The organism is Flavobacterium odoriferum, from assembly GCF_025499515.1.
Lineage (GTDB): Bacteria > Bacteroidota > Bacteroidia > Flavobacteriales > Flavobacteriaceae > Flavobacterium > Flavobacterium odoriferum.
Map to the genome: position 1 here is coordinate 229,336 of NZ_JAMKFA010000007.1, position 40,733 is coordinate 270,068.

Consider the following 40,733-nt stretch of genomic DNA (forward strand, 5'->3'; position numbering starts at 1 on the left):
TTATAAAGATTTGGTTTGGAAAAGCCGTTTTACAACGATTAAAGTGTTTGAAAATGAAATCATTAATTTTTCAGACGCATCAAAATCAAACGATAGTATTTTACGATTTGCCAATGGAACAATTATTTTAAAGAAAATTACTTTTCCAGAAATTAAAAAAGGTGATTTAGTTTTTTTAGACTTAGCAGAACAATCCAATGGTGATGCTTATGACAGAACGGGGTCGGTTTTTATGATTCCGCAAGATAAAAAGCAATCATTTTTTGATGGATTACAAAATGGAGCTAAAACTTTACCTATTTATGAAAACGGAAATGGAAAGCAATATCAGGGTGTTGTGGCAACTCCAGAATTTTCTCCAATAATTGAATTGATGCGCTTTTTTACGCCTTTCGGAATTAAACAATACAATCACATTCAATTGAAAGATAAAACTTGGCACGAAATTGTTCCGTACAGAATGGACATTACCGATTTAAAACATAATTTATCTGGAAAAACCGTTTATGTAGGAACTTTTATTGGTAATTACGATAAAGGTGGACACAAAATTTCAATGAATATCACCATTAATCCAAGCGAAAGTTCATTGGATAAAACTAATGTTTCTATTCCGTTATTTAACACAACAAACGTAATGGAAATGGCGGGACAAGAATATGCTACGATGTTCAACCATGAAAAAGGATTACAAGTTACTTTTACTTTGGACAAAGAAATTAAAAATGCTCAATTGCGATATATTACGACTGGGCATGGTGGTTGGGAAAACGGAGACGAATTTATTCCAAAAAGAAATACAATAATTTTAAACGGAAAAGAAGTTTTTTCGTTTATTCCATGGCGACAAGATTGTGGCGGCTATCGATTGTTCAACCCAGCATCAGGAAATTTTAATGATGGATTATCTTCATCCGATTTGAGTCGTTCGAATTGGTGTCCTGGAACAGCAACGAATCCGATCTATATTGAATTAGGAAATTTAAAAGCAGGAACATATACGCTACAAGTAAAAATTCCACAAGGCCCAAACGAAGGTGGAAGTTTTAGCTCTTGGAATGTATCAGGAGTTTTACTAGGAGAATAAAAAAAGGACGTTCAATTGAACGTCCTTTTTTTATTATTTTATTGAACCAATAATATCATATTTAGTAATAATGTGATGTTTTCCATTTCCTAAATCAACTAAAACCGCTTGGTTATCTTTAGTAATTAGTTTAGAAACATCTTCTACTGGTGTTCCAATTTTTACGATTGGAAATGGCTTACCCATAACTTCGCGAATTGGTCTTTCAGCAGTGTTTTTATCTGAAATGAAACTTTGGAACAAATCCGATTCATCTACAGAACCTACAAATCCATTTACATCAACTACTGGAATTTGAGAGATTTTATATTTTCTCATTCTTTCAATGGCATGAGAAACTAATTCTTCTGTACGAACAATTACTAAAGGTTTGTCGATATGTTCTTTGATTAAATCTTCTGCTTTTGTGATTTCTTCTTCTAAGAAACCTCTTTCGCGCATCCAATCATCATTAAACATCTTTCCAACATAACGACTTCCAGAATCGTGAAATAAAACCACAACTACATCTTCTGGACCAAAGTGTTCTTTTAACTGCAATAAGCCCTTTACAGCGGCTCCAGCAGAGTTTCCAACAAAAATCCCTTCTTCTAAAGCGATTTTTCTTGTATAAACAGCTGCATCTTTATCGGTAACTTTTGTAAAACCATCGATTAATGAAAAATCAACGTTCTTAGGTAAAATATCTTCACCAATTCCTTCAGTGATGTACGAGTAGATTTCGTTCTCATCAAAAATTCCAGTTTCGTGGTATTTTTTGAAAACCGAACCGTACGTATCAATTCCCCAAATTCTAATATTTGGATTTTTTTCTTTTAAATATTTAGCTACACCTGAAATCGTTCCTCCAGTTCCAACTCCAACTACAAAATGCGTAATTTTCCCTTCTGTTTGTTCCCAAATTTCTGGACCAGTTTGTTCGTAATGTGCAATAGCATTACTTGGATTATCGTATTGATTTACGTACCAAGAATTTGGAATTTCTTCTCCTAATTTTTTAGACACGGAATAATAAGAACGAGGGTCAGTTGGCTCAACATCCGTTGGACAAACGATTACTTTTGCTCCAACAGCTCGTAAAATATCAGATTTTTCTTTAGATTGCTTATCAGAAATTACAAAAATACATTTGTAACCTTTTACGATTGCTGCTAAAGCTAAACCCATTCCTGTGTTACCTGAAGTTCCTTCAATAATGGTTCCACCTGGTTTTAAACGTCCATCAGCTTCTGCATCTTCAATCATTTTTACAGCCATTCTATCTTTTACAGAATTTCCAGGATTGAAGGTTTCTACTTTGGCTAACACTAATGCGTCAACTTCGGCAGTTACTTTGTTTAATTGCACTAAAGGCGTATTACCAATAGTTTCTAATATATTTTTTGCGTATTTCATTACTTATGAATGTCTGATGTTATTTTTTGCAAAGATAGTATGAATATTACGAATACAAAAATGAAAATGATTAGCGAACTAACCCTGAATGAATATTGTAGCTTGTGAACGTGCGAACAACTACTCATGAAAGCAGGAAAATGAACAGCAAAAATTCTCGAACGATTTGTTTCTATTTAAAGAAATTCCAGACTAAACCAAAACGAACAATAAAATCTTGATAAGGGTAATTTGGCGCAGAATAGAAATTATTTCCTGTCCAAGCTGAATTGAAATGTTCTGCTTTTAGGAAAATTCGTGTTTGACGCACACGCGCATTGATGAAAAAATCAAACATTGGAAAACCACCAATTTTAGTTTCGTTTTGCACATAAAACTCACCAATTAACGGATTGTAGTCGTTTGTATAATATTCTGTAAAATATTGAAAAGTAACACCTGTTTGCAAAAACATTGCTTTCTTGAAAACATATTCTGAGAAATACAAAGTGTTTCTTGTGGTTAATTGCGGTACATTTACCACGTCATCAACTTGATCAACAGCTTGGTATAAAATAGTGTTATCTAATGCAAATTTCCAAAACTTGATTTCTTTGTTTGCTTTTACTGAAAAATAGTTAATGGTTTTGTCGTATTGAACAGGTTTTACAATTAATGTAGCAATATTATTTGTGGTATTATCAAAAAATAAATGGTCGTTTAATACTTTATATTGTGCTGAAAGATTAATCCATTTTGTATTTGCACTAAATGTAAATTGATTTAATTTCTCGGTTTTAAAATTATTGAACCAATTATAATCTACATAGCTACTTTGATACAATGTGTAGTTCAAATTTGGCAAACTATTTAATTTTTGATAGTTAAACTCAAATTCATAATCATCGTTTAACTTATATTTTGCATTAGCTTCGATATTAGAAATTCCTTGATCACTAATAGCTTGTGAAACAGAAAGTTTTGCAATTAGTTTGTTAGCAAAATAAGTATAATTTCCTCCAATCATATTGACTTTTTCGGAAATTGAATTAGGAACACTTATATTTCCAAAACTATCATATACAACACTATTGTAATAATAATTATAGTTATTGTCTTCGATAAAAAATTCTAAATCACCATATGATTTTGTTTTATAAGCAATTCCAAGTTTATTATATAAATTATTGTATCGTGTTTTGTTGTTAATTCTGTTAGAAAATGAAGAACCAAATCTAGTATTTGCAACAGATTGAGTGAATTCAAAAAATTTATATTCTTGACTAAATCGATGTGTAAAAACCAAACTATTAGGATTTAACTTATTCAATTTAAATGAATGATCTACAAAAAAGCGGTTTCCTTTTAATAAAGAAGTAGCATCTTCAAAATAAACCTCTAATCGATCTCTCTCTTTAAAGTTATCATCTCCTGATTCAAAATCACTAGTATTAATAATTCCGCCATTTTCTTGATTTGAGATGTCTTGTCCTGTAAAATGAGCATTTAAAATATACCGTTTATCTTTTGTAAAGTAGCTTGATGTGAATCTGAAATTACCAGAGCTGCTCAAAAAATTAACATACTTACCTAAAGATCTTAAACCCTTATATGCAATTGAAAAATTTAAATTTGGCTTTGTATTTATAGTTAAAAAGGCATCTAGTGATTGTCCTTGCTCCATAACGGTTTTAAAATACAAATCAGTTAATGGTGTTGGAACTGAATAATATTTGATATCCTTAGCTTCTAAATAATTAAAGTGTTTGCCAGAAAAACCAATCATTGGCATTATTGATTTATTCTTTAATCCATAATCTAGAGTATTGTAGGTTTGCCCTTCGTTTGAAAAAGGCATTAATCCAAAAATATCTTTTCTAAGAAAGTTGTATTTGTACTCACTATTGATTGTTAAAGAAGTATCAACAAAAGTTGTGTCTTTTTGAAGTGTGTAGATTTTGTATAAATCAATACTTGGTTTTATTTCCTTTCCTATAACTAAACCTTTATTATCTATGTCATCATTTTGTGAAAAAACACTGAAGCATAAAAAAACAAAAAAGAATAAAAAATATTTTTTCATAGCGAGTTTATAATAACTGCAAATGTATGAGAAAATAAGTAATAAAAAAAGAGCTACATTTCTGTAGCTCTTTCTATTAAATATGTAAGAAATAATTATTTATTTCTAGAAACTTTAGGCATAACTTTTCTACCGCTTCTACCAGTAGCCAATTCCTCGTCTAAATCATTATATAATGTATAAACAGTACCAGCTTTATTAACTCTAGCTACGTACATATCAGCAGCAGGACCAGCACTAGAACCAATAACATTAGAATCCCAAATTCCACTTAAGTCAATTTCTTGAACCCAAACTCCCGGTTTACTAACAGTTAAAATTGGTTTAAGATTAACTAATTTTACAGGTTTATAACCTGTCCCTAAAGCAGGTCCACCAGCAACTCTTCTAGGTGTATCCCATAAATCAACCCATAATTCATAATCACCATCAGGACGAGAACTTGCAATAGTTGCATATTCTGGCTCAGCACCAGTTGCACCCGTAAAGATATTATTAGGACCATAAACTAATAAGTCAAAATCCCAAGCTTCTAATGTTTTAGTTTCTTCATTAACTGATAAATAAGTAATATCATCAAAGTTACCATGAGCATTGAATTTAGTAGCCCACTTTAATTCTGATTGAATTTCATCTAAAGTAGTATTAGCCAAAGTAATGGTAATAGTTTCAGAATTTTCATCAACTAATGCTGTAGAGTTACCCATTGGGTATAATCTAAATACTAATGTTTCAGTAGCTTCAGGTAAATAATCAACTAAAGTTGTAATATCAAAAGTAACAGATGAAGCGTAAGCTGGCAAAATTACTTTATGACCAATAATTCCATAACCATCATCAACAGTTGTTTCTTCATCAGTTTCAGAATTTCCATCTCCACCATCAACTACAGTATAGTCTCTGAAAGCACCTGTTCCTCCAACTAATTCTAATTTAAAATCAGATCTTACATTAAGAGGTTTATCGATTGTTAAAGTTACCATAGCTGCATCACCCTCATTCAAATTGAATGTAGTAGCATCAGCTGTAACCACGGATTTAACAATTCTTTGAGAAGTTGCATCTTCGTCATCACTACATGAAGCAAATAAGCCCAACACAGTAAGTCCAAAAATATATTTTAAATTACTTTTTTTCATAATATATAAAAATTAAAGACGTGTATACAAGTAAGATTGTTTTTGATCACCAGTAGCAAATTCGATATTGTGAACAACTTCAAACGTTGTTTCAGAAGTTACAATACCATCAATACCATCTCCATAGAAACTAGTTCCATAAACTTTATTAGAAAATCCACCTAAAGTTTGATTTTTAGGTAAAGAAATTTCATCACAAATATCAATAAAAGTATAACCAGCTGGACTAAATGTACCTAAAGTATATCTACCAACATATCTAGTTCTAAAAGTATTAATATCTGTTAAAGTTACAACCTCGTTAGTTCTCACAGCAGTTAAACCTGCAGAAGTAATTGCAACACTATAATTACCATCAAGCAAAGATAAACAACCAACGAAAGTTATTTTTAAAGTATCATACTGTGCGCCAATTGTAGAACCAGGAGATGAAGACTTTAATTTTAAAACTAAAACAGTCTTATAATCAGGATTCAAATTACCTGTGTTCACTTCTAAAGGATACTCACCAAAAGTTGAACCAGCAGGAATTACAATCTTACCACTAGTATCTACAAAGTTGAATTCAACCCCTTCAGTAGCAGTACTATTTGCATAATCAATTTCATATTCAACTTCAATATCAGTTGCTGAATATTGACCATTTGCTGTTCCAATTAAATCTAAAGGAAATTTTCTTAAGATAACCCCTTCATCTTCAAAATATGGAACTGGATATACGTCAGATGGGAATCCAACAACCTTATCACCAGCCGCTAAATTTTGCTCAGTCTTAATGTCATCATCAGTACATGATAAAAATGCTGCACCAACAAAAAGCAATGTTATTAACTTTTTCATAATTTATAATTTTAATTTGTTACTATTTATTTCCAAAATGGTGCCGTAGTAAATGCATCATTAACAGACTGTACTGGTACATTAGCAGAATTACTAGCTAACTCAGATGTTGGATACATTAATCTTAAAGGTTTTTTACCTGTTGGAGAAGTTGAACCCATTGGCATTGGAATATTATCAATTAAGCCAGTACGAGTATATTCAACCCAAATTTCAAGACCATTAGTACCATTCAAAGCAATAGATTTTTGATACATAATTGCTTGAATTTGTTCATCTAAATTAGAAGCAACAGCAAAACCTCTACCTAATTCACCATTAACATCACCAATATAACTACCTGGAGTAGCACCTAAATGTGTCATAGAAGCAGTAATAGCACTATCAAACAATGATTGAGCATCACCACCAATATAACCTCTAGCAACCGCTTCAGCTTGTAGTAATAAACTTTCAGACAATAACATGATAAAACCATCTTGTGCAGAATTTTTAACCAATCCAGGTCCTAATTTAGACATGTCATCTGGAGCAGTACCTGCAGGCTGAGAAGAATCACCTTGTTCAACACCCACAACTTGACCAGAAATTAAAGTAAATAATCTGCTTCTTCTAGGATCTGGTGTTGTATTAAGTTGAGTTGCAATATATTTAGATGCTCTTCTAAAGTTATAAGCTTGTCTGTAAGTAATAGGAGTTTCATCTAAATTGATCATCAAGTTCATCCAAGGATTTTGTTGAGAATCTTTAGCGTTAGAATAACCAGGATTGATTTTAACATCTTGAGCGATAAAATCCAACTCTAAATTATTAGTAAACTGGTCTACTAAATAAGCTTGAGATGTAGCATCAGTTTCAGCTTTAGTAGCTTCACGCAATAAAATTCTTAATTTTAAAGTATTAGCAAACTTTTTCCAAAGCGCCATATTACCCCCTAAAATTATGTCTTCATTACCAACCTCTACAGTATTAGCAGGAGCGTTATCAATCATATCAATAGCGCTATCAATTTGCACGATTAAATCTCTATAAATTTCTTGATCATCATCATACTTAGGATTAACATTTGCAATACCTTGATGAGCTTCAGAATAAGGGATATCACCATACATATCAACTAAATATTGAAAGTAAAAAGCTTTCATAATTTTAGCAATTGCTTTGTGATTATCATAATCAGCAGAAGGATGATTGATAATTTTAGAATATTCATAAGTGTTTCTGTATAAAGAATTCCAAATATCTTCGTAGAAATTGTTACTCATAGTAATACCAAATTCTTCAGCATAACCTCCTGTAAAAGCATTAACATTTGCTCCCCAGTTGTTCATAAAAACGTTTCCTAATTCATTCATTCTTCTAACAAGAACAGAATAAGATGAATTATGAGCACCAGCCATTGTTAAGTCTGGAGTAATTTGTGATTCATTAGGATTATTTGGAGAATCATTGATATCTAAATAATCATCGCACGAGAATAGCATTAAAGCTATTATAGGCAAAATTAACTTTATTTTTTTCATAACTTTTTTAATTAAAATGAAGCGTTAAGAGAAAAACCAAATGTTCTTGTAGCTGGATATTGACCAGTAACAGCTAAACCTTGATCATTTCCAGAAGATCTAGATTGCTCAGGATCGTTATAGTTTCTATTCTCTTTAGGTAATACAATAAATGGATTTCTTGCATTAACACCTAAACGTAAAGAAGTTAAACCAGTTTTTTCAATCATAGATTCAGGAAGTGAATAACTTAATGATAATTCTCTAACTTTAAATGCTGTAGCATCTAAAACAAAGTTTTCAACTACTGCTCTGTATTCATTAGAGAAATAATTTAAGTAACTTGTATAAGTTGTTCCACCTGTAACAACACTTGTGTTTTCAGTATATACACCTGGAGAAGTTTCAACAGCTGAATTTGGGAAAATAAAACCATTTCTTCCATTCTCTGCAGATTCATATAAGTGACCTGACCAAGATAACCAGTCTTTTGTTCCAGACCAGAATTGGTGACCTGTTCTATAATCCATAACTGCTGCTAAACGAATACCTTTGAATTCAACAGCTGTATTATAATTAATTACATAATCAGGAGTTGCTTTACCTAAGATTTTATAATCAGTAGTTCTAATTGGATTTCCAGATACTGGATCAATTAATACTCTTCCTTGATCATCTCTTTCATAAGCAATACCTTTAATTAAAGGAAATTCTTCTCCTTCTGTAGCAAAAATACCTACACCTGCACCTGTAAAGTTTTGTAATGCAACCTCGTTTGCAGATTCAGACACTTTATCAACAATAGATTTAGTATGAGAATATGCTAAACGATTTTCCCATTTTAATCCTAAATTATTAAAATCAGAAGCTTTAACTGGAGTGAAACCTAAATCAATTTCATAACCAGTAGTAGTCATTTGACCAATATTAGTTAACACTGATGAAATACCAGAACCTGCTGATGTTGATTGTCTTGTAATCAAGTCAGTAGTTTTTGTGCTGTAATAAGATGCATCTAAAGTAATTCTGTCATTTAAGAATCCTAAATTGATACCAAACTCAGCAGTAGTCATAAACTCAGGCTTAATTAATGGATCAGTAGGATTTTGATTTGGACTAAAAGAACTTAAAGAACCAATTGGGAATCCACCAGTAACTGAATAGATTGAATTGATATCATATGGCGATACAATAGAAGTATTACCAACTCTTACAATACTTGCAGATAACTTAGCATAATTTAATCCTTTATCAGATTTTAAACCATCAAATGCTTTTGTAGGAATAAATGATAAACCTGCAGATGGATAAAAATAATTATCTTTATAACCATTATATAATCTTGAATTCCAGTCATTTCTTCCTGTTAAATTTAAGAATAAATAATCATCATATCCTAAATCAACGTTAGCAAAGAAAGAGAAAGTTCTACCTCTTGAGTACCCATTACTTCTTCTTGGATCTCCTGTTATATTACTAATATTATATAAACCAGGAACAGTTAAATTATCTCCACCAACTGAAGTTGCTTGTGACATTCTATCTTGTATATTGTTACCAATATTAGCTTTGAAAGAAACTTTATCAGTTAACATATAATCAAAGTTAACCATAAAATCTCCGTAGAAATTTCTTGCATTAGAATTTGATGCATCAAAAGAAGAAACAATTGTTTGATCTCCACCACCAACTTTTAATAAATCTACATAACCATTAGTATATGATAAAGCGTTATTTTGAGAAAACTGAACATTCGCAACATAATTGAAGTTAATGTTTTTGTTTAACTCATAATTAAAAGTACCAATTAAACTAACATAGTCAGAACGATTAGTATTTCTTACATTATCTCTTAACCAGTAAGGATTGTTGTAGTAAGAAGTCCAGTGACCTGATTGTCCAGAATTTTCAAAACGCTCAACTGGAATATTAGTAGCTGTTTGTAATAAATCTGTAAATAAATTTGAAGAAGTTGTTTCAGTTCTTTGAGAAATATAATTCACGTTACCATCAACAGTCCATTTACCAAATTTTTTACCTCCTCTAAACAATAAAGAAGTTCTATCCAAAATATCACCATCTACAACAAACTCAGTATTTTGTTTATTTGCAGACGCAGTAATATAACCATCTTCTAGAGTACCTCCAGAAATCGAAATACCATTTTGAAATACAGTTCCTGTTTCAAAGAATTCCTTAATATTATCTTCAATTGGAGAATAAGGAGACATAATATATGACCCATCTGCTTGAGCCATACCAACTGGTCTCATTACACCATCCATTTCAGCACCCCATCCTCCATTTTCATAAGAAATATGAGTACCATTCCATCCTTGACCATAACGCTCTTGACGTTGCGGAATAAACGAAACGCTTTCAAAATCGATAGCTGAGTTTAAAGCTACTCTTAATAATCCTTTTTTAGAACCTCTTTTAGTAGTAACAATAATTACACCATTAACACCATCTTGTCCATAAAGAGCCGCACCTTGTGCTCCCTTAAGTACATTAGTTGATTCAATTAATTCAGGAGCTAATGCTTGTAAAACAGAAGCAGAAGAAATAACGTTATCGATAACTACTAAAGCTTGATTGTTTCCTGTAATAGATCTATTTCCACGTAAAACAATTCTTGTTGTAGCATTTACACCATTATTTGTAGTGTTAATTTGCAAACCTGATACTTTACCAGCTAAAGATTGAACAACGTTAGGGTTAGCCGCTTGAGTCAACTCACCAGAATTAACTACTTGAGTTGATGAAGTAATCGCATCAACTTTACGCTTAATACCTAAAGCACCCACAACTTCAACATTTGCAAGCTCCATAGCTTTTAAAGTAACATTGTAAGAATTTCCAGCACCAACAGTAACACTTTGTGTACTACCAGCGTAAGAAATTACTAAAACATCACCTTGTTTTGCACTGATAGAATAATTTCCATCAAAATCAGTTGTAGTACCAGTAGTTGTTCCTTTAACAACAACGTTTGCACCAGCAACAGGGCCTAGGTCGTCAGAAACCACACCCGTAACAGTTTTCTGTTGCGCGAACGAAAACTGCATCGTAAACGCTACTAAAAGCGTAAAAATCCATTTGAACTTCGATCTCATATTAAATTTATTTGAGTTAGTTATTCCGCAAACTTCTTAATAATTTCTTAAATAAACAAATAATACTTCGGAATATTACTAATTTATTTTTGTTAAAGTTTTAGTTTTAAAAAAACATTTTATGGAACAATCTCATTATAAAGATGAATATATAGCAAAAAGGTTGCGTAGAAAATTATATTTTTGTCAAAAAAAAGCATGTTAAGTAAAAGTTATAGCAATTTAATATTGGAATGCGGAACTGATGAAGCTGGAAGAGGTTGTTTAGCAGGCCCAGTTACTGCAGCTGCCATTTTACTTCCTGACAATTTTGAACTAAATTTACTTAACGATTCGAAACAACTTTCTGAAAAGATTAGAAAAAAATTAAAACCTGAAATAGAAGAAAAAGCAATTTCATTTTCTATTACTCATATATTTCCAAATGAGATTGATGAAATAAATATTCTTAATGCCTCTATGAAAGCGATGCAGGAATGTATTTTACAATTAAACCCAACTCCTGAATATATAATTGTAGATGGAAATCGTCCTTTGAATGGGAAATTAGGCATGAAACAAAAAACAGGAAAAATATTTACATCTGACGAAATTGAATTATTAAAATCAATCCCCAATACAAGCATTATTAAAGGAGATAGTAAATATTTAAGTATTGCTGCTGCATCAGTTTTAGCAAAAACGTACCGAGACGAATATATGGATAAAATTCACGAAGAGTTTCCAATGTATAATTGGAAGAAAAACAAAGGATATCCTACAATTGAACACAGAAACGCCATAAAAAAATATGGCCCATGCAAATACCATCGAATGAGTTTTCGATTATTACCAGAACAGTTGTGTTTGGAATTTTAATATTATCCAACATCATTTACAATGTTTTTCATACAGCATCTATACTTTACATGTACTATACCCATGCTATATCAGTGCTATATCAGTGCTATATCTGTGCTTTTGTTATACTATTTCTGCTTCAAATAGATTTTGAAAATGTTTTAGGATTTTTTCCTTTACTTCTTGTTCGTCTATTCCTTTTCCTAATTCAGCGTGCATAGATGTAACGGCTTTTCCTTTTATACCACAAGGAATAATGTTATCGAAGTATCCTAAATCTGCATTTACATTTAAAGCGAAGCCGTGCATGGTTACCCAACGTGATGCTCGCACTCCCATAGCGCAAATTTTTCTAGCAAATGGTGTACCTACATCAAACCAAACCCCTGTTTCGCCTTCGCTTCGGGTTCCGTGCAATCCGTATTCTGCTAATGTTAGAATGATTGCTTCTTCTAAGAATCGTAAATATTTATGAATATCGGTAAAAAAATTTTCTAAATCTAAAATTGGATAACCTACAATTTGCCCTGGTCCATGATACGTAATATCTCCTCCTCTGTTTATTTTATAAAAAGTAGCTCCTTTTGCTTCTAATTGTTTTTCGGAAAGTAATAAATTTGACACATCGCCACTTTTTCCCAAAGTATAAACATGCGGATGTTCTACATAGAGTAGGAAGTTGGGAGTTGGGAGTTGGGAGTTGGATTGTCTATTTTGAACTTTGATGTCTACAATTTCTTTGAATAGTTCTTCTTGATAATCCCAAGTTTCTTTGTAATCTTTATTTCCTAAATCTTGAAGTTGGACTTTTTTATTCATAGCGAACGAAATTGTGTTTTGAAAAAGTTTCGCAAAGATACGAATAGTTTGCTAATTAGCCCTGACAGGAGTGACATCCTTTTTGAAAAAAAGATATAACGGATGGCAGGAATATGGAAACCAAGAAAGCCCGAAACATTCGCTTCAAAAAACATTAAACTTTGAACTTGAAACTTGAAACAAAATAAATTATCTTTGCACGCTTAAATACAATACTATGCAACTTTCGGAACAAGAAATCATTAGAAGAGACAAACTAAACGCTTTACGCGAACTTGGAATTAACCCTTATCCAGCGGATTTATTTCCGGTGAATCACACTTCAAAGCAAGTGAAGGAAAATTTTAAAGAAGGCAAGAAGGTTATTTTGGCTGGACGTTTAATGAGTGTTCGTGATCAAGGAAAAGCTTCGTTTGCTGAATTACAAGACAGCGAAGGAAGAATTCAATTGTATTTTAATCGCGATGTGCTTTGCGAAGGTGAAGACAAAACGCTTTACAACCAAGTTTTCAAAAAATTAACCGATTTAGGTGACTTTATTGGAATTGAAGGAGAATTATTCATGACAAAAGTAGGCGCAATGTGTGTTCGCGTGGATGATTTTAAAATGTTGAGTAAAACTTTAAAACCGCTTCCGTTACCAAAAACAGATGAAGAAGGTCATGTGTTTGACGCGTTTACTGACCCAGAATTACGCTACCGTATGCGTTACGTTGATTTAGTAGTTAATCCGCAAGTGAAAGAAGTTTTCATGAAAAGAACAAAATTGTTCACGGCAATGCGAACGTTTTTCAACGAAGCAGGTTATATGGAAGTGGAAACTCCGGTTTTACAATCGATTCCTGGTGGAGCGGCAGCACGCCCGTTTATTACACATCATAACAGTTTAGATATTCCATTATACATGCGAATTGCTAACGAATTATATTTGAAAAGATTAATCGTGGGTGGATTTGATGGTGTTTACGAATTTTCAAAAAACTTCCGTAACGAAGGAATGGACAGAACGCATAATCCAGAATTTACCGCAATGGAAATTTATGTAGCATACAAAGACTACAACTGGATGATGGAGATGACAGAAAATTTATTAGAATATTGTGCCACTCAAGTAAACGGAACCACTGAAGCTACTTTTGGAGAACATAAAGTAAACTTCAAAGCTCCTTACGCAAGAGTAACGATGACAGATGCTATCAAACAATTCACAGGTTTTGACATTACTGGGAAATCGGAAGATGAATTGCGCGAAGCTGCAAAATCTATGGGAATCGAAGTAAACGATACCATGGGTAAAGGAAAATTAATCGATGAAATTTTTGGTGAGAAATGTGAAGGTAACTTTATTCAACCAACGTTCATTACTGATTATCCTAAAGAAATGTCGCCTTTATGTAAATCGCACCGTGATAATCCCGAATTAACAGAGCGTTTTGAGTTGATGGTTTGTGGTAAAGAAATTGCCAATGCGTATTCGGAATTAAATGATCCAATTGACCAAAGAGAGCGTTTTGAAAACCAAATGGCTTTAGCCGCAAAAGGTGATGACGAAGCAAACGGAATTATCGATGAAGACTTCTTAAGAGCTTTAGAATATGGAATGCCACCAACTTCTGGATTAGGAATTGGAATGGATCGTTTGATTATGTTTTTAACGAACAATCAATCGATTCAAGAAGTATTATTCTTCCCGCAAATGCGACCAGAGAAAAAAGGTCCAGAATTAACGGAAGACGAAAAACATATCATTGAAATTTTAAAAGCGAACGAAGGCATTTCTATTGGTGATTTAAAAATAAAATCAGAGTTAAGCGGTAAAAAATGGGACGCTGCCAGCAAAGGCATTAGCAAACATGGCTTAATGAAGATTACAGTTGACGGTGATAATAAAATTGCTGAATATTTAGGGAAATAATTTCCTATATTTGAATTATGGAAAGAGCAAAACTTATAGTTAAAAATTTTGGCCCTCTAAAAGATATTGAAATAGAAGTTAGAGAAATGGTTACTTTTATTGGTGCACAAGCATCAGGAAAAAGCACACTTGCTAAATTACTTTCTATTTTTGAGGATGAAAATTTTAGAAGAGATGAAAATATAACTTTCGAAGAAGAATTAAAAAAATATAACATATATAGTTATCTAAAACAAGAAACTTATATAAGCTATGACAATTTTGAATCTAAAGACATTTCCCTAAGTAGCTTTGTTTATGAAAATAGTGAATATTTGAAGTTCGGGAGTTCTAATTGTTTAGATCTTGTAAAAAGGGATTTAAATAATTATAAAAAAATAGACTTTTTAAAAGATTTTATTAATTATGATTTAGATTTTATTATCCTTAGAAAAATTGAATTTATAAAAAAGTTTATAAGACATTTTAACTTATCAGAGGACAAAACCAATATTTTCATAGATTATTTTATAAATATTAAAAAAAATAAATCTAAATCTGATATAGACCAAATATTAGAAATATTAGAAATGGAAAAAAAACCTGAAAACTATATTTCTATATATGAAGATCTATTAAATATTTTACCTGAGGTTTATGCTTTTGATTCATTATATATTCCTACAGAAAGAAACTTTTTACACTTAATAGCTGAAAACACTCTTGGTTTAATAAATAATAACGTTCAAATCCCAAAACATTTGTTAAATAGTGGACAAGATTATGAAAAAGCAATTAAATCAATAAAAGAATTACCATTAGGTATTATTGATAAGAAGATTAAATATAAACGAGAAGGAAAAACATCATACATATATCACAATCAAACTGAAAAAGTGGATTTATTGGAGTCTGCTTCAGGTTTACAAACAGTTGTTCCTATTTTATTATTAGTTGAGTACGCAAAGTCCCTAAAAGACGAATATAACTTCAATTTTGTTGTTGAAGAACCTGAACTAAATTTATACCCAAAAGCTCAACATGAGTTGATTAAATATTTGGTTAAAAACTGTTTGTTAGATAGAAAAAATTTAATTCTAACAACACACAGCCCTTTTATATTAGCCTCTTTAAATAATTTATTATTAGCTTATGATAAAGGACAATCTAAACCAAAAGAGGTTAACAAAATTATAAAAAAAGAATCTTGGCTAAACCCAAAAAACTTTATTGCTTATCAATTAAAAAACGGCAAAGCGTATAAAATAACAGATGATAAGTTGGGTCAAATTAAGGAAAATATGATTGATAGAATTTCAGATGAGTTTTCAGATGAGTTTAGTAAATTATTAAATTTATGACAGAAGAGTTATTAATTCAATTTCCTGAAATTATTGAAAATGGTTGTTTAAAAAGTATTAACAACAAACATTCTTTCATTTTTGATGATAATGAAACTAAAAAAGGTGTTTTTGTCACTGCACATGATAAATTTCATTTACACGTCGAAAAGAACCATAGTAAATCTTTAAATTTTATTCAAAATGACTCATGTGTGATGAATAGTGATAATGGTAAGCAGTGTGATTATGTCCTATTTGATAATGAAAAAGTATGTTTTTCTGAAATTAAAGCGACAAAAGAAAATTTATCCAACCGAAGAAAAGATGCTTTAAAACAATTAGAAAATACTATAAAATTTTATTTTGAAAATAATTTATTTAAAAATTATCAAAGTAAAAATGCTTTAATAACCTTTGACAATAATAAAAGAATTGCACCTCAAGCAAGTAAATCAACAAAAACAAAAGAATTTAAAGTAAAATATGATGTAAATCTGAATGAAGGAAATTATATCTTATTTGAATAATTTAAAAAAGGAACTCAAATGAGTTCCTTTTTTTTATTACAAACTATAATTTAAATTTAAACTCCAACGGTAATTGGCTTCCAGATTACCACCATTCAAATTTTGAGTAATTGGTAACATTACATTTGCTCCAACAGAAAATTTATCTTTTCCTATTTCAAAGCCCAATTTTCCGAAGAAAATATCGCCAGCAGTATTACGTACTTTTTGTCCTAACTGATAATTATCTTCATATACTTCACCTGCAAAGCCAAGTTGTGGTGCTATCGAATACTTTTCTTGTTCATACAAATAGAAAAAAGTTCCTGAATAATTGAATTGATTTCCGAAACGATAATTTTTATTGTTCTCTGTTTTTATCACATAGTTTAAAAGCGTATTTAGTCCAAATTGTTTTCTTTTTACTACATATTCAGTAGCTAAAAGATAATCAAAACTTCCTGTTCCTACTTGATAACTTGGATTGAAACTCCCGTTATTTGCTTCATCAAATTTTCCAGTTGGAAGTTTTATTCCAGCTCCAGCCTGCAATGAATGAACTAAAACGGTACTATCCTTGTGTGTTTGGTACAATTGATACATCCCTAAAATGGTAATATCTCCTATTCCGTTAACATTTTGTTTTCCGTTTGCTGATTCTCGATTATGAAAATGATACGGAATTAAAGCAGAAATTTGTACTTTTTTCACCACTGGAATTCGTGCCCAAACTTGCATCGTATTGTAACTTTCATTATACCAAGCCGAATTACTATACAAACCATCGGTACTTTTATAAGATTGGTTAAAATAACGAATTCCTACAAAATTGGTATTTAACATTGAGGCAAAACCCATGCTTCCTCCACTTGCCGAACAGCCACAAGCATCGCAATCATCAAAAAAGACCTCAGAAACTTGATGAAATTTTAAAAACGGATTAATTGTTGACAAACTGTCTTTTTCGGCTGTAAATCCATATTGAAAAATCAATAGGAAAATAATGATATATTTTTTCATTTTTTTAAAATTCCGCGAATCTTGGATTGGTTAAAAATTCGTTATCCGTTAAGGTTTTTAAGAAGGCAATAAGCTGTAATTTTTCGGTTGCAGTCAACGGAATTCCTAATGTTCCACCATTGTTTAAACTTGCGTCTAAATTTTGAGTATTAGAAACACCTGACGCATAATGATTTAACACTGCTTCTAAAGTATAAAAACGACCATCGTGCATGTAAGGTGCCGTTTTTTCGATATTTCGCAAACTTGGCACTTTAAACTTGTATTTGTCAATATCCAATTCGGTTACACGATATCTTCCTTTGTCGTTTATTGACGGATTTATTGGCAATCCGTTGTTTCTAAACGAATTATCGGTAAATATATCTGTGGCATGACACGAAGCACACTTTTGATTGAACAAATCATAACCTGCTAATTCGTCTGAAGACAATGTTCCTCCTGCTTCATTTCTTCTATATTTATCAAAACGTGAATTGGAAGAAGTGAGCATGGTCATAAATTGAGCTAATGCTTTTAGCATGTTTTCGGAATTGATTTCTTCTTCTGGAAAAGCTTGACGGAATAATTTTTTATACTCACTATCATTTTTCATCATATTGATAATGTTGATGATATTGCCATTCATTTCTAATTCGTTTGAAATTGGTGCCATTGATAGCAATTCAATATGATCGGCAGCTCCGTCCCAAAAAAACTGGGTTTGATAGGCCATGTTTTGAATAGGTGGTGCGTTTCGGGTTCCAATTCCGTCACCAACACCGTGACTAAAGGTGTGTCCGTGATGTGTAAACGCATCTTCTTGAATGTGGCAAAAACCACAAGAAACTACTCCGTCTGATGCTAAACGACCATCGTAAAAGATTTTTTTTCCTAATTCAAAACCCTTTTCGGTTAATGGATTATTAGCCATATTGTAGGCTAATGGTGGAAAATTTGATGGTACTTGATAATCAATTGGAATGTTTTGGTATTCTGATGAATCGTCTGATGCGCAACTGAATAAAAATCCAATTGCCAACAGCATAAAATATTTTGTTTTCATAACGCTATGTTTTAGCCCAGATGGGAATGAAAAGCCCGTAAAGGAAAAACAAATTGATTTTGTTGCTAAAAAATAGCGACCAAAGAAGCTCTTTTTTTTTGCTTACAAAATTTTTGTTTTTCCTGCGGACTTGTAATGTACAGCTGGATTAGCTTTTACTAAAATTAATCGTTGTGAACGTGGTGTACTTCAAACATTGTAGGAACGTTGTTTGCAGAAATGTTTTGCACTTTTGTTCCTCCCATTACGTCTAGACCTTCTTCAAAATTGATAACTGTTGTACCATCAACAATCTTCTTTAAATCGGCCATGATATGAACCTGAGGAGTAATGTTTGTTCTTACTAATGCGTTGTCTGGTAAATCTAAAGTAACTTCTGCATAATTGTATACATCACCGGTTTTTCCTGTATGCACTCTATAATTTGCATTTGTATGCGTTGCTGAAGTAACAGTTCCTTCGAATTTTACAAATTTATATCCGGCAGCCCAAGACCATGTCATACCTAATGCTTGCGCATCTGACCACATGGTTCCTTGTCCGTCTGCTCCAGCGTTAAATTGTGCCTGATCAACACCTATTCCGAAGGTAACTTTTGTGTAATTTCCAGCTGGAATGTTTGGTAAATTTAATAATGTACTTGCAGCATCTGCTTCGTTTACAAAGAAATAGCTTTCGCTTTTAGGCACAGTATAAGTTGAACCATCTTCTTTAGTTAAAACGATATTACTCACAATATAAATTGCATTTGAAGCTTTAACAACTTCTCCGTTTGAGTTTGTGTAAGGTGTATTAAAAGCAAAATCTGCATCGCCATAAACGTTATCGAATTCTAATTTTAGGTTTCCTTCACCTGTTATTGCGTTATTATCATCGTCTGAACATGAAGTGAATGCTAAAGCTATAGCCATTACAGCTACTATATTTTTTAATTGAAATTTCATTTTTTTGAAAATTTTTTAGTTTAAAATTTAATATTATTTGTGCTTAAAAGATTGATTTCTTTAAACAATTTTGGACATAGATATCCTAATCGATTCTTAGAATTAGAAACGATTGTAATAAAAAATTAAACTAAAGAGGTGGGTGGATGAAAAGTGGACTGTATTGCAGTCAAAGCATACAAATTCTGATAGTCAGAATTGATTTTTTTGTTTGTGAAAACGAAATTTTCAGCAAAAGAAACTACTTTGAATTCTTGACAAAACATGGTTTCAATTTCTTGTTTTACGTTTTGCTTTTTGTCAGAAGAAATAGGTTTTTCTTCTTCAGCAGATTTTGCTAATTGCTTCGCTAAGTGACACTTACCATTACATTTAAGTTCAGGCTTGTCCTTATTTTCACAAAGCTCTTTTACAATATAGTCATAATTAACAATGTATTCCAAAAATGGAATAGCTGGCTTTACCAGCATAAAAAAAGCGATTAAAATGACTAAATTTTTCACTTTACAAATATACAAACGTTTTTCTATTGCAATTAATTAAAAAACCATTTTTAATAATTTTTTGTTAACGATTAAACCTTTTTAAAATGATAGTGTCTTATCATCAAACAATTAAAAAAATAAGAAAGATGAAAAAATTAATTTTAGCAGCAGTATTAGTAGTATCAACACTAACTTTTGCACAAGAAAGAGGTAGAAAAGGAGAAAAATTAACTCCTGAACAACAAACAGAATTACAAGTTAAAAAAATGACTTTAGAATTAGACTTGGATGCTAAACAGCAGAAAGAAGTTAAGGCAATTTTGTTAGAAAATGCAAAAAAAAGAGATGCAAAAATGGCTGAAATGAAAGCAAAAAGAGAAAAAGGTGAAAAACCTTCAGCTGATGAAAAGTTTGCAATGAAAAATGAAATGCTAGATAATCAAATTGAACACAAAGCTCAAATGAAAAAAATTCTAAAACCTGAACAATTTCAAAAATGGGAACAAAACCTTGAAAATAGAAAAGAAAAAATGAGTGAAAGAAAAGAGAAAGGTAAAGAAAAAAGAAAAGCTTCTCAACAAAAAGAAGAATAGTTTTTTATGTTTTTTTGGTAATCTAAAAAAAATCTATTAGATTTGAATTTCGAAAACTATAAAAATATCTATATGAAAAATTTAATTACTGTAATTGCTTTGTTTTTTACATTCACAATAGGAGCTTTTGCACAGGATTCTAAAAAGGAAGATCCGAAAATTTTAGCAAAAAGAGAATTACATTCACTAACTAAAATAATTGATCTTGACAACAGTGTCGCTATAGGCTTAAATGACCTATTAATTTACAAGCATGAAACTGTAAACAGATTTCCAGAGAAAAAAGAGGAAGTAGCAGCAACTATTGAAAATAAATTAAAAAGCACATTTACTGCTGAACAATTTCTTAAAATAAAAAACAATAAAGTCTTATTTGAAGATTTACTTTATTAAAAAAAGTCCCGCAAATGCGGGACTTTTTTTATAGTTCATTAGCCACTTCTTCAATAGCTTTTATAGTAAAATCTAAATCTTTATAAGATAATGCATCTGTAATAAACCATGTTTCGTAGGCAGATGGTGCAATATAAACTCCTCTATTTAACAAGCCGTGGAAGAACTTCTTAAACGTTTCGTTATCTCCGTTTTTAGCAGTTTCAAAATCAAAAACAGGATTTGCATCAAAATGTACTGAAATCATAGAACCTACTCTATTTATAGTAAATTGAATATTTGCTTCGGTTAAAACTGTATGGATTCCTTTTTCTAAATATGCAGTTTTTTGATCTAAACGATTAAAAATTTCAGCATCAGAATTTAACGCTTTCAACATTTCAAATCCAGCTGCCATAGCTAATGGATTTCCTGACAGTGTTCCAGCTTGGTATACAGGTCCTAATGGCGCAAGATAATTCATAATTTCTTCTCTCGCAGCAAAAGCACCAACTGGCAAACCACCACCAATTACTTTTCCAAAACAAACAATATCGGCTTGAATGTCATACAATTCTTGAGCACCACCTTTTGCTAAGCGAAATCCGGTCATAACTTCATCAAAGATAAGCATTGCCTCGTTTTCTGAACAAACTGCTCTTAATGCCTCTAAAAATCCTTTTGCAGGTGGAATACATCCCATATTTCCGGCAACAGGTTCTATAATTATTGCAGCAATTTCATTTTTATTAGCTTCAAATAATGCTTTCACATTTTCGATGTCATTATAATTAGCCAATAATGTATCTTTTGCTGTTCCTTCTGTTACCCCAGGGCTATTTGGCACACCAAAAGTACTTAATCCACTTCCAGCTGCGATTAAAAACGAATCTGAATGACCGTGGTAACAACCCGAAAACTTTATAATTTTATCACGCTTTGTGTAACCTCGAGCCAAGCGAATCGCACTCATACAAGCTTCTGTGCCTGAATTCACAAATCTAATTTTATCAATATTTGGAACCATTGAAACTGCTAATTCTGCGATTTGCGTTTCTAATTCTGTTGGCATACCAAAAGAAGTTCCTTTTTTTGCTTTTTCAATAACTGCATTAACCACTGGGTCGTATGCGTGACCTAATATCATTGGTCCCCAAGAGTTGATGTAATCAATTAAACGATTTCCATCTTCATCATATAAATAGGCTCCTTTTGCCTCTTTTACAAAAATTGGTGTTCCTCCTACTCCTTTAAATGCTCTAACTGGCGAGTTTACACCACCAGGAATTACTTTATTTGCGGCAACAAATAATTCACTACTTCTTTTATATAACATTACTTGATTTTTATTTTTTGACCAATATTAATGGCATTATCTGAAATATCGTTAAGTTTTTTTAAATCTTCAACAGAAAGATTAAACTTTTTTGACAACGAATACAATGTATCGCCTTGCTGAATGGTGTATAATCCTTCTGAAATTTCAACCAAAGGGTCTTTTTTAGCAGGGACATAATTACGACTTAATACTTCGTTATCGTATTTATACAATTCAAATCGTTCAATTAATCCAATTAATTTATCTGGATACTTTTTATCGGTTGCATACCCTGCATCTTTTAATCCTTTTGCCCATGATTCATAGTCGCCTTTATCTAATTTGAAAAGGTTTGAATAACGACTTCTAGAGGTTAAAAAATACGAATGATCTCTGTATGATTCTGATGGATGATTATATTTTCTAAAACATTCTTGAGCTGCATCGTCATCGTGTTTTACACTTTCACCTGTCCAACCCGTATGACATTTTATTCCGAAATGATTATTTGCAGATTGTGCTAATTTTCCTTTTCCCGCACCTGATTCTAAAATTCCTTGTGCTAGAGTTATACTTGCTGGAATTCCGTGTTCTTTCATGTTGTTTTTAGCAATTTCTTGAAAGTTAGAAATATACAATTTGATTTCTTCTTCGTATGTTCTTACATTAGAAGTTGCTTCTAATTGCACCTCTTTCCCATCATTACTTGAATTTGTTTTTGGGGCATTCGTAGTCGTTTTTGGAGTGTTTTGAACAACTGGTTTTTTAGTCGTTGTTGTTTTAGGTTTTGACTTTGAAGTTGTACGAACAACAGGTCGTGTACTGTTACAACTTGCCATCAAAATAATTGTCAGTAATAAGGCAATTTTCTTAATCATTATATTGTATTGTTTCTTTGTTTTTCTTTCTTAATAAATCGTTCATTCCTGATATTCCTTGCAAACCTCCAGTGTGGATTGCTAAAATTTTCGAATGTGCAGGAAAATAATCTTTTTGGATTAAATCCAATATTCCAAACATCATTTTTCCAGTGTAAATAGGGTCTAACGAAATATTTGTTTGTTGATGAAATATATTCAAAAACCGAATTAACTCGTCAGAAACTTTTCCATAACCGCCAAAATTATACTCGCAATTTATGTTCCAATTTTCTTTCTGCACAAAATTACGAATTACATCAGATAAAAAACCACCTTTTAAAGAAGAAAATCCAATAATTTCTTGTGTAGCGTTTGCTGAATTGATAATTCCTGAAATCGTTCCGCCAGTTCCCATCGCACAACAAACAAAATCAAATGTAGATTTATCTTTTGCGGTTAAAATTTCTTCACAACCTTTTATTGCTAATTGATTAGTCCCTCCTTCTGGAATTAAGTAAAAATCACCGTACAAATCATGTAAACTTTCTACAAATTTTTTATCTGATTTGTCTCGATATGTTGTTCGATCCACAAAGTGAAATCGCATTCCATTTTGTTGTGCAAATGCTAAAGATGGGTTTTCCTGAACTTTATCAATCAATTCCTCTCCACGAATTACGCCAATAGTTTCAAAACCAAAGGCTACTCCTGCTCCTGCAACAGCGACAATATGATTAGAAAAAGCACCCCCAAAAGTAAGTATTTTTTTGAATCCTAATTTTTTAGCTTCTTCCAAATTGTATTTCAACTTTCGGAATTTATTACCTGAAATTATGGGATGCAGTAAATCTTCTCTTTTAATGTAGAGTTCAATTCCGTTTGGAAAAACCATTTCGATTTTCTGATTTTGACTTTTTTCCATAAAAAAAGCAGCTTGAATAAGCTGCTTTCAAATATACTACAATATGTGTTTATTTTTTATAAATAGATACTTTTTTACTTACATTAATATTATCTGCAGTAGTTGCTTTTACAACGTAAACACCATCACTTAAAGCTCCTGTAGCAAATTGATAAGAATCATTATTACCTAAATTTTCTTTATTTAAAATTAATTTACCTGTAATATCATATAATGTAATTGATTTAATATCTTTTTTATATGTATTTAAAATGGTTAACATTCCTTGTTCATTATTTTGAACAACAGCAAACATATTATTCGCCTCATCTGGAGTTGTTAAAGTTCCTCCCGTATTTTTAAATGTAATTTCAAATCTTGTTTTATTATCCCCTGCAGGTAAAGTCATATCAAAAACTCCATTCTTAATATCATAATAAATATCCGTTAATTTATCATGAATAAACACTTCGTCAGATAGATCAAACCCATATAAATATTCTGACACCCTAACTTGAAAACGTGTTTGTGAATCACATCTAAACCCGATTGGATAACCTTTATCAATATCAAAAGAAGTTAATGAAGTTCTAAATTCATTAGTTGTTCCCTCTAAAACTTGATAAAAACTAATTGGATTAGCAGCATTGACTCCTGGAGTATCAGCTCCTTTTTCAAAACCATCAGAATAGCCATTTGCAAATCCTAATCTATTAAAAAGATAACCTCCATCATTTATGAATGCAACCAAAGCTATTTGTGGTGCGTAATAATTCACACGTTGTGTGGTGTAGTCTGTACCCGCAACATTAGGAATTTCATCATAAAACAAATCACTATCAATAGAAGAACTTTCAGTTGTGCTTCTTGCTAAAGGAGTTGCATCTACATCTGTTTCTCGTCTAAAAACGCGATATGAATTTCGCATTGTAGCTGTACCTGCTCCATCACCTCTAACCATAAAACCTTGACCAATAGGCGTAAATCTTAAGTGTAAATTTGCTGTTCCTGCAGGAACTAAATTAACATTATAAGTACCATCTCCATTATAATTCCAAAAATCTGCTGGAGTATAGCCCGAACCTGGAGTGTATGTTCCATATCCACCTTCATATTGATTTAAGTAATGTGAATTAACAGCAACTTGTTCCCAAAAATATGCTGTCCCATCAATTGAAGTATTGTTTAACCCAACATCGTCAGCCGTTCCCCACAACAAATCAGGACCTGGAGCATTAGCTCTCAAATACATATTCAAATCAACCGCACTTGGATAAGGATTACCTACTAATGTGAAATTTCCATTAGAAACCGCCACAGAAATAGTACCATCGTTTGGTTTTCCTCTAAAATCGTAACGTTGTCTGCTTCCTGTATTATTTTGAACATTTTCTGCTACTTGTGCAATTGTATTATCGGTTCCAGAAGTTCCTTTCATAGTAAAACCTTCACCCACATTAATTGTAGATGCAGAACCTACAGAAACCCATTGTGCATAGGTAGATGAAGTTATAAATTTCCATATCCAATAAGGCGCAATAGCCAAAGGATTTGATGTTCCATTGTAATTTGAAGTTGGTAAAATAGTTGCAGCAGTACTAGCTGTTAAACCAGTTGGTCTATACAATCTTGTAATTCCAAAAGGATTATTACCTGCAGCAGCTAATGGAGCTCCTACTGGTGAACACCAATAGTTGTATTGAAAATTGTTAACTGTTCCTTCTTGAAACACAGACAAATCTCCTGCTCCTGCATTTGCTCCTGCTCCTGTTCCACCTTGCAATAGTTGAGAAGTGTTTCTCAAATAAAAATTACCTGTACCTTGTATGTTTACATCTTGAGTTACATACATGTACTGATTATTCATAAATACATAACTCCCAGGAGATACATACATTTGAGCATTAGCCATTGATGCTAATCCAAAAAAAGCGACAAACGAAAGTATTTTTCTTTTCATAATCTAATAGTTTAGACTTTGTTAAGTTACAAATATATTAATAAAAAATTATTTAACAACAATTCAAAGTTTTTTTCTTAAAATTTTGTTATAATAAATATTTACGTAATTTTGTCGCATATAGATTTACAAAAAACAAAAAAACAAAATACAAACCCCTACTACTATGGAAGTTAAAAAATTACTTTTAGCCGCATTATTTTGCAGTGCATACTCGTTTGCTCAAGTTGGTGTGGGCACTACTGCGCCAGCTGGAGCATTGGACATTTCATCAACAACACAAGGTATGATACCTCCAAGAGTTGCACTAACCGCATTAAATGTTGAAGCACCTGTAGTTAACCCTCAAGGTGGCGGACTTGTTCCCGGAACTCTAGTATGGAACACAAACACCAATGGTGTTATCCCTAACAATGTTTCTCCTGGAATGTATTATTGGAATGGAACACGATGGGTTTCATTAGCTGGTTCTCCGGGAGGATTAGATTGGTCTATTATTGGAAATGGAGGAATTGATGGCGGTATAACCGGAACAACGACTCCTTTGGTAGCTGCAACACAAGGAACACACTTTGTAGGAACCTATGATGCTACTAATTTTGACATTAGAACTTCTGGATTACATGCAGCCAGAGTTTCACAATTTGGAGAGTTTTTTATTGGAGGATTAGAAACTGTTTTGCCTGGCGATTTAATGAATGGTATCTCTGAAGGAAATGCCGCTTTCCCATGGGCAGTTAATGGTTATACGGATCAAGATGGAGCTGGAGTTTATGGCCAAGTAACTGGAGGAACAACATTATTTGCAGGAGTTCAAGGAGAATATAACGGAACAAATGCAAATGGAGCAGGTGTTAGAGGACTTATAAATAATACTACACCTGGCACAGATTTTAATACAATTATAGCTGGAGTTTCAGGAGATGGTGCTATAACAGCTGCAAGCGCTGGAACTTATAAATTTGGTGTTATTGGTAGAGGTGGTCTTACAACAAGAAGCGGAGGTGTTTTTGGTGATGATTTTGGATTTGGTAGAGCAGCGCTTGGGTATTTTAGTAGTGGAGGTAATGATTTTGGAGTTTATGCATTTGGGACGACAAGAGCTAACGGAATAGCAGGAGGAAGAACAGCAACATCAAATTTTATTGATACTTCTATAGGTTTAGGTGTATACGGTGGTGTAGTAGGTGGTTGGATAAGAGGTTATGAATATGGTCAGATTTCTAAAGGCGATCGATTTGCTAATTATTCGTTAGGAAAAAATATTACAAATGAATCATTTATTGTTTTAGATAAAAAAAATGATGGTTCAAAATCAGTTTCTTACGCATCTACATCCATGAATTTAGATATTCAAGATAAAGGAGTTGGAAAATTAGCAAATGGGGAATCTTATATTTCTTTCAATAAAAACTATTCTGAAATTATTGACGAATCTAAACCTATAATTGTTACAATTACTCCTATCGGTGAAAGTAAAGGTGTTCACATAGTTTCTGTTGATAAAAATGGTTTTTCAATTAAAGAAAACAATAACGGAAACTCAAATATTAATTTTAATTGGATTGCGATTGCAGAGAAAAATTCTAAGTTTGAACCAGTTTCTAGCGAAATACTTACAAAAGATTATGATAAAAATTTAGATTTGTTAATGCATAATGACGAACTTGATGGAGGCTTAGGTATTTGGAGTGAAAATGGAGAAGTAAAATTCGGTACCAATGCTCCGATAAGCCCTGAAAAAATTAAAAGAATGAACGAAACTAAAGAAGCAAAAAGACCAGGTGAAAGAACAAAAAAGAAAGAAAATCTAAGAGCTTCTCAAATCAAAGAGATTACTAAAAAATAATTTCTACATAACGCACTCAAAAAGAGCTTACTAAATTAGTAAGCTCTTTTTTTATGTATTTTATCGATAAAAACTGTATTTCATCGGATTTTAAAACAAAAAAATGCTTTTGTTGTTTTTTTTTAATACTTTAACATAATTATTAAATTATTAACAACAAACCCTTACTTGTTATGAATAAAATATTACTTGTCAGTTTTTTTATGTTGCCAATTAGTTTATTAGCCCAAGTGGGAGTAGGAACTACAACACCAGCCGGAGCATTAGACGTGTCCTCGTCAACAAATGGATTAATTCCGCCAAGAGTAGCTTTAACATCAACTATAGTTGAAGCACCCGTAGTTAATCCACAAGGAGGAGGAATAGTTGCAGGTACCGTAGTCTACAATACTGCCACAGCAGGTGTTTCACCTAACAACGTAGGTCCTGGGTTATATTTTTGGAATGGAGCAAGATGGGTAGCTTTTGCAGGTTCGCCTGGAGGATTAGATTGGTCTTTAACTGGAAATACTGGAACTGCAGCAGGGACACATTTTTTAGGAACTACAGATAATGTTTCATTAGATTTTACAACGAATAATGTGGTTAGAGCAAGATTTGCAAACACCGGAAATTTAGGAATTAATATTGCACCAACCGCTTGGGGCAAAACAGTTTCTTATTCAAATGATGTAACCATTGACGCTTTATCGGGATATTCTGCCGTTGATGGTGGCACAGGAGTATATGCAAGATCTCAAGGCGCTAATGGTGTAGGAATGTATGCTAGCAACAATAATGCAGGTGGTTGGGGAGCCTATGGCTACAACTCAAATGCTGCCTCCGGCGTTGGAACCGTAGGACAAAGTGCAGGAACTACAGGAACAGGAGTAGTTGGACTAGCAAATGGTACTTCTTACTCTACTTTAGTTGGCTATGCATCTGGAGTTTCTGGAACAGGTTCAATTGGTATCTATGGAATGTCAACTGGTACTGTAGGCGCACAACGTTATGGCGGTTATTTTAGCTACGACATGGACAACAATCTTGCAACAAGTGACGCTAATAGCCCATTAGCTATGTTAGCAGGACGTGATGATAATTATGTCGGATCTAATATTTATTTTGGAGGCTATTTTTCAGGAGGACAAGACACTGTTTCAAATGCACCTTCTGGTGCAGCAACAACAAACACTGGCGGGAATACTGGAGACTACGCATATGTAGGCGCAAGATGGAATCCAGGGTCAGGTAATACAAATTACAAAATTTTAGGAACTGGTGTAGTTTCTACTATAATTAAAGGTGAAGGTGAAAATGAACACATTATGTTTGCTCCAGAAGCCCCAGAAATTTTATTTCAAGATTTTGGAACTGCAAAATTAATTAATGGGAAAGCCGAAATAAAAATAGACCCTATTTTAGCAAAAAACATTGTTGTAAATGAAAAACACCCTCTAAAAGTATTTATTCAATTAGAAGGAGATTGTAATGGTGTTTATGTAACCAACAAATCACAAGAAGGATTTGAAGTAAAAGAACTACAAAATGGAACAAGTAATATTTCATTTAGTTATCAAATTGTAGCTTCAAGAGCAGACAGAACTGATAGTGAAGGTAACATTCTATCAAATCACACTGATGTAAGATTACCAATTGCTCCTAAAGCAATTAAAAGAATAAAAGAAGGTGTTACTTCTACACCAAAAATAGGAAAGAAAGAAATTAGTAAAAATTAAAAATAATTTAAAAAGAGCTAAAATGATTTAGCTCTTTTTTTTTACCAAAATAGAAATAAAAATTTCTTACAAAATTTTGAATATAATTTTACTTAGCATATTTTTTATCCCTACAAACGAACAACTTATCAACAAAATAATGTTTTCTTAACATTATTCATATTTTTTGTTGCTATTTAAACAAAAAAAAATATATTTGTGAATAAATCTAACAACCCTAACTATAAAACTATGAAAAAGAACCTACTAGGAGTTAATTTTCCTACAATCTCTTTTGTAAAAAACATTAAATTACTCTCTCTACTTTTTGTTTTTACTTTTTTTACATCAATTACATTTTCTCAAACAACTGACACTTACACAACTTCTGGTAATTGGATTGTCCCTGCTGGTGTAACTTCTGTAACCGTACAAATTTGGGGTGCTGGTGGTGGTGGTGGTGGATCCAATACAGCAGCAACAAATTTTGGCGGATCTGGCGGCGGATCTGGAGCTTACGTTTCAAGAATCATAACTGTGTCCCCTGGAACTTATGCATTTACTATTGGGACAGGAGGGACAGGAGGTATTGCAGCTGGAGGAACTGGAGGAGCTGGAGGAAACTCAACAATAACAATAGGAGGTTTTACACTCACTGCTAATGGTGGTACTGGTGGTACTGGAAATACTGGAGCCGCAGGAATTGGTGGAACAGGAACTGGTGGAACAACAAATACAAATGGAAATTCTGGAATAGTTGGTGGTGCAATTGGTGGTGCTGGTGGAAATGCCCCAAACGGAGGAACTGGAGGAACTGGAGGCAGTAATAGTGACGGAATATCAGGAACAACTCCTGGCGGAGGCGGCGGAGGCGGCGAACGTGGCGGAGGTTCTTCAAGAGCTGGAGGAGTTGGTGCGCGCGGAGAGATTCGTTTTACATACACGCTACCAGCAAGTTATTGCACCCCAACAAATACTTATTCTACTTCATATTATATTAGTGGTGTAACCACAACAGGAGGCATTGCTAACATTAACAATACACCAACAGCTTTTTCAGCATATACTGATTATTCATCTCTTTTTGTGAGTCAGGTTGCAGGGAGTAATTTCTCACTAAATGCAACACACCCTTCAAGCACTTATGGTTACAGTGTTTGGATTGACTGGAACAATGATTCAGATTTTAATGATGCTGGAGAAAACGTACTTTCAACAGGATATCTTAATACGCCTGCAAGTTTAGGAACCATTACAATACCGCCAGGGCAACCGGCTGGGAATTATAGAATGCGTATAAGAAATGCATACTTAAGTAACCCTGCTCCTGCTTGTGGCTCATTTGATTATGGAGAAGCCGAAGATTATACAGTTCAAGTTGTAGCACCATCTGCTTGTTCAGGAATGCCAAATGCAGGAACCACAAGTGTTTCACCTGCTTCAGGAAATCCTGGATCATCATATACTGTATCTGCAACAGGGTTTACAGTTGCAACAGGTTTAACATTTCAATGGCAATATAGTACAAATGGTGGAGGCTCTTGGACAAATGCTGGAGCCGCATCTGGCACATATTCAAATTACAACGCAACTGCACCTGCATTAGGAACAACAGTATTATGGCGGTTAATTGTAACTTGTACAAGTAGTGGTCAAAGCGCAACTTCAACAACTGCATCATTCACTTCAGTTTCAACTCAAAATATACCAACTGCTGGTAACAATACTGTAACCTGTGGAACAAATATAGTTTTATATGATAATGGAGGTGCTGCTGGAGATTATGCAAATAGTTCAAATGGATATACTGTCTTAGAAGCTGGACTTGGAGCAACAATTAATATTTCAGGAAACTATGTAACTGAAAGTGTTGATTATATTAGAATTTATAACGGAATTGGAACTGGAGGAACTTTATTAGCTACTTATTCTGGAACTGGAACAATTAATTATACAGGAACCGTTGGGCAAACCTTAACAGTACAATTTACTTCAGATAGTTCAGTAGTATACTCTGGATTTAATCTTTCTATTTCGTATAGTGGTGTTTGTTTCCCTGCTTGTTCAGGAACACCCACCGGAGGAACTGTATTTACAACTCCTGCATCAGGGGTTCCCGGATCATCTTATGTTGTTTCTTCTACAGGTTACACTGCTGCAACTGGAATGGTTTATCAATGGCAATATAGTACGAATGGAGGAGGATCTTGGACAAACGCTGGAGCTCCCTCTGGTACATATTCAAATTATACAGCAACCGCTCCTGCATTAGGAACAACAGTATTATGGCATTTAATTGTGACCTGTACTAGTAGTGGTCAAAGTGCAACTTCAACAGCTGGAACTTTTACATCGGTTTCATCACAAAACATTCCAACAACAGGCAGTAATACTGTAACTTGTGGTACAAACATTGTACTATATGACAATGGTGGTGCCGCTGGCGACTATGCGAATAACTCTAGTGGTTATACTGTTTTAGAAGCTGGTCTTGGTGCTACTATTACAATATCAGGAAACTATGTTACTGAAGGTGTAGATTATATTAGAATATACAATGGCACTGGCACTAGTGGAACTTTATTAGCCTCATACTCAGGTACAGGAACAATAAATTATACAGGAGCAGCTGGTCAAACACTAACAGTTCAATTTTATTCAGATAGTTCTGTAATTTATTCAGGTTTCACTTTATCAGTTTCATATAGTGGAGTTTGTTTCCCAGTTTGTGCAGGAACACCAACAGGAGGAACAGTAACAACAAATCCAAATACTGCTTGGCCAGGTTCATCATATTCAGTAATAGCAACAGGCTATACTTTAGCTTTAAATATGACATATCAATGGCAATATAGTACAAATGCAGGTGCAACATGGACAAATGCAGGTGTCGCTACAAGCTCATATTCAAATTATACAGCAACTGCACCTGCAAGTGGGCTTGTACACTGGCAACTAATAGTAACTTGTACAAATAGTGGCCAAAGTACAACTTCAACAACAGGAATATTTACAACAATGGTTATTAGTGATGTTGTAACAGGATGTCCAAATGTTGTTTCGGGTGGTTTAGGCTTAAATGGGGCTGATCCTGCTACAATTAATTGTACTGCAGCCTCAACTTGTGTTGATCTAGAAGCTACTTACTTAGATTTAGGTGAAACTACAAGTTATATAGTAGAGCCTATACTTTATAATCCACCCCATAGTTTTAGTGGATTAGCAAATCCAGTTAGTGTTAATACAGACGATGTTTGGTCACCAATTGTAAATTTACCATTTGATTTCTGTTTTTATGGCAATACTTTTAATCAATGCTTAATTGGTTCTAATGGAGTTGTAACCTTTGATATTGTTAATAATTCTGCTGGTGGTACTTGTGGATGGAGTATGTATGATTCAACCGGTGCAAATTTACCTGTAAGTGGGCATGATGCTTTAATTGAAAATGCAATTTTTGGTGTATTTCACGACATAAACCCTACAAGTGCAGGAAATGTTGGATGGGAATTAATAACATTACCGACTGGATGTAGAGCCTTAGTTGTTTCATGGTCAAATGTACCAATGTTCTCTAACGACACTGCTAATGACTATACTGGAATGATGGTTTTGTATGAAAATTCAAATATCATAGAGGTATATGTTCAGAAAAAAAGAATAACAACATATGCTGGTTTTGGAACGGAACCAATGTGGAATAATGGAAACGCAGTAATCGGAATTCAAAATGCTACTGGTACTTTAGCATCTGTTCCTCCTGGAAGAAACGTTTTAGACCCAAATTGGACTGCAACAAACGAAGCTTGGCGATTTGTTCCAAACGGAAATTCAATTGCATCTATAACTTGGCATGAGGGTTCAGGAACTGCTGGCCCAGTTGTTGGAACAACTCCAACTATAAATGTTTGCCCAACATCAACTACAACTTATACAGCAGAAATAACATATACGCTATGCGATGGTAGAACTATTAGAGAAACTGATCAAACTACTGTAACTATAAATGGCTCTAAAGTTTGGGACGGTTCAGTAAACACAAACTGGAATAACGCAAACAACTGGACACCTGTTGGTGTTCCAACTTCTGCTGATTGTGTTGTAATTCCAAATACTGCAAATGATCCGATCATCTCTGGCGCAAGCTATGATGCATTAGGATTGAATTTAACTATTGAAAATGGAGCAGTTTTAACAGTTAATGCAACAAATGACATTATTATCAATGACTGGGTTAATATCAACGCTGGTGGAGATTTACAATTAAACGATAGTTCAAGTTTAATCCAAGTAAACAACAATCCAAATACAGGAACTATGCATATGAATAGAACGGTAAATATGCGCAGATTAGACTACGTATATTGGTCTTCTCCAGTAACTTCATTTGCAAGTAGTGCAATTTCTCCTGGAACGCCAACAAGTTATATTTACAAATGGACTCCAACTATTGGAACTAACATAAATGGATTTGGAAATTGGGCGCTTGGAAACGAAAATATGGTTGTGGGTAAAGGTTATATTGTTAGGGGTCCAAATGCCTTTACAACAACACCCGCTCCTTTAACAGCAACATTCACAGGAACACCAAATAATGGCGTTATCACAACTCCAATTTTGAGAGGCAATTGGAATGGTGGAACATACTCAACAGGAGTTTCAACAACATTAGGAACAAACTATGATGATAACTGGAATTTAGTCGGAAATCCATATCCATCAGCTGTAAATGCAATTTCATTTTTAACTGCAAATACAAACATTGATGGATTTATTAAAATTTGGACTCATGGCACATTACCAAGTGGTGCAACAGCAGATCCATTTTATAATGATTATGTGTATAATTATACTCCAGGAGATTATATAACGTATAATAGCTCTGGTACATCATCTGGTCCAGGTGTATTTGGAGGAAATATAGCGTCAGGTCAAGGTTTCTTCGTATCCATGTTACATACATCAGGTTCGACATCTGAAAATGTAACATTCAACAATACAATGAGAAACACTTTGAATAGTAATACTCAATTCTTTAGAAATTCATCTGAAGAGAATGAAGTACATGCTGAAAATGGCGGGAGAATTTGGTTGGATTTAATCGATTCAAACTTAAATAGTGTAAGAAATTTAATTGGATATATTGATGGCGCAACTAACAGCAGAGATCGTTTATTTGATGCTATTACTGATGAAAAATTGAATCTAAATTTATATTCAAAAATTGGAACTGAACCTATGACTATTCAAGGAAGAACATTACCGTTTGACGAATACGATTTAGTTCCAATGGGAATCAAAGTTCCACAAGACGGAAATTACTCAATTGGAATTGGAGCTGTTGATGGATTCTTTACAAATACAAGTCAAAATATTTTTTTAGAAGATTTAGACACAAACATTATCCACGATTTAAGACAAAATCCATATAGCTTTACAGCTGTAGCTGGAGATGATTCTGACAGATTCATTCTTCGTTTTACAAATAACACATTAGGAAATGAAGATATAACTAATGAAGAAGTAAATGTATGGGCAATAACATCTGATAATTTGTCTATTAAATCAACTAAAAGCACAATCCAATCTGTAAGAGTATTTGATATACTAGGAAGGTTATTAGCAGATTATCAAAATGTAAACGGTTATGAAATTCCTTTAACAAAAATTCAAAAAAACAATGCCGCACTAATTGTTCAAGTTACACTAACTAATGGGGCAATTGTAAACAAGAAAATTATATATTAATTTATACAAACTTCAAAAAATTCCAAAAAGACCTCTTCTTTAAATAGTCGAGGTCTTTTTCATTTATATAAGCTTCTCGTTCAAACGAAATATTATAATAGGCTTCTCTTCTATCTTTATATTGAATTAACCTCACCAAATATTCAAAAAAATACCAAACAAAAAAGAATACTATCAAAAGTTCTAATTGTTGTTTGATATGAATTCTCTCATGATTCAACAATACCTCATGCGATTTATCCTTTTTATCAGATAAAAACACAAATGGAAAAAAGGTAAAACCTCTAAACCCTTTCGGAATTAAATATTTAAAAACTATTACAATCATTTCATGCAAAGTTGCTAAATTTGTCGATATGAATAACGATTTAAATCCGAATAATTTAAAAGAAGGTGAAGATTTCTATTACACACCCGAAGGATACAAGTGTTTCACAGAAAAATATCACCTAAAAAGAGGCTATTGTTGTAAAAGCGGATGCAGACATTGCCCTTATGGTTTTGACAAAAAGACAGGAACTACCAAGAAAAAATAAAATGGACATACAATTATTCAAATACCGAATCAAAATTCACAAGTCCTATCACAGGTCTGACATTCGTTATCCCTAGTTTTCTAAATTACGACTTTAGAAAAAATAATGCAAACGAATTAACTCAACAAAAAATGACATTTCAAGAACAAATACTACAAGGAATTCCATCGGTTTTACCCAATCCAAAACCGTATGAAACCGAAATAAATCACGCACCAAAAAGAAAAGAAATTCTTTCTGACGAAGAAAAAAAATTAGCGTTAAAAAATGCGCTTCGTTATTTCGAATCAAAACATCATGCGGAATTAATTCCAGAATTTAAAGCTGAATTAGAAACGTATGGTAGAATTTACATGTATCGCCTACGACCTGATTACAAAATGTATGCTCGACCAATTTCTGAATATCCTGGAAAATGCGAACAAGCGAAAGCGATTATGTTGATGATTCAAAACAATTTGGATTATGCAGTAGCCCAACATCCACACGAGTTAATTACGTATGGAGGAAATGGTGCTGTCTTTCAAAACTGGGCACAATATCGCTTAACCATGAAATATTTGGCCGAAATGACTGACGAACAAACGTTAGTCATGTATTCTGGACACCCAATGGGATTATTTCCATCACACAAAGAAGCGCCAAGAGTTGTAGTTACCAATGGAATGGTCATACCAAATTACTCCAAACCAGACGATTGGGAAAAGATGAATGCTTTAGGTGTTTCGCAATACGGACAAATGACAGCAGGAAGTTATATGTACATTGGTCCACAAGGAATTGTACACGGAACAACAATCACCGTTTTAAACGGCTTCAGAAAAATAAAAAAATCTCCAAAAGGCGGATTATTCGTAACTTCTGGACTAGGCGGAATGTCTGGAGCTCAACCAAAAGCAGGAAATATTGCAGGTTGCGTTACCGTTTGTGCCGAAGTCAATCCAAAAATAACACACATTCGTCATTCACAAGGTTGGATTAATGAAATTGTTGAAGATATTACATTATTGGTTGCAAGAGTTAGAAAAGCACTAGAAAATCAAGAAGTAGTTTCTATTGCTTACTTAGGAAACGTTGTAGATGTATGGGAACGTTTTGATCAAGAAAATTTACATATTGATTTAGGTTCTGATCAAACTTCTTTACACAATCCTTGGGCTGGTGGCTACTACCCTACTGGTTTTTCATTTGAAGAATCAAATGAGATGATGGCTAATCATCCTGAAAAATTCAAAGAAGAAGTTCAAAAAACTTTACGCCGTCATGCGGCAGCAATCAACAAACATACTGCAAAAGGAACCTATTTCTTCGATTATGGAAATGCCTTTTTATTAGAAGCTTCTCGTGCTGGAGCAGATATCATGGCAGAAAATCATATCGATTTCAAATATCCAAGTTATGTGCAAGACATAATGGGACCAATGTGTTTCGATTATGGTTTTGGACCTTTCCGTTGGGTTTGTGCTTCAGGAAATCCAGAAGATTTAGCTAAAACAGACAAAATTGCTTGTGATGTTTTAGAAGAAATGATGAAAAACTCACCAGAAGAAATCCAACAACAAATGGCGGATAATATTCAATGGATAAAAGGCGCACAAGAAAACAAATTAGTAGTTGGTTCTCAAGCAAGAATTCTTTATGCCGATGCCGAAGGAAGAATCAAAATTGCAGAAGCCTTCAATCAAGCAATTGCTCGTGGAGAAATTGGTTACGTAATTTTAGGAAGAGATCATCATGACGTTTCTGGAACTGATTCTCCATATCGTGAAACATCTAACATTTATGATGGCTCTCGTTTTACAGCTGATATGGCTATCCAAAACGTAATTGGTGATAGTTTTCGAGGTGCTACTTGGGTTTCTATCCACAATGGTGGCGGCGTTGGTTGGGGCGAAGTTATCAATGGTGGTTTTGGTATGGTTCTTGATGGTAGTAAAGAAGCATCAAGACGTTTAGAGTCAATGCTTTTCTGGGATGTAAACAACGGAATTTCAAGAAGAAGTTGGGCAAGAAACGAAGGAGCCATTTTTGCAATAAAAAGAGCTATGGAGACGCAACCTTTATTGAAAATTACCATCCCTAATATAGTTGATGAATCATTGTTGTAGTTTCAGGTTTTAAGTTTCAAGTTAAGCTTCTAATTCCTGAAATCAAAAACTTAAAACTAATTATTATGAAAACATTAAAATTACTATCGGTTCTATTTATTGCAACTTTAGCCTCATGTAGTTCGGTTAGAGTGAATGCTGATTATGATAAAAAAGCAACTTTTACCAATTATAAAACATACGCTTATTTAAAAAGTGGTGTGGACAAAGCTGAAATTTCAGATTTAGATAAAAAGAGAATTTTATATTCTATTGATGAAGTAATGGCTACAAAAGGTTTTAGTAAATCTGAAAATCCTGATGTTTTGATTAGCATCTTTACCAAAGAAAGAGAACGTGTAGATATTTATCAAAACTATGGATTCGGTTGGGGTTGGAATCCATGGTGGAGCATGGGTTATTCAAATGTAACTACAACTCCAGAAGGAACACTTTTTATTGATGTAATTGATGCCAAAACAAAAGAATTAGTCTGGCAAGGTGAAGGAAGTGGTTATTTAACCAAAAATACCGACAAAAAAGATGCTCGAATCAAAGAATTTGTTTCTAAAATATTAGAGCAGTATCCTCCAAAATAAAATTTATAATTAAAAAGTGCAATATTCAATTGCACTTTTTAATTATAAACAACATTCTTAATCATATATTAATATTATATTTTAAAGAATTCGTAAATTTGCACCCGCTTTTCATATAAAGCAAAAATTAAATGGTTTTAAAAAAATTTGCATTTCTTTTACTTTTATTAGTATCGAACTATAGTTTTTCGCAGTGTTTTCAAATTGAAAGTATTTTAGTAGATGCTTGTGACTCAGGAAGCTCAAGCGCTGATGAAGGCTTTAATGAAATGTTTCGTATAAAAATTGGTGCCACAGCCTTAAACACCAGTAATTTAAACGTCAATTGGCCTTCAAATACATGGCAAGGATTAATTCAAAATGCTACAACTAACACCAAAGTTGCCCAATTAAACGCTGATATCATCGCTGCCGGAGGTTGTGGTACTATACTCGAGCCAACTGGAGGAGTTTTACCTGCTAATGCAACAGTTATTATCGTTTCCAGCCAAAATTTTAATATTACATTAAATTCATTTGGAGCGTTAACATCAAACACTTATATACTTTTTCAAGATAATACAAGTGTAACAACGGGCCATTTTGGAAATTACAATGCAACTCCTGGTACAAGAACTTTAACCGTAAGTTTTGGTGGCTCTTGTAGTGATACTGTTACCTATCAAAGAGCTAGTTTAGTTAATATTTTTGGTGTTTCAGGAGGAACAACTGCCGAAAACAATGGAGCTACAGTAAATTTTAGCCCTTCTGGAACCCCTAATTATGTAAACAATGGTTGCACAGCTCCTATACCTCCTTTTACAGTTGAAGCAGGAACAACGCCTGTTAGTGCTTGTGCAGGACAAACTATTAATCTTTTAGGAACCGCACAAGGTCAAACAAGTGTTTCATGGTCTGCACCTTCTGGTACTTTTTCAAATTCTAACAACTTAAACACATCGTATACTATTCCAACTACAGCTATCTCTGGTAGTACTATAACCTTAACGCTAACTGCTACAAATATCTGTGGATTTTCAATTACAGACAATATTACTATAAATATTAGTGGAAGTACATTAAACTTAACATCAGCAACAGGAACCGACATTCAATCAATTTGTACTGGCAACGCAATAACACCTATCGAATATACTTTTGGAGGAGGAGCAACAAGTATAAATATCACAGGTCTACCAGTTGGTATAACAGCTATAACTTCAGGAAACATTGTTACTATTAGCGGAACACCAACTTCTAATTTCAACTACATAATTAATACAATTGGAGGTTGCGGTACTGTTAATCATTCAGGAAGCGTAACTGTAAACCCTAATACCTCATTAAACTTATATTGTGATATTGCTAATTCAACATCAACATCACTTGCATTTGATTTTAGTAACGTAGGTCAAACCAGTTTCTCCTATAGTTATACTATAGATGGTGGTTCACCAATTACTGGAACTCATATATCACCATCAAATTTTACTGTTTCTGGATTAACGCCTGGACAATCTGTCGTGTTTACACTTAGTGCAAATGGGGTAAGTTGTGTTGCGACTCAAACAGTAAGTTGTACAACTTCTTGCCCAACAGCAACTCTTATAACAACATCAGGCATTGGAACTGATAACCAAACCATTTGTGCTGGAAATGCAATTATTCCTATTCAGTATACTTTTGGAAATGGAGCTACAAGCGCAACTGTTACTGGACTACCAGCTGGAGTAACTTCTTCGATTTCTGGAAACGTTATTACAATTAGCGGAAATCCGTCTTCAACTTTTTCTTATACAATTAGCACTGTTGGCGGTTGTGGAACTGCTACCCTCAACGGAAATGTTACAATTAGTACAAATTCAAGTTTAAACTTAACATCTGCTGCTGGAACTGATAACCAAACCATTTGTACTGGAAATGCAATTATTCCTATTCAGTATACTTTTGGAAATGGAGCTACAAGCGCCACTGTTACTGGACTACCAACTGGAGTAACTTCTTCAATTTCTGGAAACGTTATTACAATTAGCGGAAATCCGTCTTCAACTTTTTCTTATACAATTAGCACTGTTGGTGGTTGTGGAACTGCTACCCTCAACGGAAATGTTACAATTAGTACAAATTCAAGTTTAACCTTAACATCTGCTGCTGGAACTGATAACCAAACCATTTGTGCTGGAAATGCAATTATTCC

At 33.2% G+C, this 40,733-nt stretch carries 30 protein-coding genes (1 of these 30 running past the window's edge); 14 read left to right on the forward strand and 16 right to left on the reverse strand.

All coding sequences use genetic code 11. The features are described 5' to 3' along the window. Positions 1–1,087, forward strand: partial view of a GLPGLI family protein gene (locus tag M9Q43_RS07115; RefSeq protein ID WP_262318248.1) — the 3' portion only. The gene continues 602 nt to the left of window position 1, outside the view; 1,087 of the gene's 1,689 nt are visible here — the last part of the coding sequence; the start codon falls outside the window, past its left edge; its stop codon occupies positions 1,085–1,087. A 33-nt stretch (positions 1,088–1,120) separates the two neighbouring features. Here the strand turns inward: M9Q43_RS07115 and M9Q43_RS07120 are convergent, their stop codons facing one another. The 6 genes from M9Q43_RS07120 to M9Q43_RS07145 form a co-directional block, all read right to left on the reverse strand. Next, on the reverse strand, positions 1,121–2,482 hold the full coding sequence (locus tag M9Q43_RS07120; RefSeq protein WP_262318249.1) for a pyridoxal-phosphate dependent enzyme: 1,362 nt from the start codon (positions 2,480–2,482) through the stop codon (positions 1,121–1,123). Between the two features lie 172 nt (positions 2,483–2,654). Continuing rightward, positions 2,655–4,544, reverse strand: coding sequence for a putative porin (locus M9Q43_RS07125; RefSeq protein WP_262318250.1), 1,890 nt, complete (start codon positions 4,542–4,544; stop codon positions 2,655–2,657). 95 nt (positions 4,545–4,639) lie between these two features. Next, positions 4,640–5,683, reverse strand: a complete 1,044-nt coding sequence (locus M9Q43_RS07130) for a hypothetical protein (RefSeq protein ID WP_262318251.1) — start codon at positions 5,681–5,683, stop codon at positions 4,640–4,642. A 12-nt stretch (positions 5,684–5,695) separates the two neighbouring features. Continuing rightward, positions 5,696–6,523, reverse strand: coding sequence for a hypothetical protein (locus M9Q43_RS07135; RefSeq protein WP_262318252.1), 828 nt, complete (start codon positions 6,521–6,523; stop codon positions 5,696–5,698). 26 nt (positions 6,524–6,549) lie between these two features. Then, positions 6,550–8,046, reverse strand: coding sequence for a SusD/RagB family nutrient-binding outer membrane lipoprotein (locus tag M9Q43_RS07140; RefSeq protein WP_262318253.1), 1,497 nt, complete (start codon positions 8,044–8,046; stop codon positions 6,550–6,552). Between the two features lie 11 nt (positions 8,047–8,057). Then, positions 8,058–11,141 (reverse strand): SusC/RagA family TonB-linked outer membrane protein, encoded by a 3,084-nt coding sequence (locus M9Q43_RS07145; protein WP_262318254.1) that lies wholly within the window; start codon positions 11,139–11,141, stop codon positions 8,058–8,060. A gap of 198 nt (positions 11,142–11,339) precedes the next feature. Between M9Q43_RS07145 and M9Q43_RS07150 the strand changes: the two genes are divergently transcribed. Further along, positions 11,340–11,999 carry a ribonuclease HII gene (locus M9Q43_RS07150; protein ID WP_262318255.1) on the forward strand — a complete coding sequence of 220 codons (660 nt, stop codon included), beginning with the start codon at positions 11,340–11,342 and terminating at the stop codon, positions 11,997–11,999. A 105-nt stretch (positions 12,000–12,104) separates the two neighbouring features. Here M9Q43_RS07150 and lipB read toward each other — a convergent pair whose 3' ends face one another. Next, positions 12,105–12,800, reverse strand: a complete 696-nt coding sequence (lipB, locus tag M9Q43_RS07155; protein ID WP_262318256.1) for a lipoyl(octanoyl) transferase LipB — start codon at positions 12,798–12,800, stop codon at positions 12,105–12,107. 217 nt (positions 12,801–13,017) lie between these two features. Between lipB and lysS the strand changes: the two genes are divergently transcribed. The 3 genes from lysS to M9Q43_RS07170 are packed head-to-tail and all read left to right on the forward strand — an operon-like array spanning position 13,018 to position 16,564. Beyond that, positions 13,018–14,715 carry a lysine--tRNA ligase gene (gene lysS / locus M9Q43_RS07160; protein WP_262318257.1) on the forward strand — a complete coding sequence of 566 codons (1,698 nt, stop codon included), beginning with the start codon at positions 13,018–13,020 and terminating at the stop codon, positions 14,713–14,715. A 17-nt stretch (positions 14,716–14,732) separates the two neighbouring features. Then, on the forward strand, positions 14,733–16,055 hold the full coding sequence (locus tag M9Q43_RS07165) for an ATP-binding protein (RefSeq protein WP_262318258.1): 1,323 nt from the start codon (positions 14,733–14,735) through the stop codon (positions 16,053–16,055). Further along, on the forward strand, positions 16,052–16,564 hold the full coding sequence (locus M9Q43_RS07170; protein WP_262318259.1) for a hypothetical protein: 513 nt from the start codon (positions 16,052–16,054) through the stop codon (positions 16,562–16,564). Before M9Q43_RS07165 ends, M9Q43_RS07170 begins: the two co-directional genes overlap by 4 nt. Positions 16,565–16,600: 36 nt before the next feature. Here the strand turns inward: M9Q43_RS07170 and M9Q43_RS07175 are convergent, their stop codons facing one another. The 4 genes from M9Q43_RS07175 to M9Q43_RS07190 all read right to left on the reverse strand — a co-directional run bounded on the left by M9Q43_RS07175 (position 16,601) and on the right by M9Q43_RS07190 (position 20,022). Further along, positions 16,601–17,563, reverse strand: coding sequence for a transporter (locus M9Q43_RS07175; RefSeq protein WP_262318260.1), 963 nt, complete (start codon positions 17,561–17,563; stop codon positions 16,601–16,603). A 4-nt stretch (positions 17,564–17,567) separates the two neighbouring features. Then, positions 17,568–18,608, reverse strand: a complete 1,041-nt coding sequence (locus tag M9Q43_RS07180; protein WP_262318261.1) for a cytochrome-c peroxidase — start codon at positions 18,606–18,608, stop codon at positions 17,568–17,570. Between the two features lie 164 nt (positions 18,609–18,772). Beyond that, positions 18,773–19,552, reverse strand: coding sequence for an MbnP family protein (locus M9Q43_RS07185; RefSeq protein WP_262318262.1), 780 nt, complete (start codon positions 19,550–19,552; stop codon positions 18,773–18,775). A 125-nt stretch (positions 19,553–19,677) separates the two neighbouring features. After that, the gene (locus M9Q43_RS07190; protein WP_262318263.1) at positions 19,678–20,022 is read right to left on the reverse strand and encodes a hypothetical protein; all 345 of its coding nucleotides are present in this window, start codon (positions 20,020–20,022) and stop codon (positions 19,678–19,680) included. A gap of 161 nt (positions 20,023–20,183) precedes the next feature. Between M9Q43_RS07190 and M9Q43_RS07195 the strand changes: the two genes are divergently transcribed. Both M9Q43_RS07195 and M9Q43_RS07200 read left to right on the forward strand, forming a co-directional pair. Beyond that, on the forward strand, positions 20,184–20,630 hold the full coding sequence (locus tag M9Q43_RS07195) for a hypothetical protein (RefSeq protein WP_262318264.1): 447 nt from the start codon (positions 20,184–20,186) through the stop codon (positions 20,628–20,630). Positions 20,631–20,702: 72 nt separating this feature from the next. Next, positions 20,703–21,023: a hypothetical protein gene (locus M9Q43_RS07200; RefSeq protein ID WP_262318265.1), complete on the forward strand. Its 321-nt coding sequence runs from the start codon at positions 20,703–20,705 to the stop codon at positions 21,021–21,023. A gap of 28 nt (positions 21,024–21,051) precedes the next feature. Here the strand turns inward: M9Q43_RS07200 and hemL are convergent, their stop codons facing one another. Genes hemL through M9Q43_RS07220 form a run of 4 tightly spaced genes read right to left on the reverse strand, consistent with a single transcriptional unit; the run spans position 21,052 to position 26,041 of the window. After that, positions 21,052–22,338, reverse strand: coding sequence for a glutamate-1-semialdehyde 2,1-aminomutase (hemL, locus tag M9Q43_RS07205; protein ID WP_262318266.1), 1,287 nt, complete (start codon positions 22,336–22,338; stop codon positions 21,052–21,054). Beyond that, positions 22,338–23,198 carry a glucosaminidase domain-containing protein gene (locus M9Q43_RS07210; protein WP_262318267.1) on the reverse strand — a complete coding sequence of 287 codons (861 nt, stop codon included), beginning with the start codon at positions 23,196–23,198 and terminating at the stop codon, positions 22,338–22,340. The genes hemL and M9Q43_RS07210 overlap by 1 nt, the downstream gene beginning before the upstream one ends. Beyond that, entirely contained in the window at positions 23,191–24,102 is a 912-nt protein-coding gene (locus M9Q43_RS07215; RefSeq protein ID WP_262318268.1) for a 1-aminocyclopropane-1-carboxylate deaminase/D-cysteine desulfhydrase, read from the reverse strand. The genes M9Q43_RS07210 and M9Q43_RS07215 overlap by 8 nt, the downstream gene beginning before the upstream one ends. Before the next feature lie 49 nt (positions 24,103–24,151). Beyond that, entirely contained in the window at positions 24,152–26,041 is a 1,890-nt protein-coding gene (locus M9Q43_RS07220; RefSeq protein WP_262318269.1) for a T9SS sorting signal type C domain-containing protein, read from the reverse strand. Between the two features lie 166 nt (positions 26,042–26,207). Here M9Q43_RS07220 and M9Q43_RS07225 point away from each other — a divergent pair, with 166 nt between their 5' ends. The 3 genes from M9Q43_RS07225 to M9Q43_RS07235 all read left to right on the forward strand — a co-directional run bounded on the left by M9Q43_RS07225 (position 26,208) and on the right by M9Q43_RS07235 (position 35,335). After that, a complete protein-coding gene (locus M9Q43_RS07225) occupies positions 26,208–27,890 on the forward strand; it encodes a hypothetical protein (protein ID WP_262318270.1) in 1,683 nt (560 codons plus the stop codon). A gap of 173 nt (positions 27,891–28,063) precedes the next feature. Beyond that, positions 28,064–29,608 (forward strand): autotransporter outer membrane beta-barrel domain-containing protein, encoded by a 1,545-nt coding sequence (locus tag M9Q43_RS07230; protein ID WP_262318271.1) that lies wholly within the window; start codon positions 28,064–28,066, stop codon positions 29,606–29,608. A 231-nt stretch (positions 29,609–29,839) separates the two neighbouring features. Continuing rightward, the gene (locus M9Q43_RS07235; protein ID WP_262318272.1) at positions 29,840–35,335 is read left to right on the forward strand and encodes a GEVED domain-containing protein; all 5,496 of its coding nucleotides are present in this window, start codon (positions 29,840–29,842) and stop codon (positions 35,333–35,335) included. 1 nt (position 35,336) lies between these two features. Here M9Q43_RS07235 and M9Q43_RS07240 read toward each other — a convergent pair whose 3' ends face one another. Further along, complete coding sequence (locus M9Q43_RS07240; RefSeq protein WP_262318273.1) at positions 35,337–35,663, reverse strand: hypothetical protein; 327 nt, start codon at positions 35,661–35,663, stop codon at positions 35,337–35,339. Between the two features lie 28 nt (positions 35,664–35,691). On the opposite strand from M9Q43_RS07240, the gene M9Q43_RS07245 reads away from it, so the two are divergent. The 4 genes from M9Q43_RS07245 to M9Q43_RS07260 all read left to right on the forward strand — a co-directional run. Continuing rightward, positions 35,692–35,871 carry a DUF5522 domain-containing protein gene (locus M9Q43_RS07245; protein ID WP_111567629.1) on the forward strand — a complete coding sequence of 60 codons (180 nt, stop codon included), beginning with the start codon at positions 35,692–35,694 and terminating at the stop codon, positions 35,869–35,871. Positions 35,872–36,002: 131 nt separating this feature from the next. Beyond that, positions 36,003–37,979, forward strand: coding sequence for a urocanate hydratase (locus tag M9Q43_RS07250; protein ID WP_262318274.1), 1,977 nt, complete (start codon positions 36,003–36,005; stop codon positions 37,977–37,979). Positions 37,980–38,044: 65 nt separating this feature from the next. Further along, positions 38,045–38,557, forward strand: a complete 513-nt coding sequence (locus M9Q43_RS07255; protein ID WP_262318275.1) for a DUF4136 domain-containing protein — start codon at positions 38,045–38,047, stop codon at positions 38,555–38,557. 131 nt (positions 38,558–38,688) lie between these two features. Next, positions 38,689–40,733, forward strand: a 2,045-nt coding sequence (locus tag M9Q43_RS07260) for a beta strand repeat-containing protein (RefSeq protein ID WP_408611247.1), incomplete at its 3' end; no start/stop codon positions are given.

Bases quoted from the DNA above. Each gene is read 5' to 3' on its own strand.
- M9Q43_RS07130 (WP_262318251.1), bottom strand. From the start codon at position 5,683: ATGAAAAAAAGTAATTTAAAATATATTTTTGGACTTACTGTGTTGGGC.
- M9Q43_RS07125 (WP_262318250.1), bottom strand. From the start codon at position 4,544: ATGAAAAAATATTTTTTATTCTTTTTTGTTTTTTTATGCTTCAGTGTT.
- M9Q43_RS07220 (WP_262318269.1), bottom strand. From the start codon at position 26,041: ATGAAAAGAAAAATACTTTCGTTTGTCGCTTTTTTTGGATTAGCATCA.
- M9Q43_RS07245 (WP_111567629.1), top strand. From the start codon at position 35,692: ATGAATAACGATTTAAATCCGAATAATTTAAAAGAAGGTGAAGATTTC.
- M9Q43_RS07140 (WP_262318253.1), bottom strand. From the start codon at position 8,046: ATGAAAAAAATAAAGTTAATTTTGCCTATAATAGCTTTAATGCTATTC.
- M9Q43_RS07240 (WP_262318273.1), bottom strand. From the start codon at position 35,663: ATGATTGTAATAGTTTTTAAATATTTAATTCCGAAAGGGTTTAGAGGT.
- M9Q43_RS07225 (WP_262318270.1), top strand. From the start codon at position 26,208: ATGGAAGTTAAAAAATTACTTTTAGCCGCATTATTTTGCAGTGCATAC.
- M9Q43_RS07195 (WP_262318264.1), top strand. From the start codon at position 20,184: ATGAAAAAATTAATTTTAGCAGCAGTATTAGTAGTATCAACACTAACT.
- M9Q43_RS07135 (WP_262318252.1), bottom strand. From the start codon at position 6,523: ATGAAAAAGTTAATAACATTGCTTTTTGTTGGTGCAGCATTTTTATCA.
- M9Q43_RS07210 (WP_262318267.1), bottom strand. From the start codon at position 23,198: ATGATTAAGAAAATTGCCTTATTACTGACAATTATTTTGATGGCAAGT.
- M9Q43_RS07185 (WP_262318262.1), bottom strand. From the start codon at position 19,552: ATGAAATTTCAATTAAAAAATATAGTAGCTGTAATGGCTATAGCTTTA.
- M9Q43_RS07255 (WP_262318275.1), top strand. From the start codon at position 38,045: ATGAAAACATTAAAATTACTATCGGTTCTATTTATTGCAACTTTAGCC.
- M9Q43_RS07165 (WP_262318258.1), top strand. From the start codon at position 14,733: ATGGAAAGAGCAAAACTTATAGTTAAAAATTTTGGCCCTCTAAAAGAT.
- M9Q43_RS07230 (WP_262318271.1), top strand. From the start codon at position 28,064: ATGAATAAAATATTACTTGTCAGTTTTTTTATGTTGCCAATTAGTTTA.
- lipB (WP_262318256.1), bottom strand. From the start codon at position 12,800: ATGAATAAAAAAGTCCAACTTCAAGATTTAGGAAATAAAGATTACAAA.
- M9Q43_RS07150 (WP_262318255.1), top strand. From the start codon at position 11,340: ATGTTAAGTAAAAGTTATAGCAATTTAATATTGGAATGCGGAACTGAT.
- M9Q43_RS07235 (WP_262318272.1), top strand. From the start codon at position 29,840: ATGAAAAAGAACCTACTAGGAGTTAATTTTCCTACAATCTCTTTTGTA.
- M9Q43_RS07175 (WP_262318260.1), bottom strand. From the start codon at position 17,563: ATGAAAAAATATATCATTATTTTCCTATTGATTTTTCAATATGGATTT.
- M9Q43_RS07190 (WP_262318263.1), bottom strand. From the start codon at position 20,022: ATGCTGGTAAAGCCAGCTATTCCATTTTTGGAATACATTGTTAATTAT.
- M9Q43_RS07180 (WP_262318261.1), bottom strand. From the start codon at position 18,608: ATGAAAACAAAATATTTTATGCTGTTGGCAATTGGATTTTTATTCAGT.
- M9Q43_RS07250 (WP_262318274.1), top strand. From the start codon at position 36,003: ATGACATTTCAAGAACAAATACTACAAGGAATTCCATCGGTTTTACCC.
- M9Q43_RS07145 (WP_262318254.1), bottom strand. From the start codon at position 11,141: ATGAGATCGAAGTTCAAATGGATTTTTACGCTTTTAGTAGCGTTTACG.
- hemL (WP_262318266.1), bottom strand. From the start codon at position 22,338: ATGTTATATAAAAGAAGTAGTGAATTATTTGTTGCCGCAAATAAAGTA.
- M9Q43_RS07200 (WP_262318265.1), top strand. From the start codon at position 20,703: ATGAAAAATTTAATTACTGTAATTGCTTTGTTTTTTACATTCACAATA.
- M9Q43_RS07215 (WP_262318268.1), bottom strand. From the start codon at position 24,102: ATGGAAAAAAGTCAAAATCAGAAAATCGAAATGGTTTTTCCAAACGGA.
- M9Q43_RS07170 (WP_262318259.1), top strand. From the start codon at position 16,052: ATGACAGAAGAGTTATTAATTCAATTTCCTGAAATTATTGAAAATGGT.
- M9Q43_RS07120 (WP_262318249.1), bottom strand. From the start codon at position 2,482: ATGAAATACGCAAAAAATATATTAGAAACTATTGGTAATACGCCTTTA.
- lysS (WP_262318257.1), top strand. From the start codon at position 13,018: ATGCAACTTTCGGAACAAGAAATCATTAGAAGAGACAAACTAAACGCT.